Genomic DNA, 54137 nt, shown 5'->3' with positions numbered 1-54137 from the left:
TCCCGCGCACGACGCCGGCCAGGCAGAGTGAGCGCACGGCCCGGTCGACGGCTCCGAACCCGGCCTCAGGCAGGCGGGTGCGACGGATGAGAGCCAGCATTTTGCGCCGGCCATAGAGGCCCTCGGGAGCCAGCACACGCTTCCCGGCGCCGTTGGTGGTGAAGGCCAGCTCGCGGACGGTGTCCTCGACCAGGGCGTCGCTCATGGTGCGGGCCGCGGGTGCACTCGCACCGACGGCTGGGGTGCACCAGGCTCGTAAGGTTCGTGCCGCGATCTTCAGTCCTGCGGTGTCCAGGGCGATGAGGATCGACTCGACGGCATGACCGGCTGCCTTCATCTGGTCGACGAAGGCGACGATCAGCGGTTTCGGGGGGCGAGTTCCCCCGCGAAGAAAATCGTCGCCGGCTTCAGCACCTCGTTGACCTCGCGCAGCCGCTTGTTCTCCGCCCGCAGCCTGCGCAGTTCCTCGCGTTCGTCGCTGGTCACGCCAGCGGTGACGCCGATGTCGATCTCGTGCTGAGCCACCCAACGACGCACGGACTCCCGCGAGACGCCGAGCGACTCGGCGACCTGGACATGGACAGCCCGCTCGGTGGAATACTCCGACCGATGCTGGGTCACCAAACGCACAGCCTGGCTACGAAGCGCGGGATCAATCTTCTTGGGCACGTGTCCCATCCTCTCTGATGGCTCACAACGGAGCGGCAGAGAAGTCGGAACGGTTCACTCACTGTCTCTCAAACCACTGTCCCGAACCCGAGAGATCGCAACTGGCGCAACGGCGAAAATCGCATCCCCACCACCTGGCTCGACACCAACCCCATCCCGTAGTAGCCCCCGCCACCACATAAGCGTTGCCCCTCCAGGGTGAGGACAGCTTTGGTGATGACGGTCATGCGGTTGGGACTGATGCGGGATCTCCGGAAGATCTGCCAGGACTTCAGCCGTGCCATGCCGCGTTCGACCGGTGCCCGGGCTGCGGCCAGGGCTCGGTTGACGGTGCGCTGGGTGAGGGTGAGCTCGCCGCCCGGTGGCCGTTTGAGTCCGGTGGTGACCCAGGAGCCGGCACCCGTGTAGGCACGGTCGGCGAACAGGGGCCCACCCCGGCGCGGTTCACATCCTGTCGGGGGCGGGGGACGAGCGGCGAGGCCCCCACCTGTCTTGGTAGGGGGTCTCGTCCAGTAGCGGCGCGGGCGGAGTTGCTGCCCTTCGCGGGCTCAACTGCTCTTGTACATCGCGACCGTGAAGCTGACCTTCTTACCGTTGTGGTAGTCGGTGCTGTCCCACACCGAGATGTGAGACCTGTCCTGCATCCGCAGCTGCAGCACCTCATCGGCGTTGCTCCAGTTGTACCCGACGAACTGGAAGTTCGGCTCGGGACTGTCTCCCATTCTCCTGTTTCCCCAGCTGCAGATATGCGACGAGTCGTTCTCGCAGATGTCCCAGGCCCTGGCGTACAGGTGGCAGTCCTCTCCCTGCCACACGTCGATACGCTTCAGCCTCGCGTCAGACGAGCGCCACGTTCCGTTGAACCGGTTGGCAGAGCACGAGGCGGCTGCTTCTTTCGTCGAGGTGACGGTGAGCACCACCGAGAGGGAGAGCGTCAGGGCGGCCGTCAAGAGCACGGCCATGATCTGGCGTAGTGGAATGCGGGCAGACGAGACCTGTGTCATCGTGAACCTCCGATAGCGGGTCGCAGCGCGGGGCATCCCGTCGTCACACGACGCGTCGTCCCCCTACTTCGGCTGAACGCCACCCATTCGGGCCCGGATCATTTAGCCCTTTACCCCCTGCCTATTCCAGAGCAGCACTCCGCAAGCCTGATCGCAAGTCGGCAGGATTTTACATTTCGCGCACGATTCAATGATTAATGCGATCCAAAGCGGATTGGTCAATGAACCCTTCTCATCCCGCCTCTGACGGAGTGAAGGTGCTGGTCAGGCAGGTCGGTGGTGAAAGGGCAGGGCCCCTGGTCGTTGGCGTGGTGACTTCACTCAACACACCGGCGTCCGAGGGGCCCTGTTGGTTCCGTTTTCTTCCACGCCCGATGTCCCGCATGAGCTGGTCGAGCATGTCTCCTGGCTGATCCATGCCCGTCGGCAGGAGCTGAAATCTCCATGGCGGCGCCTGGGTTGCTTCAAGCAGGCCCTCCTGGCCCTGGCGCATCTACGGAAGAACGAGATGTTCCCGCAGCTCGCGGTGGGTTTCGGGGTCTCCACGGCGACGGCCTGGCGGTACGTCGACGAGACCCTGGACGTCCTGGCGGCATGGGCGCCCGGCCTGCACGAAGCTCTCGTCGGGCTGGGTGAGGGCGACTTCGTCATCGTTGACGGCACCCTCGTCGGCACCGACCGCGTCCGCGCGGACGAGCCGTACTACTCGATGAAGCACCGCCGCCACGGGATGAACGTGCAGGCCATCGCGCGGCCGGACGGCACACCCCTGTGGTTCTCCCGCGCTCTGCCCGGCCGCACCCACGACCTGACCGCGGCCCGAGCCCACGGCATCGTCCAAGCCTGCCTCACCCGCCAGATCCTCATCCTCGCGGACCGCGCCTACCACCAACCGCATCAGCCGGATCGTCCAGGCCGTTCACACCCTCCTGACCTGCGAATATTCAGGCTTCACCGACGTCATCACCGACCTCGAAAACGCCCTCGACCACCACGCCGAAACCACGCACCAGCCCAGAACTCGCATCCCGACCCGCCGAACACCCCGCTGACCTGCACAAACACATCCCGGAACACAAGAACGCGCCTCGGTCCTTTAGACCGAGGCGCTACCTGCAACACCCCAGCTCACCGAACCACGGACACCGCAACTGCCCTCTCCCTCAGCGACAGCGCGGGCGGCGACGGCGAGGGCGTCGCCCAGCGGGCTGCGCAGGGTGAGCTCGCCCCCGCGGGCGACGATGACGCCGCCGACGTCCGCGAGGTCGAGCCGGTCAGCCCGGCACCAGCGGGTGGCCCCCGCGATCTGGCGGCCCCGGCCGCGCGTGCCGTGTCCAGCCGCCCGAGCTGCGGGTCGCAGTGCGCCGGACGGCCGCGGAAGCAGGGGACCGGCCGGAGCGACGGGACGGCGCCAGGGTCACCAAGGCGACGTCCGGCGCGGCCGGTTGCCAAGCTCCCGCGGGGAATCACTGCTGGCAGCGTCCGAAGTCCACGACGTAGGTGCCGGTGTTGGACGACGATGCGCCAGCCGGGTCCGCCGCGCCGGGCAGGGCCGCCGCGCCGATGTCGCGCAGGGACGGCTTGAGGATGATGGCGCGATGGCCGGGGCTGTTCATCCACCAGTTGACGGCGGCCTGCGGGGTTCCCGATCCGGCCCAGCCGGTGTACGTGATCTCACTGAACTCCCACGACCGGGGGTTCGGGCAGTATGCGGCCGCCTGGATGCGGCTCTGCGGTGTCGAGCCGGTCTGGGGGTTGCGGTGGGAGTCCTTGCCCGGCCCCCACCACTTCAGCTGCACGGATGCGGCGGCATGCTGCTGGGCCGCGTTGGTCAGCGGCTGGTTGACGATGAGGGCGGGCAGCCCGCGCTGTGTGCGCTGCGCGTTGATCAGGCAGATCACGGCAGCCCTCGCCTGGGCTTCCGTGCCGGCGGTCGGCGCCCGGTTGACAGCGGCCGGGTCACAGCCCGCGGCTGGTGCCGCAGCCGGGGCGACGGCCCGCTGCCCGTTTATATTGCCTGCCGCGGCGTACCGGCACACCAGAATCCAGCCCGTACTGCCCGCCACGGGCACGCCCTCTTTCACGCCGCAACCGACTGCCGTGGTCACTGACGCGGGAGACATCCATATCATCTGGGAGTAATGACCCCACGCACGGTAATTGGTGCCCGCGGACGCACTGCTGTTGATCGGGGCATTGTTGTCGGCGTCGAATTTGGGCTTCTCCGCCGTCCAGCTGAAACTCACGGAGGGGTCCAGTGCCATCAGCGGCCGCGCCGGGCCAGGGAAGGCATTGAAAAGGTTTTCACCCTCGTTGCCGTTGGTGTCACGGCTGCTGTGGTGCAGTCCGCCGCCCTGGCTGGATGCAGGGTCATCGGCCCACGCCTGCGCGTCACAGGCAAGCTTGGGGTTCCATGTGACAGAAACCACGGAGGAGCTGGGGCTGTACTTCTGGACGGCTGCCCGGCGCGCGTCGTTGTGAATACGGACGATCTCGGCAGCGTCGGCGGCGGATATCCGTGAGCCCGTTCCGGGCGGAGCGTTGGACGAGGGACAGGTGGGAGATTTCTCCTCGGAGGCAGGGGCCGAAGCGGCGCGTGCGTGGGGGGAGGCTGCCGATACCGGTCCCATTATGGCAAGGCCGCACACGAGCGCAGCCGTGGTTGCGAAAGGCTTTGGTTTCATGGAACACCCCGAATACGGGTAGGGGTTTCCCATGCGGGCGAAAATGCCGGGGTGCCGTATTCCGCACGCCCGGATCGACCGCACGTGGATGAAGTCGGCGGGGAGGTCTCCGTACGCCGGACGATGAGATCATCGTCGCCCATTCGGCGCAGATCCACCCGCCGGGCCATCGGCCGATTACTCCACTCGGGTGAATGCGACGACTGTGGTTGCGATCAGCGTTCCCGCCTCGACACCCACCGCTACAGGGCCCAGCAGCCCGCGCCCAGGAGCAGCACGTTGTACGTGATGCCGCGCCCGCCCCACTGGTACCCGATGGGTCAGATCCAGGCCGCCACCGCCATCAGGACGGCGTTCAACAGCGCGAACGGGATCCAGGTCGGGGCAGCCTCCCCACCGGGGGCGCGGCGCCGTTCCGCCGCAACTGTGGATGTCGTTCCACGGCAGGGCCGTCCCCGCCCAGACCAGCACGAAGCAGCCCACGGCACGGAACAGCAGGGCCGGTAGGGGCTTCTCCCGGAGCGGAGCCGGGGCGGCAGGGTCGGGAGCAACGGCCGTTTCCGGACAGGGCGGTGCGCAAAGACCTCGCACGGTCGGAGGTGTCGTAGGGGTCACCACGGCACCGACCGGTAATTGCTAGCGAATTAGAGGTGTCGTTTTGCGAAGAGGGCTTGCCCATGACATCCGACCTGTGCGAATGCAAGTCACCAGCTCCAGGGATGCACACCACCGGTCCCCCGCCTAGTGCAACCCTCCAGCCCCCTTCCGGAGGTATTGTCAAATCCTGTGGACTGATCGGACCGCACAATGACCGGTCGGTCAAGCAAGCGGCTTGCGGTAACGGACGTACTCGTTCTGCCGCCGGAACCCCACACTCTCGTAAAGATCGTAGGAGCGGTGCGGGTTTGACGTGCCCGTGAACAGCCGAGCGGTAGTTGCACCCTGTCCGCGAAGGCTCCGCAGCCCGTCCAGCAGCAGGGCCCGGCCGATTCCGATGCGTTGCTGGTCCGTCCGGACACTCAGCTCTTCGACCTCGCCTACGGTGTGGTCGTGACGGCGGATGCAGCAGAGGGCGACGCCGACCATGTCCTGGCCGTTCCATGCAGCTCTCCAGCATGCCGGGTCGGCGGTGTCGACGAAGTCCTGGAATGGCCATTTCTGAGTGAAACCGGTGTCCGCATACGAATCGACGACCGTCCTCCATGCTGCGCGGTAGTGGCTTGACTCGATCGGTCCCGTCCGTATCCCGGCCGGCAGTTCGATGCCCCGCTCGGGCAACTGCTGCAGATCGCCCAGCTCCAGCTCGACCAGGCTGAAGACACGTCGGTAGCCGGCTGCGAGCAGAAGCTCCGTGGCGTCGTGCTCGGAGGCCATGGCGTTCGCGCCGATCACTGCTGTCCGCGCCGTTCCATGCTGTTTGACGAGCTGGCGGATCCGTTCTTCGGCCCAGCTCAGCATCGCTGAGCCGATGCCCTGGCGGCGGTGCTCGGGCAAGAGGTAGCCGCGGTGCAGGTACAGGCGCGTGTCGTCCCGCTCTTGCCACCATCGGATCGTCGAGTAGCCGACGACGCTCCCGTCGTGCACCACCAGGATCTGGTTCTTGGACGGCTCCTCCAGCCTGGCAGAGGCTTCGGCGATCTCGGTCGCTGTCGGGAGTCCTTCCACAATCGAATGGGAGTCGACCTGGTCCCGTTCAGCACAACCCAGCCGCACCGTGGCCATGGGGCCGTGGTCTTCGTCGCCGCGATACGGCTGGAACCCGAAGCCGACCGGAAGGTCCTGTCCTGGCGCGCTAGTCGACATGGTCGGATGATCTCGAACTTCGGGGCAGGTCTGCCACCCTATTCACGCTGCGGTCGTCTGCGGCCGTTCGACGAGTCGGCCGCGTTCGAAGCGGGCCCCGGCGCGGACGAGGGCGAGGAGGTGGGGTGCGTTCACGGCCCGGCACCGCTGCTGGGGCGACTCGACGAGCTTGAACACCATGGCCAAGGCGGCGGCCGCGCTGCCGGCGCCTTGGTGACCTTCGTGCGCAGCCGGACGGTGGCGAACGTGGACTCGATGGGGTTCGTCGTGCGCAGATGGATCCAGTGCGCGGGCGGGGAAGTCGTAGTACGCCAGCAGTTCGTCCACGTCATCGGTGATCTTCTTGACCGCCTTGGGCCACTTCGCGCCGTAGATTTTCTCAAACGCCGCGACCGCCACGAGCGCATGGTCGCCGTCCTCGGCGTTGTATATCTCTTGCAGGGCCTTCTTCGCGCCCGGCTGGGCGGACTTCGGGAGGCTGTCGAGCACATTTGCGATCTCGTGAACCCAGCACCTCTGATGGCAGGTCTCGGGGAACACCTCGGCCAGGGCCTTCCAGAAACCGAGCGCGCCGTCGCCGACCGCCAGGACGGGAGCGCGCATCCCTCGCCGCCGGCAGTCGCGCAGCAGGTCGGCCCAGGAGCCGGCTGATTCGCGGTAGCCGTCGCTCGTGGCGATCAGCTCCTTGGTGCCGTCCGCGCGCACACCCATCAGCACGAGCACGCACGACTTCGCCTGCTGCCGGCGTATGCGCAGGTGGATGCCGTCGGCCCATGCGTAGACACAGTCGCTGCCGAACAGATCTCGCTCGCCGAACACTTGGTGGTCGGCCTGCCTCTGCTGGGTCAGCCGGGTGACCGTCGCCGGTGACAGACCCGCCGAGCTGCCGAGGAACTGCTCCAGGGCGGGCACGAAGTCGCCGGAGGACAGGCCGTGCAGGTAGAGCAGCGGCAGCACCTCGCTGGTCTTCGGGGACTTGCGGCACCACGGCGGCAGGATCGCGGAGGAGAACCGCTTGCGCTCGCCCGTGGCCTCGTCGACGCGCTTGTCGTTCACCCGTGGCGCCTTCACCTCGACCACGCCGGCCGCGGTGGTGACCTGCCGGGGCTGGTGGAAGCCGTTGCGCACCATCAGACGGCATCCGTTGCCGTCGCGCTTTCCGGCCAACTCGACTATACAGGCGTCTAATTCGGCTTCCAGCGCGGCGGCCAGCATCCGCCGCGCGCCCTCTCGGACGATCTCGTCAATCAAGGAGGAGCCCTTGGCGGTGGTGCCGTCATCGTTCACTACGCTGAGGACGGATGTGCCTTCCCGGCCGGCGCTGCGAACACCGGTCTTGCTCGGTGGCCCATCGATCAATCACCGGGGAAGGCCCGTCCTCCCGAGCCGGTCCACAGGTCCTGAGCATTGCTCGTCCCCGCCGTCGGTGCCTCCTCTAACGAGAGCAACTCCTGACGAATGATCTACTGCGCAGACAGTCGCCCATGAGCTGTACGAGTCCGCCGAGCGCGAGGCACACCAGCCCTTTGACCTGCTACTTCAAGTTGGCGGAGGCCGACTCTGCGGAGTCCACTGAGTGGAGTGGCGCCCACCGGGTGGAGTCCACTGGGGGGATTCCACTCGATGAGCTCCACCCGCTCGGTACCGGGCGGTCCACTCGGTGGACGGTGCCCGGCGTCGTCGCCACAGCCAGGCGTTCGAGTGCCGCATCCGGGACAGGGCGCGGGCGTCGCGGCGCGCGGCGGCGCTGCCGATGCGGTTCTGCCGGGGCCCGGCGCGCTTGGGCGCCGTAGAAGCGGCGTACCCCGGCTGCCTTGAGCCGCTTGTGCTGCTTGGCCATCTCCGCCTACCTCGCCTTGATGGGCTTCGACTTCCGGGACCGTTTCCAGATCGACGTCCAGTCCGGCGCCGGACCGTACGTGGCGGCGCGTTCCTGGGCAGCTGTCTTCAGCCGGGCGGCGACGGCTTCGGTCCTCGGGTCCGGCGACGGTGTGGCGGTCATGCGACTCTTCCTGTGGGTGGGGTCCGGCCCGGCGCCGGCTGGACAGGCTGACGGGCTCCCGGCGGCGGGGCCGGGGCGGGTTGAGGCGTGGGGCGGCGGGCGGCGGCTCGTTCCCGGATTCCGGCCTGGAGCCGGGCGGCCATCTCGGCGGCCGCGGCCTCCAGCGTCCGGCCGGTCTACCGCCGGGCCCACCAGCACGCGGCCGGCGCCGGCACGCTCCCCCCGAACGACCATCCCGAAAAGGGGGCGGCGCACGTGCGGACGAAGAGGGCGGCCAGCGCGGGGACAGCCCGATGCTCATCCCGCTCATGCAGACCCCTGAACATGGCCCGCACCGGGCCCGGACACCCCCACACGCGACCCGACCGGGCCCGCGGCAACGAGGCGTACTCCAGCCGCGCGAACCGCATCTACCTGCGCAGACGCGGAATCAAAGCAACGATCGCCCAGCCCGACGACCAACGCCCCGACCGCCGACGGCCGCCGGCCCGCCTTCGACCGTGAGCAGTACCGCCGACGCAACACGGTCGAACGCCGCATCGGCGAGCCAGGCGTGTGGGCCCGGATCTACGCCGATGTCTTGCGCCCGGGGCTGGACGGCCCGTAGGCCCAGGCCCATCGGCTCGAGTCGCGCCCGCTCCGGCCAGGGGACTATGCGGACAGCCGCTGGAGCCATTCCGCCAGGAGCTGCTGTTCGGCTCGCCCGAGGACTTTCTGGCCGGGCAGCGCGGCACGCAGGGCGCGGGCGGCGCCGGCCAGTCCTGGTTCGTGCACGGCGGGTTCGCGGGTGGTGATGGTGGCCACCATGGATTCGCGCAGCGTGACGAGGAGCGCGGGGTCTCGCTGGGGCTCGGGCATCGACAGCCAGGTCAAGATGGCGCCGCTGGCGGTGGCGTGGACGATCTGGGCGGCGAGATGCTCGTCCACACGCAAGAGCCCTGCCGCGGCGATGCGGCGGATTCGGTCCATGAGGTGTTCGAGCCCGGTCTGGAAGGCCGTGGTGGACCGGGGGGGCTCGCCGTACATCAGTGCGTACAGTGCGGGGTTGGCCAGTCCGAATCCGACCACGGTGTCCCAGCCGTTGCACAGTTCCCCGACCGGGTCGTGCGGGGCGGGACCGGCCTGCTGTTTGGCCGCCAGGAATCGGGTGAAGCCGCTCTCGGCCACGGCATCCAGCAGGCCGTCCTTGTCGCCGAACAGCCGGTAGATGGCCGGCGGCTGCAGTCCGGCGGCGTCGGCGACCGCCCGGGTGGTGACCGCGTCCCGGCCGCCGCTCTCCAGCAGGGCCATCGCCGCGTCGACGATCCGGCAGCGCGTCTGCTCACGCGCGGTCGGGCCGGGCGACGTGGCGCGCCGTGTCGGGGTCGGGGTCGGTTCAACTGGCATGGATCAACGATAGCGCCACCGAAACCGCGCTGGTATCACCGATACCTCCTTGATGTTAGCGTCGCTAGTATCGCTGGTAACGTTTGAATGGTTCCATTGGAAACGTCAGTGCGAGGAGAGCTGTCATGTCCGGGCGTTTGCGGATCATCGGGGTGGAAGAGACTGTCGTCGTGCCGGCCGTCTACGAGGCGTACCAGAGGGCTGGGTTACCGCAGGTCTTCTCGCGTGGCTTCGGGGAGAGCCCGACCGCAAGGAATCTGCGTGAGGTCGGTGCGCGGCGCCTGGCCCACATGGATGATCAGGGCATCGACGTGGCCGTGCTGTCTCTGTCGTCACCGGGCGTGCAGGACCTGCCGGGGGCCGACGCCGTAGCGGTGGCCCGCGAGGCCAATGACCAGCTCGCCGGGATCGTCGCATTCCGGCCCGACCGCTTCCAGGCGTTCGCCGCCATCCCCACCCAGTCACCGGCCGCGGCCGCGGCCGAGCTGGAGCGTGCGGTGATCGAGCTGGGCTTCCCCGGCGCCATGCTCTACGGCCGCACCGGGGACAAGCTGGCCGACCACCGCGACAACGACGAGCTGTACGCGATGGCCGAGCGGCTGAGAGTGCCGCTGCACTTCCACCCGCAGACGCCGGTCCAGCCCGTCGTCGACGCCTACTACTCCGACCTCCCCGATCCCATGGGGCCCGTGCTGGCAGGAGCCGGCCTCGGCTGGTACTACGACCTCGGCGTCCAGTACCTGCGCATGATCTTCTCCGGAGTCTTCGACCGGTTCCCCGACCTGCAGGTGATCGCCGGACACTGGGGCGAGGTCGTGATGTTCTACCTCGACCACACCGGCTTCTTCGGCAAGGCGGGCCGCCTGCGCCAACCCCTCGCCGACTACTTCAAGCAGAACTTCTGGGTCGCCGGCAGCGGTACCAACAGCCCCCGCTACCTGCGCTGGACCGCCGAAGTGATGGGCACCGACCGGATGCTGTACTCCACCGACTATCCCTTCACGTACGGCTTCCGCCCCGACGGCTTCCCCTACGTCGACACCAGCAACGGCCAAGCCCGCTCCTTCCTGGAGGCCTCGCCCTTCACCGCCGAGCAGAAGGCCGACATCGGCCACCGCAACTGGGAGCGTCTCACCGCCCGCGCGAAGCGCCCGTCAGCCTGAAGGTGCCACCCGCCCGGACCTGCCGGAATGCCATCACGCGCTCCCGGCCCGCCCCGTCGCCGAGGCCGGACTCGCTCAGGAGCGGGGACATCGGGTGGGCGTTTCCCTTCCCGCCTCGCCCGCCGGCACTTCAACGAAGGCGCACGCCGTGGCGGCCACCTGATGCGATGAGCGCCTGCGACAGAGGTCGTACGGATTCCTACGCACCGCCGCAAACAGGGCTGCGACCTCATCATCGCCTTCCTGCCGGCCGAGGAGAGTACGCGATCGGTCAGCAGCCGGTGCTCGATGCCGGCGTCGTCGCCGAGCCGGGCCGGCTGTGGGTCCCGGCGCATCCGTGCCCGGTCTGCGATGACCCAGGCGTTCCGGGCGTCCGTCTTCCCGCACCGCGATGGCGGTCACTGGCGGGGTTGACCGCGATACCGGGCAGATAGACGAGTTCCTGGCCGTAATTGAGCAGCAACGCGATGAGAAGCCCGGGCTCGCCGCCCGTCATGTCCATGGACCATGTCACGGGTGTCCCCGTCGGCCAGGGCGAGGGCATCCCCGCTCACCTTGAGGATCTCCGGCTCGTCGTTGGGGATCCGCCGCGACAGCGACACGCGGCCCTCCTTGTCCGTCACCAGGCAGGGGTGATGGGTCTTGCCACAACCAGTCCCTGCCCGTATCCGGCTCACAGCGCTCCAGAGGACACGGGCGGCCAAGCAGTACGAGCCGCGGGAGGCACCCCCAAAAAGCCACACCCGTACCTTCTGGGCGCTGCGCACCGAGCCTGGCCTGGCCTGCGCCCACCACGGGCTGACCGGGCTGTCAGTGCGGGATGCGACGCTGTCGTGAACAGGCGGCAATGGGCCGTCGAAACCGCAGACCAGGTCGCAGGCTATGGGCGGCGGTTCGTTCTCAGGCTCTGGAGGGGCGACTGTGGCGTTCGAGAACCGAGCCGATGTCGGAGCCGCCGAACGGGACGAGTGGTCCTATGCGCCGGCCGTCGGCGTAGGGCCGTTCCGGTTCGGCATGACCGTCAGCGAAGTGGTCGAGGCGGCTGGGATACTCGGCCGGACGGAGGTCAGGGACTGTCCTCGGCAGTACTCGGTCTTCTCGCCGACCTCGAAGATCGAGATCCACCGGCCAGAGGTCGCCCCTTCGCCGCCTGCCGCCACGGCCTACGTGAGCGAAGCGGCGGGGCTGTTCTGCATCGCCGCCGACGCCGTGCAAGGCCCCCAGGTCTCGTACGACGGACTCCCGCTGGTCGGGAGAGACTTGGCGGAGCTGGAGAGCGACGCGATTGCGTACGCCGAGGCGAATGACGTGCAGTTTCGCATCACCCCCGAGGGCTACGCAGCACCGGATGATTCCGGGATCGTCATGCGCGCGCAGATGGTCGGAGAGGCCCTCCGATCGCGTCCGCTGTTCATGGTGCCGCGCGACGGCGCCTGGACGGAATGGGACTCGCTCCCCTCAGAGGAGTGCCACGCCACCGGACGCCCTCCCGTCAGCAGCACGCCACCAGACAATCCATGGCCCGACGAGGGGTGACTCCGACAGATAGCGGAGAGACACCCTCGAACCAGACCGGGGCGTGTGTGATGTCGTGATCAGTAGCGGGTGGCGATGCCTCGCCAGGCCTTCAGCTTGTTGATCAGACGCTCGACCGTGTTCCGTTCCTCGTAGGGATCAGCGTCGCGGCTGACGGGTCGGCCGCCTCCTGCGCCCTTCTCCTCCCGGCGGGTGGCCTGGTCCCGATTGTCCGGGATGACTGCCTGGGTTCCGCGTTTGCGCAGGTAGGAGCGGTTGTCGCGGGATGAGTAGGCCTTGTCCGCGGCGACCGCGCCGGGTCTGGTCGCGCCTTCGACCACTCCAGCGCCGCCCTGTGCTGCCGCCCGCGGACGACCGTACGCCGACCGGTGGAGGACATGGCGGCGGAGACGGTCCGGCTCCTGCTCGCCGCCGTGGCGGCTCCCGTGGCGGTCGGGACCGCGGTGGAAGCCGCCACGCCGGTGCCGTTCGAGCCGCGGCTGGTCGTCCGGGATTCGGCTTGACCTGGCGACGGCCGATCCTGCAAGTGGATGACCTAGCCGTAGAAGTGCGGCACGAAGCGCTGGTTGGGGGTGGCGTGAGCACACGGCATCAGGCTGAGCACCTTGGTTTTGGTGGCCGTGGTGTTCACGCACAACTCGGTGTTGTTCTGCTTGATCATCCAGGCCCCCGGCTCCTCGCCCCAGTAGTAGATGGAGAAGACCTGGGAGCTTTGGCCCTCGCAGTCCCATTCGTTGAGGGCGTCGCCGCTCTTCGCCCAGCGGCCGTTGTCGACGTCGATGCACTTGCCGGTCGACCTGTTGACGAAGTTGAAGTCATACTTGCCGCCGCCGGGAATGCTGCGCAGCTTCCACTGGGATTTCATGGGGCTCCAGGTGCCGGAGACCAGGTGCGTGCCGTTGGCGTTGCTCCCGCGTTCGAACGTGAGGTACTTGTCGTGGTCGCTGTCGCTGGTCAGCTCGACCACGGACCCGTTCGCCACCAACTGCGTGCGGAAGTAGACCGGGTAGTGGTCGGAGCCGCGGCCGCCCATACGTACCCCGCGGTAGTTCCCCAGCGCGCGCGACGAGATCATGTAGTCGAGTTCGCCGCCGCTCTGTTGGGTCGCAAGGCCAGTGTGGTAGACCTGAGCGCCCAGACCCGCGGCGAGATTGTGCATGCCCTGGTCCGGGTCACGGTTGAAGTCGCCCATGACGGTCCACGCGCGGCCCGCCGCGGTCGCTTGGTTGCGGACCTGGCGTACCAGCTCCTCTGCTTCGTTGTGCGCTCCCGAAGCCAGCGCGTGCACGTTGTAGTAGATGTCGTCGTCCATCCGCAGACCCAGCGCGGGGCGGGCGCCGGCCCGGCCGGGCGGGGCGACGTAGACCTCGTGGGCCATGGTGTGCGTGACCATGGCGAGGTTGACCCGGGTGTCTCCCAGCGGACTCATCCAGTACACGAAGCGGCTGCCCCAGCGATACAGGCGGACGATGTAGCCGCTGCGGTTGTAGGACTGCTGGAACACCATGCCGTACAGACTCGGTTCCGACCCCGCCTCCTGGACGGCGACGATGTCGTTCTCGTCGCTGAGCTGCCGGACGTCCGACCAGCGGGCGCCTTGCGAGTTGTAGGTCGCGATGGTGTGGGCGTTGGGCGTGTCCGCTTCGGCCGGCGACGCCGGCAGTCCGATCAGCAGGCCGACGAGCGCAGCCATCGCCATCAGCGTGGTGAGCGTTTTGGTGCGTGGGTGAAGAACGTCGGAGCGTGGCAAGGTCGGTGCCTTTCCTAGGCAGGAGGTGAGATGGGGGACTCTGTCGGGGGGCGCTAACGGTCCGCTAACGAGGCGGACCGCACCGCGTTAGTACTGCCGGGGCGGGCAGTTCTTGTCGCCCCACGCGGTCGTCACGGGGCAGACCTTGCCCGGGTCGAGCCACCCGGGAAGTTCCGCGTCTGCACTGACGCGGTGTCCGGCGCCGGTCCCGTCCGAAGCGGCGGAGGGGGCGGAACCGCCCCCTCCGATGCCCGCGGCCGGTACGAGGGCCACCCGGGCCCGGGCCGTGTTTCCCCGCATGTGCGTCGACTCCTGGTGTGCAGTCCGGCAGCGGTCGGTCCGCCGGGGTCGTGCTCTGGTCGCCGGCCGCTTGCGCCGACTGTGATCACCACTGTGCCGACCCGGCGCCGACCGCGGCAGACCCCCGGGGCATCATCTGTGTGCCATGCACTTTGAGGAGGGATTCCATGGGCACTGCGCCAGGTCACGGCGGGGCAGCAGGCATATCCGAACTGGGCGGCGCGGAGTCCTGCTCTACCGCTGGACCGCCGTCCACGAAAGCCTCACCCCCGCCGCCCCGTCGACGGCTGCCGCCGAGACGGGAATCATCGAGCACGAGAGCCACCGGACGCTGAACTCGCTCCTCGATGCCTGCCTCCTCCAAGAAGTCCCCGCCGCCCCCGGGGATCCCGGCGTGCGCTGGCAGCCGGTGAGCCCGCAGCCCGCCACCGGGCCACCTGCTCTCCGATCGCGACGCCGCCCTCCGCGCCCGGGAAGAAGCCCTGCGCATCCAGCGCCGGCGGATCCGAGAGCAGCACGACGGGCTCGCGGCCCTCGCGCCTGTCTACCTCCCGGCCCGCCAGCACGCCTTCCCGCAGGGCACCACCGACCGCCTGCCCGACACGTCCGCCGTCCGCACGCTGCTCACCGACGTCGTCGTCTCCTGCCGCAGCGAGGTCCTGGTGTCCGAAGACGGTGGCGCCTTCCCACCTGCCGCACTGCGCGAAGCACTCCCCCGCGACCTCGCCCTCTTCCAGCGCGGCATCCGCGTTCACGGCCTCTGTCAGCACGCCACCCGCCTCGACGAGCCCACCCGCACCCACGCCGAACACCTCGTCGCCGCAGGCGCCCAGGTCCGCACCCTGCCCGAGGTACTGCCTCAGCTGATCATCGTGGACCGGGCCCCGGCCCTGCTCCCGGCCCGCCCGTGCGGCGCCCGTGCGGCGCCCGTGCGGCGCCCGTGAGGTGCTCGCAGCCGCTTCGAAGCAGGCGTCGTCGCCGAGCGACAGGGAGCCACCCACCATTCGGCATGCCCGCCACCGCCTGCCCCGCCCCCGCCCCCGTTTGGGAAGCCGCCCGGCCCGGCCCCGCACCCTCGTGCCCGCTCTGCGGTGGGAGCCTGCCCGCACGGACCCCAGGATCCACCGGCCGACCGGCCCGCTACTGCTCTCCCAACTGCCGCTCCAGCGCCTACCGCACACGAAAATCCCCGGAAGCACTGCCGGAGGACAACACCGCACGCACGTCACGAAACCCGTCACCCGCGTGACGAAACCCCCTACGGGCCGGACTACCGCCGATGCGCGGGCCGCTCTGGACCCGGCTGATCTCCAGCCGAGGCCCCTGCTGGTGGTGGCGGTCGCCCTCATGCGCCGCCGCCGACGGCGCGGCGGCGGAGACGATGGCGCCGGCGGCCAGGACGGGGTGGACGCGCGGGTTCACCGGGAGAGAGGCACCGCGCCTGTGGCCGCCACGGAGAGGTCCCAGAGCCGGGCCGCCCCCTCGGGGTCGACGGCGTACGGGCGGACACCGCCATCGTCCATGGGGGCGTCGGGAGCTGTGGCGCGGGCGACGTCGCAGTCCTCCAGGTAGAGCCCGCCTCGGCCGTCGAGGAGCGGTGTTGTGGCGGCCCACAGCCCGGTGGCCGCGCCCTGGGACGGGGTCTTGAAACCGGCGCCGATCACGTTGCCGTGCTCGTCCACCCAGCCGCGGTCGATCTGTTCCCGGAGGGACATCTCGCGCTGGAGACCGGTGATGATCTTGCCTGGGTGGAGGGCGAACGCGCGGACGCCGTCGTCGCGCCCGATGGTATCGAGGTGTACGGCGAACAGGGCGTTGGCGGTCTTGGACTGGCCGTAGGCCAGCCACTTGTCGTAGCCGGTGCGGAAGTGCGGGTCGTGCCGACGGATGTCGGTCAGGGCGTGTCCGGCGGAGCTGTTGACGACGACCCTCGCGCCGCCCGCGGCGGCCAGGAGCGGGTAGAGCTCGCAGGCGAGGGTGAAGTGTCCGAAGTGGTTGGCGGCGAGGTGGCCTTCCCAGCCGGGGCCGACGCGCCGCTCCGGGGTGGCCATGACCCCGGCCACGGCCATCAGCAGGTCGAGCCGGCCGAGGGAGTCCCTGATGTGCGCAGCGGCTGAGCGGACGCTGCCGAGGTCGGCCAGGTCCATGGGGACGACCTCGCAGCCCCCCACCCCCTGGAGGGCGGCGCGGGCGACGTGCGGCCGGCGGGCCGGTACGACGACCCTTGCCCCCGCGGCCGCCAATGCCCGGGTGGTTTCCAGGCCGAGGCCGGAATAGCCGCCGCTCACTACGGCGGTCGTGCGGGAGAGGTCGCGGCCGGCCACGACGTCCTTGGCGCGGGTGGCGGCCGAGAAGGGCGAACCGAGTGGGTGCTGATCGTTCATGGTCATGCCCCTGACGCTACGATCGAGAGTGAGGTCTAGATCAAGTCCGGGAGCGAACGCCATGACAACGACCGCCGGCGCCGACGCGGGGTCGCTGAGCATCGGCGAGGTGGCCGAACGGACGGGGCTGAGCGTGCACGCCCTGCGCTTCTACGAGCGCGAGGGCCTCCTCGTCGGGCCGGTCCGGCGCACGTCGGGCGGCAGGCGGCGCTACGCCGCCTCCGATGTCGACTGGCTGCTGATCTGCGTCAAGCTTCGCGAATCCGACATGCCGCTCGCCGACCTCAAGCACTTCGCCGAACTGGTGCGCCGGGGACCGGGCAACGAGAGGGAACGCCTGAGCCTGCTCGAAGCCCACCGGCAGCGCGTCGACGCGCGGCTCCGGGCACTGGAGGAGTGCCGATCCGTCATCACCGGGAAGGTCGGCGTGTACGCCGACCACCTCGCCCGCGGCGAAGCCGGCGGCCTGTGGGACCCGACGGCCGAAAACGGCAACTAGCGCGCGTCTTGCGGAAACTGCCCACCCGCGACGTCCGGCACCGCACCTCGCCGCATGGGCAGAGACGCCGAGTACGGCGAGTGCAAAGGCGCCCCGAGACGTCGCCGTTGTAGTGCGGTGACGACGCGACGCGCGAGCGGCGTCCGGATGAGTCAGGCGACACGGGGCCGCTCGTACGCGAGGTGGGCATCGCGGGCCGTCTCCCACAGGACGCCGGTCTCCGCGGCGGGCCTGGCAAGCAGGCGGGTGGGCACTCGGCCTCCGGCCTACGGAATCCTCTCGGGGCAGCCATGGCCACCAGCCGGTGGCGGCCCGCCCGTTCTCCTGTGTCAGGACGGGCGAACAGGCCTGAACAGACATGCCGGTGGCCCACCCCGCGGGGTGGGCCACCGGCATACGGCGAAGTACCTGTCCGGCTACCAGCGATACCAGCGACCGCTGCTGCCCTTGGGACAGGCAACGAACCCGATCAGCCACGGCGCCAGCACGGCGATCGCAACCCACCAGAGGATCTTCACCGCGAAACCGGCACCGAAAAGGATCAGAGCGAGCAGAAGAACGAGAAGCAGGGGAACCATATGGAGCACGGCAGCCATGGGGGGCCGCCAGTCAAACTGCCGCATCCCGACAGGGTCCCGCCGATGCCCACATGAGCGCACCGGCGGCCGACCGCACGACCAGTCAAAGAAGAGGACCGGGACCGGTGCGTCGAGAAACGGTGTGAAGAAAGTCTTCGGTGAGGGCAAAGACCAGAAGTGGACGGACAAGGACGGCCGCGAGCTGATCGAGGCCGCCTTGCACTACCTCGGCTACGGAGACTGACATGGGCACAGCCACGACCATCCGCACCGGCGCCACCGTCGCCGCTACCCTCTACACGGTCGTCCTGCTCGTCCTGGGCCTGTACCCGTCCGATTTCCGGTACCTCTTCGCGTACATTCCGGCCCTCGTGGGCTACGGCACCGTCGTCTTCGACAAATGGGCCTGGCACTGGCCAGTCATCCACCGCTTCACTGGGCGCGCCTGGGTCACCGGCACATGGCGCGTGGTGTTGTCGCCAAGTGCGGAGAGCCACATACCCGAGGGTGGCAACCGGGGGCCGATCACGACGTACATGACGATCGAGCAGACCTTCTGGAGCCTGCACGCCACGCTCCGCACGAAGGAGAGCACCGGGCGGTCGAGGAACGCAACGATCAGCGCTCCTGAGAACTCGGGCAGTGCCGAGATCGGACTCCTGTACGACAACACGCCCCGAGTGGAACACCAGTCCCGAAGCCCCCAGCACGAAGGAGCCTGCCGGATCGCGGTCACCGGCCTGCAGCCCAAGTCCGCTGCCGGGCGCTACTACACGAGCCGGTTCACCGCCGGTGACATGGACTTCACCCTGCTCAACCGCTCCACCGACTACAGCACCTTCGCCGAAGCGCAAGCCACCGACCCGGAGCACCCCAACAACTGAAGCGCCGCAACACCACGGACCCCGGCGCAATGCCCGACCCCCGGGGGCCCGTGGTCGCCAGAAGAGCTACTGCATCAGCGCAGCGAGGGCCTGGTCGGCCATCTGTACGCCCGTCGTGGCCGCGCGATGGTGGTGCCGGCCTCCAAGAGCTCGTCCTTGACCTGGGTGGCGAACTGGCGCAGTCGGCCCGGTTCAGGGTCCTCGGTGGTCGCCTCGGCATGGAGGTCCTGGGCGACACGCTCCAGCTCCACGCGGTCCGTCTCGGCCATGCCCAGAATGGTGGTGTCCTGGCCGACGCACCCAGCGAGCTGGGCGAACAGCGTGGGGTCGACGCCGTCGGCGTTGTTCTGGGTGAAGTGCTGCCGCTCGCCGATGATGGGGCCCTTGGGGTTCGGCATGTAGTTGTTGTACGTGGTGCCGGGGCGGGGCTGGCTGACGTGGTCCTGCACGCTTCCTGATGAGGCCGCCGACATGGCCAAAACCGGCTTCGACCTATCCGCCTCCTCGCCCTCGCAGGTGGTCCCGTCCTGCGCCGCGAATGCCTCATTCACGTGATTACCCAACGAATAATCAGTTAGGGGCAATTTTCCCCAAGGCCCTTATGTGCCCCAGACATGCTGAGCTGTCATATTCTCGCCAGATTGCCCCGATCATCTCGTTGTACCCATCAGGGGAAGGCAGGAAAATGGGCAGGTTGAGGTACGGAACCACGGTGTCGGCCATCGCGCTGGCCGCCTTGGGATCGCTGACGGCCGCGGGAGGCACGGCGCACGCGGAAGCCGGTCAGGACACCATCACCATGCTGAAGCAGGAGAAGTCCCAGTGGTGCTGGGTCGCCTCCGGGCTGACCATCGCCAAGTTTCACGGCTTGGGCTCCACCCAGACGGACTTCTGCAGCCGGGCCCAGCCCTACTACGGATGCAACAACCAGCCCGCAACGCTCGACGACATGGCCAGGGGCTGGAGCAGCCTCGGCATGGCGCATCCGGGCTCGGGCCTGAGCAGCGCGGCCACGTTCAACCAGGTGTACACCGAGGTCAAGGCGGCCCGGCCGATCGGTGCCCGGATCGGATGGACGTCCGGCGGCGGCCACATGAACGTGGTCTACGGCTTCGACACCTCGAACAGCAAGATCGCCGTAGCCGACCCGTGGCCGGACACCACCACGTACACGTGGTGGAACTACAGCGACTACGTGAGCAACGGCTCATCGCAGTGGACTCACTCCCGCATCGGTATCTCCCGCTAAGGCAGGCGACATGCGCAACACCAGCGGTACCGAAACGTCCAGCACGCGGGTGGCCTCTCGCTTCCCCCGCCTGTCCGTCGTCCTCGTACTGAGTGCCTCCGCACTGCTGTGCGTTGCCGGTCCGGCGCACGCGGCCCCGGCGAAAGACCCCCTCCCGGCCGACATCCCCGACTACCAGGCGGCTCTCGACGCGGTGAAGTCCACCGACGTGCGCAACACGGTCTGCCGCTTCCTGCGCACTCCGGTGCCCAGCGAGGGCGCCGCAGGGCCTGTGCAGACGATCCCCGAGACGGCCGAGCCATGCCAGGGCCTCCCCGCCTTCACGATCAAGGACCCGGTGGCCCTGAACGAGATCACCCCCGGGTTCGTCGCGGGCACGGCCCCGCCGCTGCCCACCGAAGCGGTCAAGCTGACGCAACTGGTCTCCTCCCTGAGCACCACCGTCAACGGTCGCAACGCCACCGTCATGCTCGCCCCCACCCAGGGCGGCGGCTGGCACCTGGCGGGCGTGCGCGACGGCGACGGCGACGCCGCTTATGCCGGCAAGGCCACCGTGGGCACGTTGGTCTTCACCGAGCCGCAGATCCGGGGCTGGTACCGGCTCAAGGTCACCACCATCGAGCCTCTGAACGACCAGGCCAGGCAAGGCCTGGAAGGCCAGGCGACGGTGTCGCTCGGCGACTACCAGAAACTGGTCAAGGCCCGCTACGCCGACAAGCTCCCCGGCTCGGAGTACGACACCAAGGGCTACTCAAGCGGCTACAGCCCCCCGCGCGCGGAGGACGGCACCCCGTCCTCCGCCCTGCTCCTCGCCGGCGGTACCGGCGCGACACTCGCCCTCGCGGGCGGAGTCGCGGTACTCCGTCGACGTCGCGTGCCGCGATGAACTGCGTCGGCTTGAGCCCGTACAGCTCATTGATCACCTGCTCCAGGAGCAGGGTCCCATCGCGCGTCCGGCCGGCCGCGCGCAGCCGGCCGTTCTGGTCGTGGCGGCCCAGGACGATGAGCTGGGGGCGGCCATCAGATCGGGGAACGCGTCCTGGACCAGGGCGCCGCTCCGGGTTTGGAGCAGCACCCGCCCACCCGGCTCCCGCAGAGTGAAAACGAGCAGCCGGTAACCGTCGTACTTCTGCTCGCAGGCCAGACCCAGGCCGGTACGGGGCGGGGAAGGGATCCCCTCGGCGGCCTGCCCCAGCATCGGCGCGACCGGAGGCCGCAGCACCACGTCACACACCTCCGCATCACGCCCTCCGCCCCCGCCCCCAGCCTGGAGCGGGTCAGGTGCGGGCCATCGATCTCAAGATCGTCGACGATCACGTCGAGACCTATGATCTGTTCATGATCGAAGGAAAGTTGGTACGGCTTCGCGCACTCCGTGCGCAGGATGCGGGGCATCACGTTCGGTGGCGCAACGATCCGGAGGTGGTCCACTGGGCGGCCGGCGGCAACCCGTGCTTCGGCCCGGTCACGGCGGAGGCCGTCGAGCTCGGCTTCGCGACGATGCTGCGGCTGAACCCGAAGGAGTCGGCCGTCTTCACGGTCGAGGATCTGGCCGACGGCACGGTGATCGGCATGGTGGACTACCGCGACCTGGACCCGTTCGCCGGGCTGGCCACGGTCGGCGTCACCATCGGCGAGCGGGACCGCTGGGGCTGCGGCCATGGCTCCGACGCGCTGCGACTGCTGGTGGGGCACCTGTTCGGGGCCTTCGGGCTGCACCGGATCGAGCTCGACACCTGGAGCGGCAACGAACGGGCCGTCCAGGCCTTCACCAAGGCGGGCTTCCGCGAGGAGGGCCGACGCCGGTCCACCGTGCTGGTGGCGGGCAAGCGCTACGACACCGTGCTGTTCGGGGTGCTCCGCGAGGAATGGCCGGGCACCACGCGCTGAATGTCTTTCCAGCGCAGGCCCGTTGGTTATCAGGCGTTGGGTTGCCCGGCCAACTCGATGACAGTGAACAGACGCCGCCCCTGGCAAGGGAAGGTCACCACGCGAGGGCCGATCGGCTGGCCATACCGCTCCGGTGGCCGGGTAGCAGGTAGGACAGCCCTGTTCTGGACGTGTCCCGTGTCCCCCCAGACGCGGTTGGGGAACAGGTCTCGGGTGGCGTCGATGCCGATGCCGATGCCGTTCAAGCCGACGTGGCAGCGCGGGACGGCGAGCCACGGATGTCTTCGTAGTGTTGAATGCGGGCCTGCGGCGGTTGTCAGCTGCTGCCCTGCTCGTGTTGATCCGTGTTCCAGGGAGAGTAATGACTGCTGAAATCGCGGCCGGTGTCCATGAACGGCTCACCGGGTACCGGGATCGCTTCGACTCGCTGTTCGCGGACTACTTCGACACGGTCGCCCGGCAGCAGTTCCCGCGTAGCGTGCTCGTGCCCGAGACCCTGGAGCTGGTGCGGGACATGTCGTTGCGCGGGGGGAAGCGCCTCCGTGTCGCGTTGCTGTATGAGGCGGCGCGGCTGGTGACTGCCGATGCCGTGGCAGGGTTGGAGGAGGCAGCTCTCAGTATCGAGTTGCTTCAGACACACGGCCTGATCCATGACGACATCATCGACGACTCACCGCTTCGCCGGGGCGCGCCGTCGGTGTACTACGCCTACCGCGAGCGGTTTCCCGACCGTCCGCAGACGGCGCTGGGCCTGGCGGTCCTGGCCGGGGATCTGGCCGCGTTCCTGTCGGTGCAGGTACTGCTGACCGCGCCGGTGTCGGACGGGTTGCGGCAGGCGATGACGGCTGTGCAGGTGGCGGCAGGGGCAGACACGGTGCTCGGACAGGTCCTCGATCTGGAGCGGGACTTCGGTCCGGTCCCCGACCGTGAGGTGCTGGACATCGTGTCCGAGTACAAGAGCGCCCGGTACTCGGTGCTGGCTCCGCTGCAGTTGGGTTTGATCGCAGCAGGCGAGGACGCGGCCGCCCACCACAGGGAACTGGCGCGGTACGCGACGCTGGTCGGGGTGAGCGGGCAATTGCGCGACGACTATCTCGACCTGTTCGCGGACTCGGGTACGGTCGGCAAGCCGGCCGGCTCTGATCTGCGTGAGGGCCGCCGCAGTTACGCGGTGTGCGCGGTCCTGGCAGCGACGGCCGGCCGAGAGCGAGAGGTGGTGGAGGCCGCGCTCGCCGATCCCGGCTGCCCGGCGGAGACCGTCGAGCGGGTCCAGGACATCGCCCGTCGGCACGGCGTCGACGAGCGGTTGCGGGCGGACATGCGCCGTGTTGCCGAGGAGGCGGCCGGTGTCGCGGCGGGCTGGCGGCCGCGGTGGCGCGAGGAGGCCGTGGAGTTCTTCGAGCAACTCCCGCTGTGGGGCGCACAACGCACCCTGTGACTCCGGTGGCCGGCGCCAGACGAGTGCTCACCCGCTTGCCCCATGGCCGTGACACCGTCATCCGGGACGCTGATCACCGATCCTCCCCTCGCTCGGCGCCGGATCGCAGCCATGCTCCGCCAGTGACACCGGTCCGGCCCCCTCACCATCCCACCAGCCCCGTGTGCCGAGCGGCTCGGCCCAGGTCCGGGCCGTGTTCGAGCCCGGCCGGATCGGCGCCGTGCCTCGGTGGCCACTCTCGGCGAGCCGCTCACGGAGCCTGGACGGGTCCGCCGGGCATCGCCTCCACATGGAAAGCCCGTGCCAGTGCGCCCGGGGAACAGACCGACGACCTCGCCTGTCACGGCGATGAGGATCCGCACGGCGGGCGTGCTCCTCCCGGCCACCGTGGCGAGGGCCCAGCCGACACGCAGCAGCCGACTGAAGATGCTTCCCGCGTCGAGGCTCCAAGCGCGTAGTTGACCATCGCTCCGCCCACCACCAGCAGAACCCCCAGGGTCCGGCAGCCCAGCAGGACCACGATCCGCGTCATCACCGGCTCCCCCGCCACCCCCTCCTGCTGCTCGGACGGTCCGGCGACCTGCAGCTCGCCGCCGAACCGTTCTCGCAGCTGCGCGCCCTCCTGCAGAAAGCCCTCGGCAGTCGCCAGGGCCCGCTCGACATCGGCGGGGAAGAACTCCTCCTGCAGCTGCGCCGCGACCGGCAGGGGCTCGTCCGCGCCCGGTGCCGCGGCCCGGAGCCGGGCAAGTTCCTCCTGCAGCTGCGCCGCTCTCCTGCTGCGCCCGGGCGGCGAGCACCTCCGCATTGGGTCGGGCCCGGCGTGCCCAGTCCAGTTCCTTCTGTGCGGTGTGCAGCTGCCCGGTGAGCGCCGCCATCTCGGCGGCGGCCGCCGGGACATCGCTGAGTGCGACGACCTGGTCCTGGTGGGTGCCGAGGCGGTCCTTCTCCAGTGCCAGGTTTGCGGTCCATCACGTCGTACAGCCGGTCCGAGGTCTTGTCCGCCGGCGCGAGCGCCGTCCCCGCAGCGGGGGCCGGGCGGACAGCGATCGATGCCTCCGGTGTCTGTGCCGCCCGCAACAGGTCGCGGGCCTTGCGAAGGTCGATGGCCTGTTTGCGGGGCTCGGCTACCACCGCCCTGACCACGGCTTCCACAGAGGCCCTGGGGTGGCCGAGCCTTGGAACCTGGCCCCACGAGGTGGCCGAGGCCATGGAACACCACGATCGGGCCGACTGGCTCGACTCCGTCGCCCATCCCTCCGTGGACGAGGACGGAAAGATCGACGGGTGAGCCGAGGGACGTGCAACCTGGTGTGGATCATCGGGCTGCTCACGCAGCTGGTCGGCCGGCGGCCGCCCGAGGCAGCTGATATGCCCCGGGCCCGGTGCCCGTTGTGTCTGTACGGGCGGCGGTCCCGCCCGTACAGAATGCCCATGCAGGGGGACGCGGCCGACGCGCCGTGAACGTGTCCCGGCCTCGCGGGGAGGGGAGCCTCTCGCTACGCCGTATCCGCGGTCCACGGCCAGGTCGCGTGGCGGCCGGCCTCGATGAGGCCGACCATCCGGAACGCGGCGTCCGTGAGCCCGCCGAAGGTGTGCCGGTGGGGGCCCGACGGGATGTGGGCCGGCTGGTACCCCGCCAAGTTCCAGGTGTACACGGGGACCGAGGACGGTACCGGTTCGGCCGGCCTGCCGGGGCCCTGGTGCGCGGCCTGCTCGTCGGTGACGATCAGCACGCGGTCGTGGTCCCGGTAGTGGGCGCGCAAGGCCATCGTGGTCTGTGTACCCCCGAGACTATGGAACCGTTTCAGCACCTCCAGTACCGGTTCCCCCACCCCGAACGGCACCGGTGCGCTGGACCAGCCGAACTCCACCAGGTCCGCCTGCCGGGCGCGCATCGCGAGGGCGGTCCCGAAGACGGCCGCCGCGTCCGCGCGGCTCAGCGTGGACCGCTCGGAGACGGTGTCCCAGAACATGGAGTCGGACCGGTCCACCAGGATCAGCGTCCGGCCGGGCAGGGCCGGCACGTTGGCCAGGGAGTGGCCAAGTGCCCGTTCCAGCGGGGCAGCCCAACGGGGCGACGCGTGCCGGTGGGCGGCCAGGTACCGGAAGGGGAACTGCCGGGACCGGGCGACCTCGTCGGCATCGGAGATGCGTGCCGCCACCCGCGCCGCAACTTCGTCCGAGACCCCTGCTTCGTCGAAGTTACGCAGGTTCCGCAAGAGCGCCATGGGGCCCATCGAAGGAATCACGGCTTCCCAGACGGCGGCGTCCAACGGGCCGTGGAGCCAGCCCGCCAGGGCCTCCCAGGTCATGCCCGCCGCTGCCAGCCGTTCAGCGCCGCCCGGCCCGGTCGCCGTGGCGCGCCGCTCGTCCAGCGGCAGCTCCATCAGCGCCCGGTGCTCGCTCAGCAGCCGGTCGGAGGCCGGCACAGAGCCCTGCTCAGGGCGGTGGCGGCGGTCCAGGGCGTGCTGGAAGAGATCTCCCTGCCAGGGCTTGTCCGGATGGGGGGAAGCGTGCACGAGGTTGAGCACGTCCCCGAAGCGGAAGGCTTTGGAGGCGGTGTCGTACTTCAGCAGGGACCGCGAGGAGTACAGCCGGCGCACGGCGTCGGCGATGCCCCGCTTCACGGGTTGCGGCACGTTCCGCCCGTACCGCGAGGTCCAGTGGGCGAGCAGCTCTCCGGGCTCATCGGCGCGCTGGAGCACTGAGTCGACCACAGACCGGTTGGACGGGCCGTCGGCGGACCCGGTCTCCAGCCGTGCCCGGACATACGCGGCGGCGCCCACGAGGGACGCGGTGCGCATGTTGCCCTCACTGCGGAGCCAGCGCAGCAGGCCGGCCGTCCATACGGCGTCCTCGACGGCGAGTTGTGCCACGAGGCGGGCGTAGCGGTCGTCGCGCTCCTGGCGGCTCTCGTAGAAGGTCTGCTGGGAGGCGAAGTTGCCGACGGCCAAGAGGAAGAGCTCTTCCCGGGGCTCCCGCACGAACGCCGGGCCGCCTTCGTGGGTGCGCATGGCCTGCCGAGTGCGCCAGTGGTGGATCGCGGGTGCGGACGTGGCGCGGGCGGCTGCCGCTGAGACGTGCGGGGCCACGAGCATCTCGGACCAGATCTTGGAAACGCGTTGGGTGTGGCGAGGCAGTGAATCCCCCCGGATCCAGAGAACGACGGCCCCGGCCAAGAGGTTCCGACGGGGCGGGGTGCGGCCGCGCCGCCCGAGATCAAAAGGGGCGGCGGCATCACTTGAGTGTCGGAAGGAAGTAGCCGCAGCCGGGCGCATCGGGGGCGCGGTCGCGATGACACTCAAGCAGGCCAACCGACCTCTCGCCAGCGAATAAACGGTGCGAGCGCGTCAGGTCGGGGCTTCGGCGTAGTCGCGGAGCGTCCGGCGACGTGCGCTGCCCGGAGCAGCGAATGCCGGGCCCTCGGATATGTTCTTCCGGGCTCGCGCCGGCGGGTCCCACGAGTATTCGAGGGGGCGACGTGCCTGGTGAGCGGCTTGACGCGGAGTGGGTCCGGTCCTGGAGGGAGCAGGCCGGAGCGGCACTGACGAAGCTGATGCAGGCGTTCCGCCAGTGACGGAGGGGGCTGCCTGTTCGCGATCGGAGACAGCGGACAGGTCTGGAAGTCCACCACGGCTTCCCGGTCTGACGACTACGAGTCGCGGCGGCCACCTTGTAGGAGTTCCTCGAACACCTCCGCCGACGGATCGCGGACATGAACGGACGGTGATCCCCGGGCTGGTTCGGCCGGAGTGGTCCCAGGGCCTTCCACCCGGCGATACCGTGGTGAGACCCGCCAGTTACGTGCCCTGGAGCCCTCGATGAGCGAACAGTCGGCCCCCGCCGGCACCGCCCGGCAGCAGCTGGAGCCCGCAGCCGTCGACGCGGTCCGCGCGTACGCGGCCAGGACCCGCGAGAACGCCGACCGGTTCGCCGCCGTCCTGGAGGACATCGCAGAGAACGGGCTGCCCCCGGTGGGGGGCTGCACGCCGTGGGAGGAACTGCGCGGGGCCCACCTGGCCCAGCTCGCAGCCCAGCGCCCGGCCGTCGCCTGATGGCCACGCAGCACAGCCCGCGCCGTGCCCGGATTGCCTTCTCCGACTCCGCGGCGAAGCAGCTGGAGAACATCACCAGCGAGGCGGAGATCCACGCCCTGGACCGCGCCCTGGTCGTCGTCTCCGTCGACCCCGACGTCGGCGAGGCCCTCCCCGGCGACAGCACCGGCCCCCAGCTGCGCCAGTACACCGACGACATCGAGCGCGTCCGGCTCCTGTTCTGGGTCACGGCGCTGCGCACCGTGGTCGTCGTCGCCTACATCGAGGTCTGACCCGAGCCAAGGAGCACGATGCCGGCGATCGTCCAGGAACTCCTCCGGCCACCGCGGCCTCGGCGGCCGGCGCCGAGTGGTGGAGTGCCCGGTCACGGCCACCGTGCTCCGCGAGTTCGTTTCGCCACCGGACGGCCTTCTGACGGCATGCCCCTGAGCACCAGCGGCGGGTGCCGTGCGCCCTTCGGCCGCTCACCGGTCGACATCCACGCGGTGCGCCACGCATATGCCCTTCGCCCACTGACCCAGGACGTGGTCACCGCTTTGAACAACAAGGCAACCCTCGCGGGCATTGCCGACGCAGCCGCCGCGATCGGCCATGCCATCGCTACCGGCTCGACTCCCTGACCTGAACCTGCCGCAGCCGCTCCGGTCAGTCACAGCCGCCGCGGTCACGCGTGCCCTGTGTCGTTGATGGCACAGGTCAACGCGCCCGCACTCGGCTGTACGGCGCCCTCCGCCAGGCCGTGCTGCTCGGAGCGCTCCAGGCGGGGGGCGGGGGCCAAGGGCGTGATGCGGAGGTGCGGGACCATCCCCGCCCTGTACCGGCCCGGGTCTGGCCTGCGAGCAGAAGTGCGACGGTTTCCGGCTGCTCGTCTTCACCCCGCGTGCTCGTCCGCGGAGGCCCGTACCGGAGCCGCTCTGCAACTGGCCGGCGTCTCCTTGCCCATCCCGAACCGGACCGTGTCGGTGGCTGGTGACAGGATCTGCCAGGCTGATCGCCGCCCTGACCGCAGTCGGCGCGCCGCAAGGCACGGCCTCCATCGCGGCGGAGCACCTGTTGGCGCACCTTACGAGGAGACCCCGACATGACCCGGCCCGGCCGTCTCCGCTGAGCGGCGGCTGAGGCGTGGACCAAGCGGCTGATCACACCCGTGGAACGATCTTGTCGCGGCCTGCCGGCGAACGAACCTCACGGTTGAAGATCGAGTCAGCTGACCCGGAGACCGACCGCGAGCGTCAGTTCAAGGACCCGGTGCGGCGACTCGAGATCCGGAAAAAGCTCCCGCAGCTGCGACATCCGGTACCGGACGGTCTGGGGATGGACGAACAACGCCGCCGCCACCTCGTTCCGCCTGCCATGGTGCAGGAGCCACGCCCGCAGCGTCTCCTCCAGCCGCCGCGCGGTCGCGACAGGCAAGGTCTGCAACGGTGCGAGGGCTCGGGCACGCAGGTCGGCGAACGCGTCCGCGTCGGCGCTCAGCACCAGCTCGGGCAGGTGGTCCTCGGTGTCGCGGATGTCGGAGGAGAGGGTGCGCGCGCGGAGGGCGCGTGCGTACGAGGCGGACGCACGCGTCCACGGCCGGGCCGGGCCGACCACGGCGGTGCGGTCGGGCAGCTTCCTCAGCAGATGTGACCGGTCGGCGTCGGGGACGAGCAGCACGCCGGAGGCGTCCGGCAGATCGTCGAGGACGAGGGTGCCCGGGTCGAGCGTGCGGTAGGCCGGCCGGGCCTGCGCGGCCGGCAGCAGGACTGCGGTCAGCGAAACCGGAGGCTGCCACCCGGCCCGCCCGGCAGCGGCGAGGAGCACGTCCGGGCTCGCGCCGGAGAGGAGGTCGCGGGCCAGTTGTTCCAGGTGGCGCTCGTGGGCCCGGCCCCGCGCGGCCAGTTCGTCGGCGTGGCCCGCGGCGCTCGCTGCGGAGAGCTCGTCGATGTAGGCGAAGGTCAGCTCGGCGAATTTGGCGACCTGGGCGGCGGGCAGACCCGCGGGTACGGCACCTGCGGCCAGGCCTCGCCAGGCCACGCGGGCGCCGACCCGGTAGGCGCTGAGCAGGGCGTCCATCGAACGGCCGTCGCGAACCTCGCCGCGGCCCAGCTCGTAGGCCGCGTCTCCGGCGTCGCCGCCCGTGGCGTTCCCGCTCGCGAGGTCGAGGTAGAGGCCCAGGGCGGTGCGGACGGCTCGGCGGATGGTGGCGCCCATGCGGCCCGAAAGGGCGTTGGCGTAGGGCGGGACCTCGTCGATGATCGCCTGGACGACCTCGTCGGCGGTGGTCCTCAGCACGGCCCGAAGCGCGGTGACCGTCGTCTCGTCCAGGACCAGTTCGCTGGCCCTCCGGACTGCATGGCTCAATTTTTTGTTCCCTGCGAACAATTCAACCGATCAGATTCACGTCCTGCGGATAGGACTTTACCCTCTGAAGCACATCAAGCTGGGGTCATGACGAGTGCAGCCCTCCGCAGTAGGGCGTGGAAACTGCTGGAGATGGTCACGACGCCGCTGCTGCCGTCGGACTACCTCGACCTGGTCAGCCCGCTGCGTGCGGGCGGCGACCTGCGGGGGCGCATCGAGGCCGTGCACCCCGAGACGGGTGACGCCGCGACCCTCGTGATCAGGCCGGGACGGGGCTGGCGCGGTCACACAGCCGGTCAGTACGTGCGGATCGGCGTCGACGTCGACGGGGTGCGCCTGTGGCGTGCCTACTCGGTCACCTCGCCGACGAACCGCCAGGACGGCCGCATCACGATCACCGTGAAGGCGATCCCGGACGGCAAGGTCAGCAATCACCTGGTCCGCAGGGCGCAACCGGGCACGCTGATCCAGCTCGACCAGGCGACCGGTGACTTCGTGGTGCCGGAGGCAAGGCCCGCCAAGGTCCTCTACCTGACGGCCGGCAGCGGCATCACGCCGGTGATGGGCATGCTGCGCGACATCGAGCTCGACGACGTCGTCATGGTCCACTCCGCGCCACAGCCGCAAGACGTGATCTTCCGCAATGATCTGCACGACCTGGTCGCGGACAAGAAGCTGCGTCTCACCGAGCTGCACACGGACACGGACGGCATGCTCGACATCTCCCGTCTCGACGCACTCGTGCCCGACTGGGCCGAGCGCGAGACCTGGGCTTGCGGGCCCGCGGGCCTGCTCGACGCCGCCGAAGATCACTGGACCGAGCACGGCGTCCCAGAGCGCCTGCACACCGAACGCTTCCGCCCCGGCGTCGTCGTCACCGGCGACGGGGGCGAGGTCACGTTCGGCACCACCGGCAAGACCGTCGACGCGGACGGGGCCACGCCGTTGCTGGACGTGGGCGAGGAGGCCGGCGTACTCATGCCGTCCGGGTGCCGCATGGGCATCTGCTTCGGCTGCGTCACGCCGCTCACGGCGGGCGCCGTCCGCGACCTGCGCACCGGTGAGATCACCGAGGCCGGGCCTGGCGTCCTCATCCAGACCTGCGTGTCCGCCGCGGCGGGCCCCTGCGACATCGAACGGTAGGAGCACCTTGACCGCCATCGACCCCACCGCCCACCTGACCGCGGAGCAGATCGAGGAGCTCGGCCGCGAGCTGGACGCGATCCGCGACGAGGTGATCGCCGGCCGCGGCGAGAAGGACGCCGCCTACATCCGCAAGGTCATCTCGGCACAGCGCAAGCTCGAGCTGTTCAGCAGGGGTGTCCTGCTGTTCTCGATCTTCCCGCCCGCGTGGCTGGTCGGCACCGCCGGCCTGTCCGTGGCGAAGATCATGGAGAACATGGAGATCGGCCACAACGTCCTGCACGGCCAGTGGGACTGGATGCGGGACCCGAAGATCCACTCCACCACCTGGGACTGGGATCACGTCTCGCCGGCCGAGCAGTGGAAGCACTCGCACAACGAGCTCCACCACACGTACACCAACGTGATCGGCAAGGACAACGATCTCGGCTACGGCATCATGCGCGTCGACGAGGACCAGAAGTGGCACCCGTTCCACCTCGGCCAGCCGCTGTGGAACTTCATCAACGCCTGCTTCTTCGAGTACGGCATCGCCGCCTATGACCTGGAACTCGGCAAGAACCTCAACAAGCGCCGCCGCAAGAACCCGGAGTTCCGCGCGCGGGCCAGGGCCGTGGGCCGCAAGATCCGCAAGCAGGTGCTCAAGGACTACGTGATCCACCCGCTCCTTTCGGGGCCGTCGTTCCTCACCACGCTCGCCGCCACGTTCACCGCGAACCTGGTCCGCAACATCTGGTCCCACTCGGTGATCATGTGCGGGCACTTCCCCGAGGGCGTGCAGGTCTTCGAGCGCCGGTCGATCAAGGGCGAGACGCGCGGCCAGTGGTACCTGCGCCAGATGATGGGCTCGGCGAACATCAGCGGCAGCAAGGCCATGCACTTCATGACCGGCAACCTGTCGCACCAGATCGAGCACCACCTGTTCCCTGACCTGCCGAGCAACCGGTACGCCGAGGTCGCGGTGAAGGTGCGCGCGCTGTTCGAGAAGTACGAGCTGGAGTACGTCACCGGGCCGCTGCCCAAGCAGGTGTTCTCCGCGTGGCACAAGGTCTTCCGGCTCTCGCTGCCGAACAGGAAACCCAGGGTCAAGACGCCGGACCGCGAGCAGGAACTCGTCGCGGCCTGATTCCCGGTATGGGTTCGGATCGTCCGACCGTACCGGCGGCACCGCCGGTACCGGAGAGCAGCAGCAGCGGCTGACCGGGCTGGGCGTGGCCCGGCCCGGCCCGGGGGGAATCCGGCGTACAGCAATCAACCCAAAAGGGGATATAGCTCTGCCACGGCTTCGTTCGTGTCCGCTGGAGCACCTAGCCTGACCAGCGAGGACCTGTCAGAACCGAGAGGCAAAGAAGATGATCTACACACTCAACGGCGACAACGTCGAGATCACCGACGCACTGCGCGATACCGTCGGCGAGAAGCTGGCCGGGCTCAACACGCAGGGTACCGAAACCACCAGCGCTCGCGTGAACCTGAAGATCAACGGCTCGGAGCAGACCGCCTCGGGCACCCTCCAGGTGGACGGCCAGGACCTCACCACCATCACCGCAAGGGCCTCCGACATGCCCGCGGCCATCGACAGCCTCGTCGGCAAACTCTCCGCCCAGCTCAGGAGGCACACGCAGAGGCAGCACGGACGCCAGAAGTAGTCAGAACCACCTCCGGGTGTTCCGGTCCGGGACCATGACCGGTGAGCGGGTGGCGGAGCCGGAAGCGCCGGCAATCGTGTGGGGACACCGCCGAGCACGGCTTCACCGAAAATCTCACAGCCGCCCGCGCGTGCTTCGCACTCCGCCGGGCGCAGTCGCACGGGGCCGGCCGGAGTGAGGCGCTGCCGGGCGATGCCGCCGGACAGCGGCTGCTCTTCGAAACCCTGCTGCGGGCGGGACGGCGATGGTCGTACACGCAGCGGCCCGAACGCATCGGACTCGGCCGGGTCGTGGTCGTGCCGGGCGGCCGCCCCGGCTTCGGCGTGCGCGGCCCGGCAGCCGTGGGCGCCGAGCGCGTCGAGGACGGGGGCGGGGCGCCAGGTGAAGGCGATGACCGCTGCGGCCTGTGCCACCGCGTAGTTGTCCGGGGCGTAGTCGTGGGGCGCGAGGCGGGATGTCGAGCCGGTCGGCAGGAGGGCGTACTGCCCTGGTCGGTAGGCGTAGCTTGCCGCCCGCGGGCGCGGGGGTGGGACGGGTGCGTCGTCAGGCGACGAGTGCGTAGATGCCGCTGGCGGTCAGCCAGAGTCCGGCCAGCAGGGAGAGGGTGACGATCAGCTGGTCCTGGTGGTGCTCCAGCCAGCTCCGCAGGGCGTTCAGCCGGGCCTGGGCGGCGCGCGGCGCCCAAACGGTGTACAGCTCCATGACCAGGAGGCTGAGGGTGGCCAGCAGGCAGTAGCCGGTCAGGGCGAGCCAGTCGGAGAGGGAGGAGAGGTCGGCCTCGACGACCGTGGCCGCGCCGGCGCCGACCAGGGCCCACGGCTGGAGCAGCCAGGCGAGTGCGGCGGCGGTGCCGAGCGAGGCGTTGTCCACGCGGGCCGTCCAGCTCGGTGGCCGGTGCGGGCGGGGCGGCCGCCGGAGCCGGTAGCCGCCGAACAGCACCAGGCCGACGCCGATGGCCAGCTTGGCGGCGACCGCGGCGGTCGACGGCGTGCTGTGGTGGACGGGCGGCGATCCGCCGGTCAGGAACAGGACACAGGCGATCACGGCGACCAGATTGGCCAGCCAGGACAGCAGGAAGGCGAGACCCTTGCGAACGCCTCGGCGCGACGCGAGCAGCAGGGTGAAACCGCTGTTGTGCAGCGGTCCAAGGGTGATGGCCGTACCGATCACGACCAGGTCGACGACCATCGGCACAACCGCTCCCGGAAGTCAGGGCCGCCCGGGGCCGCCGGGCGGGCGATGCGCACGCGTGCCCGGTGGGCGGGAATGCCGGAGCCCGGTCGGTGCCCGTCTCGACTTTGCGGCTCCCGGCCCGACCGGTCAAGCCAGCCACGCCGGTGCCGCGAAGGCCGCTGCCCCGTCACGGGCAGGGGCGGCTGTGCTCTTGCGGCCGGGGTGGGTGCCGTGCGGCCGCCGGTTCACGGGGTCCAGTACCGGGCCAGGGCTCCTTCCCGGTACGGGGCGGGGCTGACGCTGAGGTCCCCGGAGAAGGGGCGGTCCAGGACGAAGACCAGCAGCAGGCTGAAGCCGACGGGTCCGGCGACCGAGGCGACGAACAGGACCTGGACCCGCAGCTTGCGCAGTCCGTAGAGGAACGTGAGCGGGATCAGGACCAGTGCGCCGCCGAAGGCCAGAGCCTGGAGCAGCGGGGGCAGTTCCCGGCGGGCCATGGTGATCCGGGCGCGGCGTTGGGAGGCGATGTCGTTGAGATGATCGACGGCCTGCTCGTAGAAGACCTGCTGGGCCTGGCCTTGCGGGTCGTACGTCTGGAGCACCCGGAACGCGTCCTGCAGATGGACTTCCGTGGCCCCGTAGCTGGGGTTCCCCGCGCGCATCCGGGGCCATTGGTCCTCGACGACGGCGTGGACGTAGCCGCTCGCGGCCGAATCGATACGGACGCGCACCGGTTGCGGGAACGCGGCGGCGTCACGGCTGATGAGCGCCGCGTTGGCGGCCTCGGAGGCGACGATGGTCTGGGTGTCCTCCAGTTGCGTCCACAGGGTGCCCGCGGCGCAGCAGCACGCTGCCGGCGACGGCGAGGAGGACGGTTCCACCGACGGCGACGAGGGCGAGCGTGGTGGTGCTGAAGTGGTTGAGCAGCCATGGCGACATGTGCGTGGAGTGCAGGCCGGACGAACCACCCATCGGACCGCGGCTTCAAGCACCCCCGCGGGCCTGCGCGAAGACATTCACACCACCGGGTGAGGCGCGATCCGTCCGACCCGACGCGGGTGTCCGCCGTGCCTCTCGCCTGAGCGCTCCGCATCGGCCGGCGCTTGAGGGCGCTCGGTCGCAGGCGCCGGGTCCGCGATGCTTGGGGCATGCGTGCTGCCCGCCTGATCCGTATGGCCCTTCTCGTCCAGTCGAGCCCTGGGCTGACCGCCGCGTCCCTCGCCCGGGAGCTGGGCGTCTCCGGGCGTACGGTGATCCGCGATGCCCAGGCCCTGCAGGAGGCGGGCGTTCCCGTCCGGGCGGAGCGTGGTCGCACGGGCGGCTACCGCCTGGCGCCGGGCCACCGGACCCGGCTGACCACGCTGCATCCCACCGAGGCGGAAACGCTCTACCTCTCCGGTCTGCCCACGGCCCTGCGCGATCTCGGGCTGTCGGGACCGGCGGACACGGCCCGGCTGAAGCTGTCGGCCACCCTGCTCCCGTCGCTGCGGGCGGCGGCGGAGTCGTCGGTGCGCCGCTTCCACCTCGACGCCCCGGCCTGGTTCCGCGAGCCGTCGGCGCCGGAGTCGCTGCCGGAGCTGGCGCGCGCCGTGTGGTCCGATCGCGCGGTCGAGCTGGCGTACGCGCGGCCCGGCCGGGACGGCGCGGCGCCCCGGACCGTGATCCGGCTGCTGGAGCCGTACGGACTCGTCCTGAAGGCGGGGGTGTGGTACGTCGTGGGCCGTGTCCCGGGTGAGCGGCCTGGCCGGGGCGACGCCTGGCGCACCTACCGCGTCGACCGTGTCACCGCGCTGTCCCCGGCCCCGGGCGCCGATGAACCGTTCGTCCGCGAACCGTCGTTCGACCTGGCCGCGCACTGGCGGGACCACGCCGCCGGGTTCGCCCGGGCGCTGCTGCGCTCGACCGTCACCGTGCGTCTGACGGAGCGGGGTCTGCGCCGGCTGCCCGCCGTGGTGGATCCGGCTGGTGTGGGCGAGGCGCTGGCGTCGGCGTCCGCGCCGGACCCCGTCGGGCGCGTCACGCTCGACCTGCCCGTGGAGTCGGACGATGTCGCCTTCGCCCAGCTGGCGGGCCTGGGCGCGGAGGTGGAGGTGCTGGCCCCGCCGGGCCTGCGCGCACGCTTCCGGGAGCACGCGCAGGCCCTGGCGGCCCTGTACTGCGCGGAGTCGGAGGATCAGCGGTAGTCGTCCGGCGACCCGTCCTTACCGCCCCACACGATGTCCTCGAAGTAGGCCCAGGCGTCCGGCCGGCTGCCGTCCACGTCCCGTACGCCGTAGGCCTTGGCGAGGTCCGCGCTGGAGGCGGACTTCCCGTTCCAGCGGGCCGCCCGGTCGGGGTCGGCGGCGAGCACGGCGAGAGCGCGGGCCAGGTAGTACGGCGACTCGGCGATGGCGAAGTGCGGCTCCCGCGCGACGGCGTCGCGCCAGTTCTCCTCCGTCACGCCGAAGTTTGTGAGCATCTGCTCCGAGCGCAGGAAGCCCGGTGTGACGGCCACCGCCATGCCCCCGTACTCCGCCAGCTCCTCGCCCAGTCCGAAGGCGATCCGGATCGGGGCGTTCTTCGCGAGGTCGTAGTAGAGGTTCTCGCGGTAGCGGCGGTTGGAGCGTGCCGTGCCGTCGGTGACCTCCACGTGCAGCGGCGCGTTCGAGCGGATCAGGAGCGGGAGGGCGAGTGCCGCGGTGATCACGTGCGAGCGCACGCCGAGTTCCAGGATGCGCAGTCCGTCGGCGAGCGGCGTCTCCCAGCTCTTCTTGCCGAAGACGGAACCTGCTGTCAGGTGCTCGCCGCCCCACAGGTCGTTGACGAGGATATCGAGCCTCCCGTGGTCGCGGTCGATCCGGTCGACGAGCGCCCGTACCCGGTCCTCGTCCAGGTGATCGGTGGGCACTGCGATGCCGGTGCCGCCGGCCGCCGTGACGAGCTCCGCGGTCTCCTCGATGGTCTCCGTGGTCCGGCCGACCTCGCTGACGTGCTCGCGGGTGGTGCGGCCGGTGACGTAGACCGTGGCGCCGGCGCGGCCGAGTTCGACGGCGAGGGCACGTCCGGCGCCGCGGGTGGCGCCGGCGACGAGCGCGATCCGGTCGGCGAGGGGCGCCTTGTGGTCGGAGTGCCGGGTGTCGGTGTCGGTGCCGGTGCCGGTGGCGGTGTCTGTGTTCTTGTCCATGTCACCACCGTGCCTGCCAAAGGTGACAGATCACGTCACCTTTTTCTCGCGGTTCAGCGTGTCTTCGGGAACGCCGCTCGCAGGGGCGCGCCGCGCGTCGTGAAGGCGATGCGGAGGACCGGGAGTACGCAGAGCGCCTGCACCGCCGCGTACCACCAGGGGCAGACGCCCGGGATCAGGTCGACGCCGACGACGGCGACCGGGAAGACGGCCGAGATGCCGCGCAGGCGCTCGAAGGCGCGTCGGGAGCCCCGGGAGGCGGAGAGGGCCAGGCGGTGGAGCAGCGCCGCGATGAGGGGGAGCAGGACCGCGCGGATCCACATGAACGGGTTCACCATGTGGCCCGTGCTCGCCACCGCGATGACCGCGAGGAGGGCGGCGGCGGTGAGAGCGCCGTAGACCTTGACGCCGACCCGGGTCGTGGCGAAGGCGTCCAGGGCGGCGGGGGTGTTGAGGAGGGCCGGGTCGGCGGTCGTGGTGTTCGCGTCGTTTTCCATGGCCATGACGCTACGGAGCAGCCGTACCGCGCGGTATCGGCCTGGCCCCACAGGGGGGTGGGGCCAGCCCCACTCCCCTGCCGGGCCGGGGCGTGGCGGGCTCCGGGCGGTGCACAGTGGGGGTGTCGAACGAGTGAGGGGGAGTCATGGGACGGGTGGGTTCACGGGTGGTGGGGGCCGGGGCGGGGTTCGGGCGGACGTGTGCCGCCGCCGCCGTCTGCATGCCGGTGCCGGTGGTGTGGGCCGCCGCCGTGGGGTTGGGGGTGTGGTGCGGGGCGGAGCACCCGTGGGCGTGGATCGGGCCGGCCGTGATCGTGTGCGCGGGCACGCTCGCGCCGGCGCGGACCGTCTGCCGGGCGGTCCGGTTCCTCGTCGCGCGGTGGACCGGCACCGACATCCCCGCCGGGTACCTGGAGGCCGGGCCGGTGATGCAGTTGTCCACCGGGTACTGGTGGAACGGCTTCAGCTACGAGCGCAGCCGCCGGGACGCCGTCATGGACCAGCGGATGCGGCTGTGGTGGAGCGACCCCGCCACCTGGCGTGACCTCCGCTTCGCCGTCGTCGCCCCGCTCACCGCGGGGGTGGTGGCCGCCCTGCCGCCGGCCTTGCTGGCCGTCGCCGTCCTCGGGTTCGCCCGGCCCGGAACCGCCGCGCGTCTCGTCGGGGCGGGCGCCCTGGTCCTGGCCGTCGGCTGCGGCCCGTACGCCTGGCGGTGCCTCGGCCCGGTGGCCGTCCGTTTCCTGCGGCCCTCACCCGCGATGGTGCTGGCGGAGCGGGTGGACGAGCTGACCTCCCAGCGGGCCGACGCCACCGTCGCGCAGGCCGCCGAGATCCGCCGCATCGAACGGGACCTCCACGACGGCGCTCAGGCCCGCCTCGTCGCCCTCGGGCTCTCCCTGGCCACCGCCGAAGCGCTCATGGACCGGGACCCCGAGCAGGCCAAGGCGCTGATGCGGGAAGCGCGGGCCGGCGCCGCCGCCTCGCTGACCGAACTCCGCGAACTCATACGGGGCATCAGCCCGCCCGTCCTGAGCGAACGGGGGCTCGTCGACGCCGTGCGCGCGCTCGCGCTGGACGTCCCCCTCGACGTGGCCGTCCGCGCCGGCGGCCCGCTGCGCCTGGACCCGCCGATCGAGTCCGCCGTCTACTTCGGCGTCGCGGAGCTCCTCACCAACGCGGTCAAGCACGCCGGAGCGGCCCGGGCGCACGTCTCCCTCGTACGGGACGACACGGGCATCGTCGTGGAGGTCGAGGACGACGGCCGGGGCGGGGCCGACGCCCGGCCCGGTGGCGGGCTCGCCGGTCTGCGCCGCCGCCTGGCCGTCTTCGACGGCACGCTCGCGATCACCAGCCCCCAGGGCGGGCCGACGCGTGTGAGGATGGCCGTACCATGCGAATAGTCGTAGCCGAAGACCTGTACCTCCTGCGCGATGGGCTGGTCCGCCTGATCGAGGCGTTCGGGCACGAGGTGGTGGCCACGGCCGCCACCGGGCCCGAGACGCTCGAAGCACTGCGGACGCACCACCCGGACGTGTCCGTCATCGACGTCCGCATGCCTCCGACCCAGTCGGACGAGGGCCTGCGCGCGGCCCTCACCGCCCGCGCCGAAGTCCCCGGCCTGCCGGTCCTGATCCTCTCCCAGCACGTCGAGCAGCTGTACGCCCGCGAACTGCTGGCCGACGGCTCCGGCGGCGTCGGCTACCTCCTCAAGGAGAGCGTGTTCGACGCCGACCAGTTCATCGGCTCCCTGGAGCGCGTGGCGCAGGGCGGCACCGCCATGGACCCGGCCGTGATCGCGAAGCTGCTGTCCGGCAGTGCCCCCGACCGGGGGCTGGGGCGGCTCACCGAACGCGAGTACTCCGTGCTGGGCCTGATGGCCGAGGGTCTGTCCAACCACGCCATCGCGCGCCGCCTGTTCCTCAGCGAGGGCGCCATCAGCAAGTACACGACCTCCCTGTTCGGCAAACTCGGCGTCACGGACGACGACGACACCAACCGCCGCGTCCGCGCGGTCCTCACCTACCTCAACAAGCCCTGAACGGGTTTTCCGGTCGGAGTCATTCGGGGCGGTTGAAGCGGTGGGCGGCCCAGAGCAGGGCCATGGCGCCGGTCGTCAGGAGGGTCGCCGCTTCGAGGAGGAGCGGAGGCTGTCGGCCGAACCATTCGAGGCCCGCCACGGCTGCCTGGTCGGGTACGCGGAGGGTGATGCTGCGCCGGAGCAGGTCCACTCCGTAGGCGAGCGGGTTGACGGCGGCCAGTGAACGGGCCCAGCCCGGCAGGTTCTCCAGTGGGAAGAAGCCGCCGGAGAGGAACAGCAGCGGCATCATCACCAGGCCGAGCAGCATGTGGAACACCTCGGGGCGGCCCAGGGTCACGGCCAGGGCCAGGGAGAGGGCCGTGATGGCGAAGGAGGCCAGGACCATGCCGGCGAGGAGCAGCGCCAGGAGGAGCGGATCGTAGGGCAGGCCGACCGCTCCGGCCAGGGCGAGCAGGACCGCGCCCTGGACCGCGGCGACGGTGGTACCTCCGGCGCAGCTGCCCAGGAGGAGGGTGGAGCGGCGTACGGGGGCCATCAGCAGTTCGCGCAGGTAGCCGCTCTGGCGGTCGGTGATCAGGCGGATGCCGACCATGATGGCCGGGGTCTGGACGGTCATCATCAGCATGCCGGGGAACAGGTAGGTCTGGTAGCCGACGCCGAGGGTGGAGTTGGGGATCAGGGCCGCCAGACCGCCTCCCAGGATGAAGAGGTAGAGCACCGGCTGGATCAGCATCAGGGCGGTGTGGGTGCGCTGGGTGGACAGGCGCAGCAGATCGCGGTGGACCAGTGCGTGGACGGCCCGCAGTTCACGGCGCAGGCGGGGCGGCGGCGGAGGGGCCGCGGTGTCGGGGCCGCCGGGGGTGTCCGGGGCTCCGGGCTTCTTGAGAGCGGGTGTGGTCACAGGCCCCCCTCGGTCGTCGCCGTGGTCGCGGTCGACTGGGTGGTGGCGGACGGTGTGGCGGGGCGTGCGGTGTGGATGCTGCGGCCGGTGTGGTGGAAGAAGACGTCGTCGAGTGTCGGCGGGGTCGCGGAGGCGGCCCGGACGGGGATGCCGTGGGCTTCCAGGGCCGCGCACAGGCGGGGGATCCAGGAGCTGCCGTTGGGGACGCGCAGGCTGATCCCCTCGCTGTCGAGGGTCGTGACGGTGCCCGGCGGGGCGGTCCGGCGTACGACGTGGTGCGCGGCCGGGTCGTCGTTCGTGCGCAGTACCACCCGGTCGTCGCCGATCGCGGCCTTGAGCGTGAGGGGGGTGCCCTGTGCCACCAGGAGGCCGCCGTCGATGATGGCGAGGCGATCGCAGTTCTCCGCCTCTTCCAGGTAGTGGGTGGTGACGAAGAGCGTGGTGCCCTGCCGGTCGCGCAGTGCGCGCAGGTGTTCCCAGACCTGGGCGCGGGCGTGGGGGTCGAGTCCGGTGGTCGGCTCGTCGAGGAACAGGATCCGGGGCTCGTGCAGCAGGCCGCGGGCGAGCTCCAGGCGTCGGCGCATGCCACCGGAGAGGGTGCGTACCGGGGAGCGTCGCCGGTCGGTCAGGCCGACCGCCTCAAGTGTCTCGGTGGCGCGGCGGCGGGCGTGGCGGCGGCTCATCCCGTAGAGACGGGCGTGGATGTGCAGGTTCTGTTCCGCCGTCAGGTCCGTGTCGAGGGCGCTGTGCTGGAAGAGCATGCCGACCTGTTGCCGCACCCGGTCGGGTTGGCCGAGCACGTCGGCGCCGGCCACCGTGGCCCGTCCGGCGGTGGGGCGGGCGAGGGCGCACAGGAGGGCGATGGTGGTGGATTTCCCCGCGCCGTTGGGGCCGAGGAAGGCGAAGGTTTCGCCTTGGCGGACGTCCAGGTCCAGGCCGCGGACGGCGTGGGTGGTGGTGCCGTCCGGCCCCGGGTAGCTCTTGACCAGACCGCGTGTGCTGATGGCGTGCGCCGGCTCGGGAGCGGCCCCCGCGGTGTGCGGGCTCGTGGGGGCGGCCGTGAGGAGGGTTGCCTGGGCGGGCGTGTCGTCGCCGGCGTGTGGCTGCATGGTCGGGTCCTCGTCTGCGGGGTGTCGTCTGCGGACTCGGGTGTGGGTGGGTGGGGCGGCTCGCGCTCCGGCCGGCGGCGCCGTGGGGCAGCCGCCGGCCGGAGGTTTGTGGAGCCCGTTTCGTCTTGTCCCGTTCGGGTGTCGACCAGGGAGCACGGGGTGCTCCCTCCCGGCGGGGCCGGTGTTCAGCGCCTCGGCGACGAGACCGCCGTCGTCTCGGCTGCTGGGCGGTACCGGAGCCGAAGGGGCCTGGTGCCGGGTCAGTTACAGCTGATGCCCACGCAGACGGTGTTGAGGAGCGTCAGCAGGCCGACGCACTCGCAGGTGTTGGCGAACGCCACACCGTCGGCGCCGACGGGGTCGGTCTCCGGAAGGGCGTGCAGGTGAGCGAGCAGTTCGAGGTCGCGGTTCTCCATGGCTTTCTCCTTCTCTGTGAGATGGCGGCAGGTTCCCTGCCGCTCAACCCGGCTGCTGGATCATCCAGTGCCGGGAGTCTGTGTGGCGGGTCCGCAGGAGGAACGCCAGGATTCCCGCGGATCCGTCGCTCCAGCCCGTCGAGACGTCCCCGTACTCGTTGGGGAAGACGACGTGGCCGTCGCGGTGGGCCCGTTCGGCGACGATGAGGCGGGCCAGGTCCTCGGCCGACGTGCGGTGGGCGGGATCCCCCGTGGCCGTGGCCATGTCGAGGAGGAAGTCGCCGTTGCCCGCCAGTCCGTGGCATTGGGTGAGGGGGGCGCGGGACGCCCGCTCCACGACGGCGCGTGCGGCGTTGCGGGCGAGATCGCCGAACCGGTCGTCGCCGGTGGTCTGCCACAGCCGGATCAGGAAGGAGCCGATTCCCGCCGAACCGTGGCACCAGTACGGGGCCGTGGGCACGTTTCCCGCCTGCGCCGGCCACTGGGCCGTCTCCCCGACCGTCAAGGCCGTGGCCACCAGCTCCTCCCCCGCCGCCAGGGCCAGGTCCAGGTGTTCCCGGCGGTTCGTGACGGCTGCGGCGGCGAGGAGGAAACATCCGATGCCGGACGTTCCGTGGGCGAAGCCGAGGTAGCGTTTGCCGGCTTCCTTGGAGACGGCTTCCGCAGGGACCGGCCAGCTCACGCCGGCCGGCTCGGGCCGGGCGGCGGCGGCCAGCCGGTCGGCCGCGTCGGCGACGAGTTCGGCGAGGCGCGGGGCGCCGGTGCGGTGCCACAGGTGGGCGGCGGCGAGTCCGCTGCCCGCGGAGCCGTGGGTGACGTCGTGACTGGGCGTCGGCTCCTGCGGAGCCAGGGCCAGGGCGAGCGCGTGGTCCATGAGCGTGCGGTCGTCGACGGCGCGGCCGGCGTCGTACAGGGCCCAGGCGGTCCCCCGGCCGCCGAAGTGCAGCCCGGGGCGCGTGGAGCGGGTGTCCGTCCGAGCCGCGATCCAGTGGCCCGCGGTGGAGATGGTTTCCGGCAGGCGCGGATCGCCGGTGAGCTCGAAGTACCGGGTCAGGACCGCCAGGACACCGGCCGCGCCCTGCTGCACGGTACAGGGGTCGGTCTCCCCCGCCATGGTGGAAACGGGCCACAGCCGCCTCTCGTCCCGGGGGGTCATCGAATCGAGGAGGTGTTCCACGATCCCCGCGACCGCGGCCGCCGTCGCGTCGTGCCCGGGGTCCTCGCCCGTCGGCCCGGCGGCGGGGTGCGCGGGGAGCGGCCTCGCGGTGCGGCGGAGGGCCGCGCGTGCTCTGGCCGGGTCCCAGCGCTCGGCCGGATCGTCCTTCATCAGCCCGAGGATCATCTCGGGCAGGCCGTCCGGCAGGCGGAGCGTACGTTCGCAGGCGGCCAGCCACTCGGCGAGCCGCTGCTCCGCGGATCTCGTGGCGGGCTCCTCGGGCAGCAGGTTGGGTATCTTCCCGGCGAGGACGAAGCACACGGTGGCGCCGAGGCTGTAGTAGTCGGCCGTCGGGGAGACGGGCGCGTCCGCCAGCCGCTCGGGGGCGCTGAAGCCCGGGGTTCCCACCGTCGTCGGGAGGGCGGCGTCGTCCTTCAGGACGGCGAGTTCCAGGTCGATGAGGCGCAGTTCACCGTCCGGCCGGACCATGATGTTGGCGGGTGTGAAGTCCCGCAGGACGCAGCCGCAGGCGTGTGCCGCGGCGAGGAGGTCGACCAGGCGCCCGGTCTGGGCCAGGGCGTCGGTGCGATAGCGCTCGCTGCCGACGTCGCGGAAGTGCTCGGCGACCCAGTTCCGCAGGGGGACGCCCGGTATCTCCTCCTGTGCCAGGAACAGGTGTCCCCCGTGCTCGAACATCGCGAGGGGCTCCGGTGCCAGGCCCGTGCCGGTGAGGTTCTCCAGTGTCCGGGCCTCGGCGCGCAGCCAGTCGCGTACATCGCAGCCTGACGCGTCGGCCTCCACGTGCGGCCGCGCTTCCTTGATGACGACGGGTGCACCCGTGGTGACGTCCGTCCCGCGGTAGACGCCGCCCTTGTTCGTGTGGCGTATCGCCTCCCGGACCGAGAAGCGGCCGCCGAGCAGCACCGGGCCCGGCGCCGCCTCCTCCGTACGCGGTGGGGCCGGCACCGATGCGGGGAAGGGGCTGACCGCCCAGGACGGCGGGGAATACTGTCCGGTGCGTATGTCCTCCACGGGGTTGCCGTCGGGGTCCTCGATGAACCACACGAGCAGTCCCTCGTCCGACAGTCGCCGCCTGCCCACGAAGGCGCCGTAGCGGTAGTGCACGAGGCTGTTCACGGCGTAGGGCTGGTCCGACAGGATCCGGGGGCCGGCCAGCCCCGCCGTGGCCTGGTGCAGCTCCAGCGCGATCCGGGCGGCGTCGGTGTCGGAGCGCGGGTAGACGGTGATGAACTTGCCCGAGCTTCCCCGTGGCGTGGCGCGGGAGTTGAGTGCGCTCACCTGTTCCAGGGACCGGGCGAACTTGAACGCCGACCGGTCTCGCAGCAGCACGTCCAGGGCCTTCGCGAGGACTGCCGGTGCTGAGGCGGACGTCGCCGACACGTGCAGTTTCCAGCCCTGCTGCTGCCGCGTCGCGGACAGGGGCGTGAGGCGGCACCACATCTCGTCCGCGTCGGTGCTCCAACGCGCGCCCTCACCGGTGGCGTCCAGCGCCCGGCGGAGCAGATCTTCGAGGTCGACTTCGGTTGCGTGGCTCGTCATGCCTGTCCCTCTCAACGGCGAGGACCGCTGGTTGGAATATGCCTTCGGTAAGAAGAACGTATAGCCGTGGCCGGATGGACGTCAGTCGGTTCGGTGAGCGCACGGTGTTGTTGCGCTGCCGAGTGGTGTCAACCGGCGCATAAAAGAAGTACGCGGGAGCGTATGGGGTGGCGATACCTCCTGCACCCCATGGGCGGCACACCGGAGATCACTCCACCTCCGGGGAATGAAAGCAGTGGGTTTTATTCACTCCGAATTCTGCATGGACCGAAGGGGCTGCGGATGTGAAATCCGGGGCGACCGTAAACGGGTACACCATTTCCGGTACCGCCGTGAAGGTCTTCACGCGCGACGGCCACCAGCGCCGCCCTCGGCTCCACCACCAGGCACTCCTCGGTTTCGGTCCGAGCTCCGCATTCAACACGAAAGGTTTTTCCGGTCGCGCTGAACGCTATCGGCGCGGCACTTACGCCGTACAGCTTTCCTCCCACTCCGCCCGCAGTAAAGGTCCGATCCCGCCACGGCGCCTACCTGCTGCGCGGCAGGATTCGACGCGTCAACGCGATGCGCGATCACGCCCCTGAGCTGTGCGCGGGCTCGAAGGTTGAAGAATTAACCGTCGCCGAACTGCTGCTCGGGATCGACTGAAAAGCAAACTGGGGTTCTCTTGCCGCCGCGGGCACCCGGATGTCGACAAATGTGATCCGAGGGAATGCAGCGCCGGATGGGAAGCGAGTACACGGAACGGCACACCCGGAGTTCGAGCGGGACCCGGTCCCGGCGGCCGGTCCCGCTCGGCGGGCGATGCCGTCGAGGCGGGCGTCCGGGCTGTGGCGCGAAGGCCTCGCGGGTGGCCTCGACGAGCCGTTCGCGGCTGCGTCGCGCGTCGCGCCGTACGGGGACTGCCATCGCCACCCTCCACTTCGCCGACGAATTAACCGGGGAGCAGTCCCCGCTTTGCATGCTATGGTCGGCACAGAAGCGGGGAGCATTCCCCGGTTAACTTCCCGGAGGGACGCGGACCATGACGGACACGGCTTTGGTACTGGGCGGCGGCGGAGCGGTCGGGCTCGCCTGGACCGTCGGGGTACTCGCGGGCCTGGCCGAGGCGGGCCTGGATCTCTCCGGTGCCGACGTGACGATCGGCACCTCGGCGGGCTCGGTGATCGGCGCCCGGCTCGCCTCGGGCGTGACGGCCGAGGAGATGTACGAGGAGAACCTCGCCGGGGCCCCCGCGCTCGACGTCACCGTCACCCTGGGCCAGACCGCCCGCTTCCTGTGGGCCGCGCTCGGATCACGTGACCCGGAGCGCTCCGTCCAGCGCCTCGGCCGGGCCGCGCTGGCCGCCCGTACCGCCCCCGAGTCGGCCGTCCACGGCGCGGTCGCCACGCTCCTGGAGGGTGTACGGGAATGGCCCGCCCGCGATCTGCGCCTGACTGCCGTCGACGCCCGGTCCGGAGCCCTGGAGGTCTTCGACGCGGCCTCGGGCGTCACCCTGCCCGAGGCCGTGGCGGCGAGCTGCGCGGTACCCGTGGTCTGGCCGCCGGTATCGGTGGCCGGCCGCCGCTGGATGGACGGCGGCAGCCGCTCGACGGCCAACGTCCAGCTCGCCCGCGGCCATCGGCGGGTCGTCGCCATCGCCCCGATCCCGAAGGCGGTCGGTCCGCACCCGAGCGCGACCGAACAGGGCGCGGAACTCGCCGCGGGCGGGGCCTCGGTGGCCGTACTCACCCCCGACCGCGCCTCGCGCGCGACGTTCGGCCGCAACATGCTCGACCAGAGCCGCCGGGGTGCCGCCGCCCGTGCGGGCCGCGTCCAGGCCGCCTCGTACGTGGACACCGTACGCGCGGTCTGGAAGCCCTGAGTCCACCGGCCGGCATCGCCGCCGGCCGGGCACGTCCGTCCCACAGTTCGCACCAGCACGCGGGGAGCGCCGCATCCGGGCGCGCCCGGAACCAAGGAGAGACCATGACCGGCACCACCGAAGTCCTCGTGATCGGCGGCGGGTACGCCGGCGTCATGGCGGCCAACCGCCTGACCCGGAGGAACGACGTGAGGGTGACACTGATCAACCCGCGTACGACGTTCGTCCACCGGATCCGGCTCCACCAGCTGGTGGCCGGGACGGACGAGGCCGTCGTCGGGTACCGGGACGTCCTGGCCGAGGGCGTCCGGCTGACGGTCGACTCGGTGGCGCGCATCGGCGCGGCGGAACGGACCCGCGCGTTCCCGGAGTGGCCGAGTTCGCGCACACGGTCGCCACCCTGGAGGAGGCGCGGGGACTGCGGTCGGTGATCGAGGCCGCAGCCGCGACGGCCGCGGTGACGGTGGTCGGGGGCGGACCCACCGGTATCGAGGCCGCGGCCGAGCTGGCGGAGCGGGGCCGGCGCGTGACGCTGGTGTGCGGCGGCGTGCTGAACCCCTACCTGCACCCCCGGGGCCGGCGTTCGGCGGCCGGGCGACTGGCCGGGCTCGGAGCAGGAACTGCTCCGGGCGGCCGGGCGCGCCGAGGCCCCGGCGTGCGCCGATCAGTCGGTCTAGACCCGCACGTCGGCCGGCGGCTCGGCCCGGCTCGTCTCGGCCCGGATCGTTTCGGCCCGGCAGGCACCTTGGCCCGGCCCCTTGGCCCGGCGCCGGTACGTCGACCGGCGGCCGGGCGGCCGGGTGTCGGCGGCACGTCGACTTCCGGCGCCGCGTGGCGGGTTCACGAGCGCTGCCGGAAATGGGCCCGGTGTTCCCGCAGGAACGCGTCGAGGGTGCGGGGCGGGCGGCCGAGGATGTCGGCGACGGTGTCCGTCGGGGTTTCGGGACGGGTCACGGCGAGCTGCTGGATCTCCGTCACGTGGTCGGCCAGCCAGGCGGGCATGTGGGCGTGGCGGATGAGGTCTTCTCGCATCTCGTCCCGGGTGAGGTTGACGTAGCGGATTCGGCTGCCGGTCAGGACGGTCAGTCGTGCGGCGAGTTCGGAGTAGGTGACGGCCTCGGGTCCGGTCAGGACGTAGGTGCCGCCTGCGATGTCCGGCCTGGTGAGAGCGGCTGCGGCGACGTCGCCGATGTCGCGGCAGTCGATGTGGTTGCAGGGCGCGCCGCCCGTCGTGCCGAGGATGACGCCCCGGGCCACGGTGGGGGCCAGGCGCAGGAGGTTCTGCATGAACGCGTAGGGGCGCAGGACGGTGTGGGTGAGACCGCTGCCGCGCAGGTGTTCCTCGACGGCGTGGTGTCCGCGGGAGACGGCGACCGGGGAGTCGGGTTCGGCGGCGGGTGCGGAGATCTTGACGATGTGTCCGATGCCGGCCTCGGCGGCGATGTCGATGACACGGGTTTCGAGTTCCACCTGTGCGGGGCCGTTGGCCATGGCGAGGAAGAGCCGGTCGGCGCCCTCGAAGGCGGTGCGCAGGGAACGGGGGTCGGCGGCGTCGGCGTACTGGACCTCGACGGGCGGTCGGTGGGCAGCGGTCATGCCGGGGATCGGCCTGTGCGGAGTGCGGGTCAGTGCGCGGACGGGTGCGCCGAGCGCGCGGAGGCGGTGGAGCAGGGCGTTTCCGGTGGCTCCGGTCGCTCCCATGACGACGATCATCGTGTGCTCATTCCTTGGGTGACTTCCCGGCGTCGGATGCCGCCGGAGGTGGGCGGGTCGGGTCGGGTCGGGGCAGGGTGGGGTGGGTTCGGTCGGGCTTGGGCTCGTACGGCGGCGGACGGGCCGTGGTACCGCTCGGGTGGGTCATGCCGGGGAGGCCGCGGTGGTGCGGCGCCAGCGCAGGGTGACGATGGTGGTGGCGAGCGCCGCGGAGGCGGGCAGGTCGATGCGCAGGCGCTCCAGCCAAGGGCCGGCGGGGACCGGGGTGTGGGCGGGTAGCCATTGGGCGGCGAACCATCCCAGCGGGGCCGCCGCGCCGACGGCGGCGATGACGAGCGCCACGGTCAGGACGACGCGCGGCATGGTGGTGGTCCACCGTCGGGGCTGCCCTCCGTGCCGCAGCCAGGCGCCGACCAGGAAGGCCACGACGGCGGAGGTGCCGGCGATGGAGGTGCAGGCGGCCACGGCCAAGTCCGGCTGCCTGGTGACGACTCCGGCGGTACCGGCCGTGAGCGCGGGGGCGGCGTACGCGGTCAGCACCTCTCGCCACAGGGTGAACGGCCGGGCCGGCCGGGAGGCTGCCCGGTTTCCGCGGGTCCTGTCTTTCGTTGCTGGCATGCCGGCCTCTTTCTCGTTCGTGTGAGGAAAGCGAAGGGGCGCGGCGGGGCCTTCGGGGTCGGTCGCCTCGTCTCGCCTCGCCTCGCCGATATAATTAGGCGGCTAACTATCAGGTCGGAAAAGAGGCCCCGCCGGAGGGGCGGGACCCAAACCCCGACGGGAGTCGGGTCAGTCCGCGAACAGGGCCGAGCTGCCGCGTACCACGCGGGCCAGCAGCTCCAGGAACACCGCACGCTCCTCGCCGGAGAGCCCGTCCACCATCGCCTCAAGCCGCCCGAAGTGCTCCGGCGCCATGTCGCGCAGGCGCTGCGCCCCGCGGGCGGTCAGGACGGCCACCGTGCCCCGCCCGTCCTCCGTGGACGGCCGACGGGCGATCAGACCCTCGCGCTCCAGGCCGTCCAGCAGGCCGGTGACCGTGGCCCGGGAGACATCGAGGTCGGCCGCGAGGCGCGAGGGGGTCTTCTCCCCGCCGTGGTCTTCGAGGTCGGAGAGCAGTCGGTAGCGCCCCGTCGACAGGCCGAACCTGGCGAAGTGCACTTCGGCCGCCCGGCCGACCCTCGCACCCGCCGAGATCAGCCGCACCGCGACCAGCACGGCCTGCGGATCGACCTCCAGGCCGTAGCGTTCGACCTGCCGCCTGGCCTGGTCGAGCGTGGGCGCCTCGCCGTCGATCCCGTCTGCCGTCATGTAAGTAATATGGTGCCTAATCACTTGGGCTGTCAAGGCACTTTCCCTCCGGCCTTGCGGTCGCTCAGCGGCCCACGGCCCGCGGTCGGTCCGCGTCCCGTTTCCCGGCCGCCCGGATATCGGTAGCGTGTTCCGGATGACCGTGGGAAGCGCAGGGACCAGACTCGTCGTCGTACGGGGGAACTCGGCATCGGGCAAGTCGTCGGTGGCGGCCGGGATCCGCGACCGGTTCGGCCGGGGCCTGGCCCTCGTCGGGCAGGACAACCTCCGCCGGACCGTGCTGCGCGAACGGGACCGGCCCGGCGCCGCGAACATCGGCCTGATCGACTCCGTGGCCCGCTACGCCCTCGACGCCGGGTACCACGTCCTCGTCGAGGGCATCCTCTCCGCCGACCGCTACGGCACCATGCTCACGCGGCTGCTCGCCGACCACCGCGGCGTCTCCGGCTGCTACTACCTCGACATCCCGATGGCCGAGACGCTGCTGCGCCACGCGACGAAGGCCGACCTCGCGTACCGCGCCCAGGTCACCGAACGCGAGCTGCGCGACTGGTACCGCGAGCGCGACCTGCTGCCCGGCGGCGTCGAAACCGTCATCGGACCCGACAGCACCCTCGACGGCACGGTCGACCTCATCATGCGGGAGACCGGCCTCGCGGGACTGCCGGCCCACGACGACTGAGAACTCCGCCCTGCCGTCGTCACGCCCCGGGCGCCGCGTGGTGGCGCGAGGCCCCGGTGGGCCGCCGGGACCTCCCCCGCACCGCGGCGGGCCGCGATACTGGCCGTCATGACCATCACCGGCAACACGCCCGCGACAGCCTTCTCCCGGATCAAGGTCCGCACCGGGGCCGTCGTCTTCTGCGGCGAGGACATCGCGCTCATCCGGCGCGAGCGCGCGGGCTCCGTCCACTACACCCCTCCCGGCGGCAACGTCGAGGACGGGGAAGACTTCCCGCAGGCCCTGCGCCGGGAGCTCGGCGAAGAACTCGAACTCGACGTGGACCAGGCGGACGGCGGTGACCTCATGTGGGTCGTCGACCAACGCGTCACCCGCCCGGGGCCCACCCCCTCACCGCGTAAGATCCACTTGATCTACCGCTTCCACATCACCCCCGAGGTCCGTGCCCGCCTCGCCACGCACGAGCTGGACGAACTCCCCGACGGCGGCCACGAGATCGGCGTCATCGAGTGGGTCCCCTACCGCGACGCCGCCCTGCTGCCGGTCTTCCCTCCCATCGGGCCCGCGCTCGCCGCCCTGGACCACCCCCGCGCACCGGTCGCCAACCCCGCCCTGGACGCCGTCACGGACGCGAACTACACCTGGGTCTGATCCCCCGACGCCGGGGGCGGCCCTGACACGGCCCGCTCCTCGGGAGGCCTCCGGGCTACGAACCCGAGCGGAGGCCCAGGGCGCTGTGCAGCACGATCCCGGCGGGAACGTCCTCGCGGCCCGACGCCCCGCGGACCCGCTCCACCAGGCGCGCGCGGAGCTCCTGTGCCGGCTCACCGAGCACGATGGCGCTGAGTACGAGTTCCAGCATCAGGCAGTCGTACACGTCATCCGTGCCGGTGTAGCGGTCCCCGTCCCGCTCCACCACCGCCGCGGTGACCTGCCGGCCGCCGCTGTCGAGGGGGGTGAAGGTCGCTTCGACGACCCCGTGGCCCGTCCAGCTCCGGTGCAGATGGACGACGTTCCCCTCGGCGAAGACGTTCCACTTCTCGTCCATGTCCCGGGCGCGGTAGCCCAGCCGGATGCGCTCCCATTCCTCGTCCGACCAGATCCGGTCCGGCAGGAGCGACAGCGGTCTGGGGACGACGATCGGCTGGAGACGGCGGGACAACGAGGCGCGGGTCACGGGTTCGTCTGTCGGCATGCCGTGATCCTACGGACGGACCGGCGCCCGGGGAGAGGGAATTTGTGCCCACGCCCACACCCCTGCGAATCGCGCGTTCCGACGGCCTCGCCGCGACGGCCCCCGCCCCCGGTCGTGGTCTGCGGCCGTCGAACAGTAGGGTGACCAGGTGGATACTCCTTCGCTCCCGCGTTCTTTCCGGCTGCTCGTGACGGGTGGCGGCACCGGCGGTCATACCTATCCGGCCCTCACCGCGGTCCGGACCCTGCAAGGTCGGCTCGCGGCTGCGGGCGGCACCCTGGACGTCCTGTGGATCGGCACCCCGGACGGTCTCGAGGCGCGCGTCGCTCCCGCGGAGGGCATCGCCTTCAAGACGGTGGCCACGGGGAAGATCCGCCGCTCGTCGAACCCGCTGAAGATGCTGTCCGCCGCGAACGTGAAGGACATGGCCCGGGTGCCGCTCGGTGTGGCACAGGCCCGTGCGATCGTGTCCGAGTTCCAGCCCGACGTCGTCCTGGCGACCGGCGGATACGTCGCCGTCCCGGCCGGTCTCGCCGCGCGGCTCAACCGGCGTCCGCTGGTCCTGCACGAGCAGACGGTCCGGCTGGGCCTGGCCAACCGGAAGCTCGCGAGTTCCGCGACCCGGATCGCCGTGTCCTCGGAGTCCTCGCTGGCCCTGCTGCCCGCCGATGTACGGGACCGCGCGGTCGTCACCGGGAACCCGGTGCGGCCGGAGGTGCTGTCCGGTCACCCGGACAAGGCGGTCGAGGCGCTGGCGCTGTACGGGTTCGACCGGCGGCTGCCGACCGTCTACGTCACCGGTGGCGCGCAGGGTGCCCAGCAGATCAACGGCGTCGTGCGGGACCTCCTGCCCTGGCTGCTGACCTACGCGAACGTGATCCACCAGTGCGGCCCGGCGAACGTGGACGAACTCCGCAGCGCCGCAGCCGCCCTGGACCCGGTCCTGGCCGGGCGCTACCACCTGACCGGTTTCGTCGGGCCGGAGCTGCCCGATGTGCTGGCGCTGGCCGATGTGGTGCTGTCGCGGAGCGGGGCGGGAACGCTGGCGGAGCTGACCGCGCTGGGCAAGCCGGCCGTGTTCGTTCCGCTGGCCACTTCCGCGGGGAACGAGCAGGCGCACAACGCCCAGCACCTGGCCGACGCGGGCGCGGCGGTCGCCCTGCTGGGCGAGGTCACGACGCAGGCCCTCGGGGACGCTCTGGGCCCGCTGCTGACCGACCCCGGCCGGCGAACGGCGATGGCGGAGCGGGCGCGTGCGTACGGCAGGCCGGACGCCGCGGACCGGCTCGTGGACGTACTCCTGGCCGCGGCCAACGGCTGACCGTCCGAACAATCCTGGGGGAAACCCGGGCCGTGCCGGGGACCGGGGTGACGAGCGGGCGGTCGCCTACCGGGCCCCGCGGGCTTCCCGACGGGCCCGGCGGCGCATGCGCGGTCAGAACCAGTGCAGGCAGTGCGGGGCGCGCTCGGCGCGGAAGAGGGCGTCGGCGAGGACGGCCGCGCCCGGGTGGTGGGCCCGGACGTGTCCGGCGCGCACGAGCGTGCTCGGGGCGGTGCCGCCGAGGTAGACCGAGCCCAGATCGCTCACGTCCAGGGACAGGTCGGGCTCCCGGCCCGTCGGAACGCACTCGGCCGCGCCGTCCCGGACGGTCAGCAGGTACCGGTTGCGCTCGCCGAGGAACGGGTCGTCGACGTCGAGGACGAGCTCGCCGTCCGTGAACCAGCCGCGCGCGGTCAGCGCACGCGGTACGTCCAGCAGTCTCACCCAGAGCCAGTCCGTGTCGTTGCCCACCTGGCCGGCCCGGAAGTCGGCGAGCTGCCAGCGGAGCGGGTGCCCGGGCGGATAGTGCCTGAACACGACCTGCGTGACCAGGTCGTGGCCGAGCAGGAATCGCGCCAGGGCCGTGGAGACGGCGTCCTCGGTGGCGATGGTCTCGTCGACCGTCAGGGTGGCGGGCTCGCCGACCGAGTAGCTGGCGTACCCGTCCGGTACGCCGTCGGCGTCGCGGTGCACCGCGACGTAGCGCGGCGCCGCGGTGACCGGCGGCTGCCCCGCCCCCAGGGCCCACCAGCGGCGCGGCCGGGACAGTGCGCCGGGCTGTGCGCGGCGGTACCGGTCGTAGACCTCCTCCAGGATCGCGCCGCAGTCGGCACGCCGCAGCACCTCCACCGAGCCGGTGTCCGGCCCGGCGTCCGGGCCGGTCTCCGGCGCGCCGGCCATCGTGCGTGCCCGGGGTACGGCGAGGGCGGCCTCGTGGCGCGGCACCGTCAGGCGCGCCGTGTAGGTCGCCGGTCCGTAGCCGAACCTGCGGTAGATCAGGGCCTCGGAGGCCAACAGCACGGAGAGGAACTCCCCGCGCTCGCGCAGGTCGGCGAGCTGATGCCGCATCATCGCGCTGAGCACGCCCTGGCGCCGGTGCGAGGGCAGGACGCCCACTGCGGTCACCCCGGAGGCCGGGGCGAGGGCCCCGCCCGGGAGGGTGAGCTCGAAGGAGTGCGCGCCGGCGGTGCCGACGGGCCGCCCGTCCGGTGTCAGGGCGAGCAGGCAGCGATGGGTTTCGAGGGCCGACCACCAGAGCCCGCCGCCGTCGACCGGGGTTTCGGGGAAACGCCCGAACGCGGCGTGGAGCGTGTCGACGAAGACGTCGAAGTCCTCATCGGTCGTGGAACGAATCTGCATCGCGGCCCGCCGCCTTCTCGGTGTGCGGCACCACGCCTCGCGGTGCCCGGCCACAGTGCAGCGTCTATCCCCGGGCGACGCAACCGAAATACGGCCGGGTCCGCGGTCGGTCACGGCGGCGCCCGGTCCCGGACCGGGCGCCGCCGCTGCGGGGGGGGGGGGCCCAGGGTCCCCCAACAAGCCCCCGGGGGGACGGGGGGGGGGGGGGTAGGGGAAGAGGGCCTGAAACACGGCTTCCGTTTGGGGAACGCCCCGGACACACCCTCAAACGGGGCG

Annotated in this window: 52 protein-coding genes and 6 pseudogenes (1 of these 58 running past the window's edge); 25 read left to right on the top strand and 33 right to left on the bottom strand. The window is 70.9% G+C overall.

Going from position 1 to position 54137, the window contains the following annotated elements; genetic code table 11:
- The 3 genes and pseudogenes from ACZ5D2_RS31345 to ACZ5D2_RS31335 form a co-directional block, all read right to left on the bottom strand.
- Positions 1 to 669, bottom strand: a protein-coding gene (locus tag ACZ5D2_RS31345; protein ID WP_468934047.1) for an IS3 family transposase whose coding sequence is annotated in 2 segments (ribosomal slippage) — positions 1 to 396 and positions 396 to 669 — 1185 coding nt in all (it extends 515 nt beyond the left edge of the window). Because the reading frame shifts where the segments join, the coding sequence is not laid out codon by codon here.
- 182 nt (positions 670 to 851) lie between these two features.
- Positions 852 to 1181: pseudogene (locus ACZ5D2_RS31340) on the bottom strand (transposase family protein); the annotation flags it as partial.
- Between the two features lie 36 nt (positions 1182 to 1217).
- A complete protein-coding gene (locus ACZ5D2_RS31335; protein ID WP_371674899.1) occupies positions 1218 to 1673 on the bottom strand; it encodes a hypothetical protein in 456 nt (151 codons plus the stop codon).
- A gap of 308 nt (positions 1674 to 1981) precedes the next feature.
- On the opposite strand from ACZ5D2_RS31335, the pseudogene ACZ5D2_RS31330 reads away from it, so the two are divergent.
- Positions 1982 to 2559: pseudogene (locus ACZ5D2_RS31330) on the top strand (transposase family protein); the annotation flags it as partial.
- Positions 2560 to 2769: 210 nt separating this feature from the next.
- Here ACZ5D2_RS31330 and ACZ5D2_RS31325 read toward each other — a convergent pair.
- The 6 genes and pseudogenes from ACZ5D2_RS31325 to ACZ5D2_RS31300 all read right to left on the bottom strand — a co-directional run bounded on the left by ACZ5D2_RS31325 (position 2770) and on the right by ACZ5D2_RS31300 (position 9548).
- Positions 2770 to 2979 carry a DUF1152 domain-containing protein gene (locus ACZ5D2_RS31325; RefSeq protein WP_468934104.1) on the bottom strand — a complete coding sequence of 70 codons (210 nt, stop codon included), beginning with the start codon at positions 2977 to 2979 and terminating at the stop codon, positions 2770 to 2772.
- Between the two features lie 160 nt (positions 2980 to 3139).
- Positions 3140 to 4303 carry a CAP domain-containing protein gene (locus ACZ5D2_RS31320; RefSeq protein ID WP_468934101.1) on the bottom strand — a complete coding sequence of 388 codons (1164 nt, stop codon included), beginning with the start codon at positions 4301 to 4303 and terminating at the stop codon, positions 3140 to 3142.
- Positions 4304 to 5176: 873 nt separating this feature from the next.
- Positions 5177 to 6160, bottom strand: a complete 984-nt coding sequence (locus ACZ5D2_RS31315) for a GNAT family N-acetyltransferase (RefSeq protein WP_468934043.1) — start codon at positions 6158 to 6160, stop codon at positions 5177 to 5179.
- Positions 6161 to 6202: 42 nt separating this feature from the next.
- Positions 6203 to 7447, bottom strand: a pseudogene (locus ACZ5D2_RS31310) (IS256 family transposase).
- A 559-nt stretch (positions 7448 to 8006) separates the two neighbouring features.
- Positions 8007 to 8162, bottom strand: a complete 156-nt coding sequence (locus ACZ5D2_RS31305) for a hypothetical protein (RefSeq protein WP_468934040.1) — start codon at positions 8160 to 8162, stop codon at positions 8007 to 8009.
- A 651-nt stretch (positions 8163 to 8813) separates the two neighbouring features.
- Complete coding sequence (locus tag ACZ5D2_RS31300; protein ID WP_468934038.1) at positions 8814 to 9548, bottom strand: TetR/AcrR family transcriptional regulator; 735 nt, start codon at positions 9546 to 9548, stop codon at positions 8814 to 8816.
- 125 nt (positions 9549 to 9673) lie between these two features.
- Here ACZ5D2_RS31300 and ACZ5D2_RS31295 point away from each other — a divergent pair, with 125 nt between their 5' ends.
- Positions 9674 to 10711: an amidohydrolase family protein gene (locus tag ACZ5D2_RS31295; protein ID WP_371674904.1), complete on the top strand. Its 1038-nt coding sequence runs from the start codon at positions 9674 to 9676 to the stop codon at positions 10709 to 10711.
- Positions 10712 to 10974: 263 nt separating this feature from the next.
- On the opposite strand, the pseudogene ACZ5D2_RS31290 reads toward ACZ5D2_RS31295, so the two are convergent.
- A pseudogene (locus tag ACZ5D2_RS31290) lies at positions 10975 to 11388 on the bottom strand (IS110 family transposase); the annotation flags it as partial.
- 244 nt (positions 11389 to 11632) lie between these two features.
- Here ACZ5D2_RS31290 and ACZ5D2_RS31285 point away from each other — a divergent pair.
- On the top strand, positions 11633 to 12247 hold the full coding sequence (locus ACZ5D2_RS31285) for a hypothetical protein (RefSeq protein WP_468934034.1): 615 nt from the start codon (positions 11633 to 11635) through the stop codon (positions 12245 to 12247).
- Positions 12248 to 12309: 62 nt separating this feature from the next.
- Here ACZ5D2_RS31285 and ACZ5D2_RS31280 read toward each other — a convergent pair.
- Positions 12310 to 12552, bottom strand: a pseudogene (locus tag ACZ5D2_RS31280) (IS5/IS1182 family transposase); the annotation flags it as partial.
- A gap of 72 nt (positions 12553 to 12624) precedes the next feature.
- Here ACZ5D2_RS31280 and ACZ5D2_RS31275 point away from each other — a divergent pair.
- Complete coding sequence (locus ACZ5D2_RS31275) at positions 12625 to 12750, top strand: hypothetical protein (protein WP_468934031.1); 126 nt, start codon at positions 12625 to 12627, stop codon at positions 12748 to 12750.
- Positions 12751 to 12782: 32 nt separating this feature from the next.
- Here ACZ5D2_RS31275 and ACZ5D2_RS31270 read toward each other — a convergent pair whose 3' ends face one another.
- Positions 12783 to 13946 carry an RICIN domain-containing protein gene (locus ACZ5D2_RS31270; protein ID WP_468934028.1) on the bottom strand — a complete coding sequence of 388 codons (1164 nt, stop codon included), beginning with the start codon at positions 13944 to 13946 and terminating at the stop codon, positions 12783 to 12785.
- A gap of 138 nt (positions 13947 to 14084) precedes the next feature.
- On the bottom strand, positions 14085 to 14297 hold the full coding sequence (locus ACZ5D2_RS31265) for a hypothetical protein (protein WP_371674907.1): 213 nt from the start codon (positions 14295 to 14297) through the stop codon (positions 14085 to 14087).
- Positions 14298 to 14959: 662 nt separating this feature from the next.
- Here ACZ5D2_RS31265 and ACZ5D2_RS31260 point away from each other — a divergent pair.
- The gene (locus ACZ5D2_RS31260) at positions 14960 to 15241 is read left to right on the top strand and encodes a hypothetical protein (protein WP_468934025.1); all 282 of its coding nucleotides are present in this window, start codon (positions 14960 to 14962) and stop codon (positions 15239 to 15241) included.
- Between the two features lie 474 nt (positions 15242 to 15715).
- On the opposite strand, the gene ACZ5D2_RS31255 is transcribed toward ACZ5D2_RS31260, so the two are convergent.
- Positions 15716 to 16687: an SDR family NAD(P)-dependent oxidoreductase gene (locus ACZ5D2_RS31255; RefSeq protein WP_371674908.1), complete on the bottom strand. Its 972-nt coding sequence runs from the start codon at positions 16685 to 16687 to the stop codon at positions 15716 to 15718.
- Between the two features lie 55 nt (positions 16688 to 16742).
- Here ACZ5D2_RS31255 and ACZ5D2_RS31250 point away from each other — a divergent pair, with 55 nt between their 5' ends.
- Positions 16743 to 17180, top strand: a complete 438-nt coding sequence (locus ACZ5D2_RS31250; RefSeq protein WP_371674909.1) for a MerR family transcriptional regulator — start codon at positions 16743 to 16745, stop codon at positions 17178 to 17180.
- 416 nt (positions 17181 to 17596) lie between these two features.
- Here ACZ5D2_RS31250 and ACZ5D2_RS31245 read toward each other — a convergent pair whose 3' ends face one another.
- Complete coding sequence (locus tag ACZ5D2_RS31245) at positions 17597 to 17758, bottom strand: hydrophobic protein (protein ID WP_371681054.1); 162 nt, start codon at positions 17756 to 17758, stop codon at positions 17597 to 17599.
- 245 nt (positions 17759 to 18003) lie between these two features.
- Between ACZ5D2_RS31245 and ACZ5D2_RS31240 the strand changes: the two genes are divergently transcribed.
- Positions 18004 to 18642: a Cap15 family cyclic dinucleotide receptor domain-containing protein gene (locus tag ACZ5D2_RS31240; protein WP_468934020.1), complete on the top strand. Its 639-nt coding sequence runs from the start codon at positions 18004 to 18006 to the stop codon at positions 18640 to 18642.
- 74 nt (positions 18643 to 18716) lie between these two features.
- On the opposite strand, the gene ACZ5D2_RS31235 is transcribed toward ACZ5D2_RS31240, so the two are convergent.
- Complete coding sequence (locus ACZ5D2_RS31235) at positions 18717 to 19193, bottom strand: hypothetical protein (RefSeq protein WP_468934017.1); 477 nt, start codon at positions 19191 to 19193, stop codon at positions 18717 to 18719.
- 134 nt (positions 19194 to 19327) lie between these two features.
- Here ACZ5D2_RS31235 and ACZ5D2_RS31230 point away from each other — a divergent pair, with 134 nt between their 5' ends.
- Both ACZ5D2_RS31230 and ACZ5D2_RS31225 read left to right on the top strand, forming a co-directional pair.
- Positions 19328 to 19891 (top strand): papain-like cysteine protease family protein, encoded by a 564-nt coding sequence (locus ACZ5D2_RS31230; RefSeq protein WP_371674912.1) that lies wholly within the window; start codon positions 19328 to 19330, stop codon positions 19889 to 19891.
- Positions 19892 to 19901: 10 nt separating this feature from the next.
- Positions 19902 to 20777 (top strand): hypothetical protein, encoded by an 876-nt coding sequence (locus ACZ5D2_RS31225; protein ID WP_371674913.1) that lies wholly within the window; start codon positions 19902 to 19904, stop codon positions 20775 to 20777.
- A 33-nt stretch (positions 20778 to 20810) separates the two neighbouring features.
- Here the strand turns inward: ACZ5D2_RS31225 and ACZ5D2_RS31220 are convergent, their stop codons facing one another.
- Positions 20811 to 21116: a hypothetical protein gene (locus tag ACZ5D2_RS31220; protein WP_468934012.1), complete on the bottom strand. Its 306-nt coding sequence runs from the start codon at positions 21114 to 21116 to the stop codon at positions 20811 to 20813.
- Between the two features lie 56 nt (positions 21117 to 21172).
- Between ACZ5D2_RS31220 and ACZ5D2_RS31215 the strand changes: the two genes are divergently transcribed.
- Both ACZ5D2_RS31215 and ACZ5D2_RS31210 read left to right on the top strand, forming a co-directional pair.
- Entirely contained in the window at positions 21173 to 21781 is a 609-nt protein-coding gene (locus ACZ5D2_RS31215; protein ID WP_468934009.1) for a GNAT family N-acetyltransferase, read from the top strand.
- A gap of 361 nt (positions 21782 to 22142) precedes the next feature.
- Positions 22143 to 23219, top strand: a complete 1077-nt coding sequence (locus ACZ5D2_RS31210; RefSeq protein WP_468934006.1) for a polyprenyl synthetase family protein — start codon at positions 22143 to 22145, stop codon at positions 23217 to 23219.
- Between the two features lie 1496 nt (positions 23220 to 24715).
- On the opposite strand, the gene ACZ5D2_RS31205 is transcribed toward ACZ5D2_RS31210, so the two are convergent.
- Entirely contained in the window at positions 24716 to 26233 is a 1518-nt protein-coding gene (locus ACZ5D2_RS31205) for a TROVE domain-containing protein (protein ID WP_468934003.1), read from the bottom strand.
- Positions 26234 to 27040: 807 nt separating this feature from the next.
- On the opposite strand from ACZ5D2_RS31205, the gene ACZ5D2_RS31200 reads away from it, so the two are divergent.
- The 3 genes from ACZ5D2_RS31200 (at position 27041) to ACZ5D2_RS31190 (ending at position 27894) form a co-directional block, all read left to right on the top strand.
- Positions 27041 to 27274: a hypothetical protein gene (locus ACZ5D2_RS31200; RefSeq protein WP_371674918.1), complete on the top strand. Its 234-nt coding sequence runs from the start codon at positions 27041 to 27043 to the stop codon at positions 27272 to 27274.
- Positions 27274 to 27546 (top strand): hypothetical protein, encoded by a 273-nt coding sequence (locus tag ACZ5D2_RS31195; protein WP_371674919.1) that lies wholly within the window; start codon positions 27274 to 27276, stop codon positions 27544 to 27546. Before ACZ5D2_RS31200 ends, ACZ5D2_RS31195 begins: the two co-directional genes overlap by 1 nt.
- A 147-nt stretch (positions 27547 to 27693) precedes the next feature.
- Positions 27694 to 27894, top strand: a complete 201-nt coding sequence (locus ACZ5D2_RS31190) for a hypothetical protein (RefSeq protein ID WP_468933998.1) — start codon at positions 27694 to 27696, stop codon at positions 27892 to 27894.
- A gap of 44 nt (positions 27895 to 27938) precedes the next feature.
- On the opposite strand, the gene ACZ5D2_RS31185 is transcribed toward ACZ5D2_RS31190, so the two are convergent.
- On the bottom strand, positions 27939 to 28079 hold the full coding sequence (locus ACZ5D2_RS31185; protein WP_468933996.1) for a hypothetical protein: 141 nt from the start codon (positions 28077 to 28079) through the stop codon (positions 27939 to 27941).
- A gap of 398 nt (positions 28080 to 28477) precedes the next feature.
- Positions 28478 to 29617: a PucR family transcriptional regulator gene (locus tag ACZ5D2_RS31180; protein WP_371674921.1), complete on the bottom strand. Its 1140-nt coding sequence runs from the start codon at positions 29615 to 29617 to the stop codon at positions 28478 to 28480.
- A gap of 87 nt (positions 29618 to 29704) precedes the next feature.
- Here ACZ5D2_RS31180 and ACZ5D2_RS31175 point away from each other — a divergent pair, with 87 nt between their 5' ends.
- The 3 genes from ACZ5D2_RS31175 to hpf all read left to right on the top strand — a co-directional run bounded on the left by ACZ5D2_RS31175 (position 29705) and on the right by hpf (position 32409).
- Entirely contained in the window at positions 29705 to 30760 is a 1056-nt protein-coding gene (locus ACZ5D2_RS31175; RefSeq protein WP_468933993.1) for a ferredoxin reductase, read from the top strand.
- 7 nt (positions 30761 to 30767) lie between these two features.
- Positions 30768 to 31886 carry a fatty acid desaturase family protein gene (locus tag ACZ5D2_RS31170; RefSeq protein WP_371674923.1) on the top strand — a complete coding sequence of 373 codons (1119 nt, stop codon included), beginning with the start codon at positions 30768 to 30770 and terminating at the stop codon, positions 31884 to 31886.
- A gap of 226 nt (positions 31887 to 32112) precedes the next feature.
- Entirely contained in the window at positions 32113 to 32409 is a 297-nt protein-coding gene (gene hpf, locus ACZ5D2_RS31165) for a ribosome hibernation-promoting factor, HPF/YfiA family (RefSeq protein WP_371674924.1), read from the top strand.
- 543 nt (positions 32410 to 32952) lie between these two features.
- Here the strand turns inward: hpf and ACZ5D2_RS31160 are convergent.
- Positions 32953 to 33597 (bottom strand): GAP family protein, encoded by a 645-nt coding sequence (locus ACZ5D2_RS31160; protein WP_371681055.1) that lies wholly within the window; start codon positions 33595 to 33597, stop codon positions 32953 to 32955.
- A 230-nt stretch (positions 33598 to 33827) separates the two neighbouring features.
- Positions 33828 to 34463: a bestrophin-like domain gene (locus ACZ5D2_RS31155; protein ID WP_468933989.1), complete on the bottom strand. Its 636-nt coding sequence runs from the start codon at positions 34461 to 34463 to the stop codon at positions 33828 to 33830.
- Positions 34464 to 34730: 267 nt separating this feature from the next.
- Here ACZ5D2_RS31155 and ACZ5D2_RS31150 point away from each other — a divergent pair, with 267 nt between their 5' ends.
- A complete protein-coding gene (locus ACZ5D2_RS31150; protein WP_468933986.1) occupies positions 34731 to 35765 on the top strand; it encodes a helix-turn-helix transcriptional regulator in 1035 nt (344 codons plus the stop codon).
- On the opposite strand, the gene ACZ5D2_RS31145 is transcribed toward ACZ5D2_RS31150, so the two are convergent.
- Positions 35756 to 36745, bottom strand: coding sequence for an SDR family oxidoreductase (locus ACZ5D2_RS31145; RefSeq protein ID WP_468933984.1), 990 nt, complete (start codon positions 36743 to 36745; stop codon positions 35756 to 35758). The genes ACZ5D2_RS31150 and ACZ5D2_RS31145 overlap by 10 nt on opposite strands.
- 53 nt (positions 36746 to 36798) lie before the next feature.
- Positions 36799 to 37242 carry a hypothetical protein gene (locus ACZ5D2_RS31140; RefSeq protein WP_468933981.1) on the bottom strand — a complete coding sequence of 148 codons (444 nt, stop codon included), beginning with the start codon at positions 37240 to 37242 and terminating at the stop codon, positions 36799 to 36801.
- A gap of 146 nt (positions 37243 to 37388) precedes the next feature.
- Here ACZ5D2_RS31140 and ACZ5D2_RS31135 point away from each other — a divergent pair, with 146 nt between their 5' ends.
- Both ACZ5D2_RS31135 and ACZ5D2_RS31130 read left to right on the top strand, forming a co-directional pair.
- Positions 37389 to 38642, top strand: a complete 1254-nt coding sequence (locus ACZ5D2_RS31135) for a sensor histidine kinase (RefSeq protein WP_468933979.1) — start codon at positions 37389 to 37391, stop codon at positions 38640 to 38642.
- Complete coding sequence (locus ACZ5D2_RS31130) at positions 38633 to 39280, top strand: response regulator transcription factor (protein ID WP_371674930.1); 648 nt, start codon at positions 38633 to 38635, stop codon at positions 39278 to 39280. The genes ACZ5D2_RS31135 and ACZ5D2_RS31130 overlap by 10 nt, the downstream gene beginning before the upstream one ends.
- 19 nt (positions 39281 to 39299) lie before the next feature.
- On the opposite strand, the gene ACZ5D2_RS31125 is transcribed toward ACZ5D2_RS31130, so the two are convergent.
- From ACZ5D2_RS31125 to lanL, 4 genes are all read right to left on the bottom strand, one after another.
- A complete protein-coding gene (locus ACZ5D2_RS31125) occupies positions 39300 to 40097 on the bottom strand; it encodes an ABC transporter permease (protein WP_371681056.1) in 798 nt (265 codons plus the stop codon).
- An 80-nt stretch (positions 40098 to 40177) separates the two neighbouring features.
- The gene (locus ACZ5D2_RS31120; RefSeq protein WP_468933975.1) at positions 40178 to 41290 is read right to left on the bottom strand and encodes an ATP-binding cassette domain-containing protein; all 1113 of its coding nucleotides are present in this window, start codon (positions 41288 to 41290) and stop codon (positions 40178 to 40180) included.
- Between the two features lie 260 nt (positions 41291 to 41550).
- Complete coding sequence (locus ACZ5D2_RS31115) at positions 41551 to 41706, bottom strand: VenA family class IV lanthipeptide (RefSeq protein ID WP_356220958.1); 156 nt, start codon at positions 41704 to 41706, stop codon at positions 41551 to 41553.
- Positions 41707 to 41749: 43 nt separating this feature from the next.
- Positions 41750 to 44422 (bottom strand): class IV lanthionine synthetase LanL, encoded by a 2673-nt coding sequence (gene lanL, locus ACZ5D2_RS31110; RefSeq protein WP_468933971.1) that lies wholly within the window; start codon positions 44420 to 44422, stop codon positions 41750 to 41752.
- A gap of 1024 nt (positions 44423 to 45446) precedes the next feature.
- On the opposite strand from lanL, the gene ACZ5D2_RS31105 reads away from it, so the two are divergent.
- Entirely contained in the window at positions 45447 to 46286 is an 840-nt protein-coding gene (locus ACZ5D2_RS31105; protein ID WP_468933968.1) for a patatin-like phospholipase family protein, read from the top strand.
- A gap of 104 nt (positions 46287 to 46390) precedes the next feature.
- Positions 46391 to 46917: pseudogene (locus tag ACZ5D2_RS31100) on the top strand (FAD-dependent oxidoreductase); the annotation flags it as partial.
- Between the two features lie 209 nt (positions 46918 to 47126).
- Here ACZ5D2_RS31100 and ACZ5D2_RS31095 read toward each other — a convergent pair.
- From ACZ5D2_RS31095 to ACZ5D2_RS31085, 3 genes are all read right to left on the bottom strand, one after another.
- Positions 47127 to 47999 carry an NmrA family NAD(P)-binding protein gene (locus tag ACZ5D2_RS31095; protein ID WP_468933966.1) on the bottom strand — a complete coding sequence of 291 codons (873 nt, stop codon included), beginning with the start codon at positions 47997 to 47999 and terminating at the stop codon, positions 47127 to 47129.
- Between the two features lie 144 nt (positions 48000 to 48143).
- Positions 48144 to 48617, bottom strand: coding sequence for a hypothetical protein (locus ACZ5D2_RS31090; RefSeq protein ID WP_468933963.1), 474 nt, complete (start codon positions 48615 to 48617; stop codon positions 48144 to 48146).
- A gap of 168 nt (positions 48618 to 48785) precedes the next feature.
- Complete coding sequence (locus tag ACZ5D2_RS31085) at positions 48786 to 49304, bottom strand: MarR family winged helix-turn-helix transcriptional regulator (protein ID WP_468933961.1); 519 nt, start codon at positions 49302 to 49304, stop codon at positions 48786 to 48788.
- Positions 49305 to 49440: 136 nt separating this feature from the next.
- On the opposite strand from ACZ5D2_RS31085, the gene ACZ5D2_RS31080 reads away from it, so the two are divergent.
- A complete protein-coding gene (locus ACZ5D2_RS31080) occupies positions 49441 to 49986 on the top strand; it encodes a P-loop NTPase family protein (protein ID WP_371674937.1) in 546 nt (181 codons plus the stop codon).
- A gap of 108 nt (positions 49987 to 50094) precedes the next feature.
- Positions 50095 to 50637 carry an NUDIX domain-containing protein gene (locus ACZ5D2_RS31075; protein WP_371674938.1) on the top strand — a complete coding sequence of 181 codons (543 nt, stop codon included), beginning with the start codon at positions 50095 to 50097 and terminating at the stop codon, positions 50635 to 50637.
- 55 nt (positions 50638 to 50692) lie between these two features.
- Here ACZ5D2_RS31075 and ACZ5D2_RS31070 read toward each other — a convergent pair whose 3' ends face one another.
- Complete coding sequence (locus ACZ5D2_RS31070; RefSeq protein WP_371681057.1) at positions 50693 to 51109, bottom strand: hypothetical protein; 417 nt, start codon at positions 51107 to 51109, stop codon at positions 50693 to 50695.
- Between the two features lie 220 nt (positions 51110 to 51329).
- Here ACZ5D2_RS31070 and ACZ5D2_RS31065 point away from each other — a divergent pair, with 220 nt between their 5' ends.
- Positions 51330 to 52502, top strand: a complete 1173-nt coding sequence (locus tag ACZ5D2_RS31065; protein WP_371674939.1) for a UDP-N-acetylglucosamine--N-acetylmuramyl-(pentapeptide) pyrophosphoryl-undecaprenol N-acetylglucosamine transferase — start codon at positions 51330 to 51332, stop codon at positions 52500 to 52502.
- A gap of 114 nt (positions 52503 to 52616) precedes the next feature.
- Here the strand turns inward: ACZ5D2_RS31065 and ACZ5D2_RS31060 are convergent, their stop codons facing one another.
- On the bottom strand, positions 52617 to 53861 hold the full coding sequence (locus ACZ5D2_RS31060) for a GNAT family N-acetyltransferase (protein WP_371674940.1): 1245 nt from the start codon (positions 53859 to 53861) through the stop codon (positions 52617 to 52619).
- Positions 53862 to 54137: the final 276 nt, after the last annotated feature.

This window comes from Streptomyces sp. NPDC031479, from assembly GCF_055581065.1.
Note: the sequence above shows the minus strand (reverse complement) of the source record. Positions and strands in the feature narration are given on the sequence as shown.

What these genes read in the sequence shown, in the direction of transcription:
- ACZ5D2_RS31335 (WP_371674899.1), bottom strand. Translation starts at nt 1,673, where the DNA reads ATGACACAGGTCTCGTCTGCCCGCATTCCACTACGCCAGATCATGGCC.
- ACZ5D2_RS31320 (WP_468934101.1), bottom strand. Translation starts at nt 4,303, where the DNA reads ATGGGACCGGTATCGGCAGCCTCCCCCCACGCACGCGCCGCTTCGGCC.
- ACZ5D2_RS31315 (WP_468934043.1), bottom strand. Translation starts at nt 6,160, where the DNA reads ATGTCGACTAGCGCGCCAGGACAGGACCTTCCGGTCGGCTTCGGGTTC.
- ACZ5D2_RS31305 (WP_468934040.1), bottom strand. Translation starts at nt 8,162, where the DNA reads ATGACCGCCACACCGTCGCCGGACCCGAGGACCGAAGCCGTCGCCGCC.
- ACZ5D2_RS31300 (WP_468934038.1), bottom strand. Translation starts at nt 9,548, where the DNA reads ATGCCAGTTGAACCGACCCCGACCCCGACACGGCGCGCCACGTCGCCC.
- ACZ5D2_RS31295 (WP_371674904.1), top strand. Translation starts at nt 9,674, where the DNA reads ATGTCCGGGCGTTTGCGGATCATCGGGGTGGAAGAGACTGTCGTCGTG.
- ACZ5D2_RS31275 (WP_468934031.1), top strand. Translation starts at nt 12,625, where the DNA reads ATGGCGGCGGAGACGGTCCGGCTCCTGCTCGCCGCCGTGGCGGCTCCC.
- ACZ5D2_RS31270 (WP_468934028.1), bottom strand. Translation starts at nt 13,946, where the DNA reads ATGGCGATGGCTGCGCTCGTCGGCCTGCTGATCGGACTGCCGGCGTCG.
- ACZ5D2_RS31265 (WP_371674907.1), bottom strand. Translation starts at nt 14,297, where the DNA reads ATGCGGGGAAACACGGCCCGGGCCCGGGTGGCCCTCGTACCGGCCGCG.
- ACZ5D2_RS31255 (WP_371674908.1), bottom strand. Translation starts at nt 16,687, where the DNA reads ATGACCATGAACGATCAGCACCCACTCGGTTCGCCCTTCTCGGCCGCC.
- ACZ5D2_RS31250 (WP_371674909.1), top strand. Translation starts at nt 16,743, where the DNA reads ATGACAACGACCGCCGGCGCCGACGCGGGGTCGCTGAGCATCGGCGAG.
- ACZ5D2_RS31245 (WP_371681054.1), bottom strand. Translation starts at nt 17,758, where the DNA reads ATGGTTCCCCTGCTTCTCGTTCTTCTGCTCGCTCTGATCCTTTTCGGT.
- ACZ5D2_RS31240 (WP_468934020.1), top strand. Translation starts at nt 18,004, where the DNA reads ATGGGCACAGCCACGACCATCCGCACCGGCGCCACCGTCGCCGCTACC.
- ACZ5D2_RS31230 (WP_371674912.1), top strand. Translation starts at nt 19,328, where the DNA reads ATGGGCAGGTTGAGGTACGGAACCACGGTGTCGGCCATCGCGCTGGCC.
- ACZ5D2_RS31225 (WP_371674913.1), top strand. Translation starts at nt 19,902, where the DNA reads ATGCGCAACACCAGCGGTACCGAAACGTCCAGCACGCGGGTGGCCTCT.
- ACZ5D2_RS31210 (WP_468934006.1), top strand. Translation starts at nt 22,143, where the DNA reads ATGACTGCTGAAATCGCGGCCGGTGTCCATGAACGGCTCACCGGGTAC.
- ACZ5D2_RS31205 (WP_468934003.1), bottom strand. Translation starts at nt 26,233, where the DNA reads ATGCGCACCCACGAAGGCGGCCCGGCGTTCGTGCGGGAGCCCCGGGAA.
- ACZ5D2_RS31200 (WP_371674918.1), top strand. Translation starts at nt 27,041, where the DNA reads ATGAGCGAACAGTCGGCCCCCGCCGGCACCGCCCGGCAGCAGCTGGAG.
- ACZ5D2_RS31195 (WP_371674919.1), top strand. Translation starts at nt 27,274, where the DNA reads ATGGCCACGCAGCACAGCCCGCGCCGTGCCCGGATTGCCTTCTCCGAC.
- ACZ5D2_RS31190 (WP_468933998.1), top strand. Translation starts at nt 27,694, where the DNA reads ATGCCCCTGAGCACCAGCGGCGGGTGCCGTGCGCCCTTCGGCCGCTCA.
- ACZ5D2_RS31185 (WP_468933996.1), bottom strand. Translation starts at nt 28,079, where the DNA reads ATGGTCCCGCACCTCCGCATCACGCCCTTGGCCCCCGCCCCCCGCCTG.
- ACZ5D2_RS31175 (WP_468933993.1), top strand. Translation starts at nt 29,705, where the DNA reads ATGACGAGTGCAGCCCTCCGCAGTAGGGCGTGGAAACTGCTGGAGATG.
- hpf (WP_371674924.1), top strand. Translation starts at nt 32,113, where the DNA reads ATGATCTACACACTCAACGGCGACAACGTCGAGATCACCGACGCACTG.
- ACZ5D2_RS31160 (WP_371681055.1), bottom strand. Translation starts at nt 33,597, where the DNA reads ATGGTCGTCGACCTGGTCGTGATCGGTACGGCCATCACCCTTGGACCG.
- ACZ5D2_RS31150 (WP_468933986.1), top strand. Translation starts at nt 34,731, where the DNA reads ATGCGTGCTGCCCGCCTGATCCGTATGGCCCTTCTCGTCCAGTCGAGC.
- ACZ5D2_RS31145 (WP_468933984.1), bottom strand. Translation starts at nt 36,745, where the DNA reads ATGGACAAGAACACAGACACCGCCACCGGCACCGGCACCGACACCGAC.
- ACZ5D2_RS31140 (WP_468933981.1), bottom strand. Translation starts at nt 37,242, where the DNA reads ATGGAAAACGACGCGAACACCACGACCGCCGACCCGGCCCTCCTCAAC.
- ACZ5D2_RS31135 (WP_468933979.1), top strand. Translation starts at nt 37,389, where the DNA reads ATGGGACGGGTGGGTTCACGGGTGGTGGGGGCCGGGGCGGGGTTCGGG.
- ACZ5D2_RS31130 (WP_371674930.1), top strand. Translation starts at nt 38,633, where the DNA reads ATGCGAATAGTCGTAGCCGAAGACCTGTACCTCCTGCGCGATGGGCTG.
- ACZ5D2_RS31120 (WP_468933975.1), bottom strand. Translation starts at nt 41,290, where the DNA reads ATGCAGCCACACGCCGGCGACGACACGCCCGCCCAGGCAACCCTCCTC.
- ACZ5D2_RS31115 (WP_356220958.1), bottom strand. Translation starts at nt 41,706, where the DNA reads ATGGAGAACCGCGACCTCGAACTGCTCGCTCACCTGCACGCCCTTCCG.
- lanL (WP_468933971.1), bottom strand. Translation starts at nt 44,422, where the DNA reads ATGACGAGCCACGCAACCGAAGTCGACCTCGAAGATCTGCTCCGCCGG.
- ACZ5D2_RS31105 (WP_468933968.1), top strand. Translation starts at nt 45,447, where the DNA reads ATGACGGACACGGCTTTGGTACTGGGCGGCGGCGGAGCGGTCGGGCTC.
- ACZ5D2_RS31095 (WP_468933966.1), bottom strand. Translation starts at nt 47,999, where the DNA reads ATGATCGTCGTCATGGGAGCGACCGGAGCCACCGGAAACGCCCTGCTC.
- ACZ5D2_RS31090 (WP_468933963.1), bottom strand. Translation starts at nt 48,617, where the DNA reads ATGCCAGCAACGAAAGACAGGACCCGCGGAAACCGGGCAGCCTCCCGG.
- ACZ5D2_RS31085 (WP_468933961.1), bottom strand. Translation starts at nt 49,304, where the DNA reads ATGACGGCAGACGGGATCGACGGCGAGGCGCCCACGCTCGACCAGGCC.
- ACZ5D2_RS31080 (WP_371674937.1), top strand. Translation starts at nt 49,441, where the DNA reads ATGACCGTGGGAAGCGCAGGGACCAGACTCGTCGTCGTACGGGGGAAC.
- ACZ5D2_RS31075 (WP_371674938.1), top strand. Translation starts at nt 50,095, where the DNA reads ATGACCATCACCGGCAACACGCCCGCGACAGCCTTCTCCCGGATCAAG.
- ACZ5D2_RS31060 (WP_371674940.1), bottom strand. Translation starts at nt 53,861, where the DNA reads ATGCAGATTCGTTCCACGACCGATGAGGACTTCGACGTCTTCGTCGAC.